The sequence below is a fragment of the Sedimenticola hydrogenitrophicus genome, assembly GCF_029017505.1.
Taxonomy (GTDB): Bacteria; Pseudomonadota; Gammaproteobacteria; order Chromatiales; family Chromatiaceae; genus Sedimenticola; species Sedimenticola hydrogenitrophicus_A.
The window spans coordinates 1-57,671 of sequence record NZ_JAQGEI010000033.1; the positions used below are offsets into that span (position 1 = coordinate 1).

Consider the following 57,671-nt stretch of genomic DNA (forward strand, 5'->3'; position numbering starts at 1 on the left):
TGGAAGCTCGCCACCGTCAAGATGTCGTCCACGTCGGTGTCGTTGTCTAGCACGTTGCCGGTGGCTGGATTGTCTTCGGCGACGGTGTTCATATCGGCAACCAGCACCGACGGGTCATTCTCCGGTGAGGTATCGGTATCGGTAACGGTTCCCGCACCTGCAAGTAACAAGCCCCCCTCTTGCGTCTGCGGGAGCCCCGAATCCTGGTTCAAGCCGCTGGTTTCAAAACCGCTTTCCGGGGTGGTTTCCGCCCCGGTCCGTTCGACGGAGACCGTACCCTGATTGCCGTCACCGACGCCCTCGCCCGCTCCGGCGGCGGGTGCGTCGAGCACTTGCGTGGGGTCGGCGCCGGCCAGGATCGCCTGCTGGATCGCATCGATGTCGCTGGTGCGGTCGGCAATATCCTGTGCTACCGCGGGGTCGTACACCTCGTCATTCAGCAGGGTTTCGCTCTGCCCTCCCATACTCAGGTTGGTGCCGTCGCGCAGTTCAATCACCACACTGGCCCGGCTGCTGGTGATGACCACGTCATCCGCAAAGACCATATCGCCCAATTGCAGCAGCCGTTCTACTCCCGCGCTGTCAATGGCGGTGACTTGTCCGCTGATCAACTTGACATAGCCAATAGCGCTGGCTTGATTTGCGGTTGTGGTTGAATCGGCCATAACTTACCCCTTTATATACGGTCAGGTTTTGTGGGTTTACCCAAAATGGGTATCCGTTACCGTAATCCTGACCCAAAACGAATGCCGATTCTATTGGACCCTGGTACTAGCCCGCACTGCCATCACCTTAACCACGGTGGATGCCGATCCGCTCATTGTGACGGGTCGCGCCCCCGCCCTACAATATCCGCGAGGTACCCATTGGACCTGATGGGCACACGTGTTTTAACTACCCAAAGGCCTGCAAGTCATTGAAAATGAAGAAGGGTATCCGCAATGCGCGATTGAAGGGTGACTATTCATGGGCTACAGTCGGGGCTATCCAAGCATGATATGGGATACTACGCATGAAACCGCCAATTGCGTTTCAGCAGCACCGTGACACCATTCGGCAGATCGTCGATCGCCACTTCCCGGATTTCGCCACTCAGAATCCGGACTTCCCACTCAAAGCCGCCTACGGTACACGTAATGCGCTGACACACGGCTACTTCAAGGTTGATCTGGATGTAGTCTGGAAGACCATTGAGCGTGACTTGGCTCTGCTAGAGGTTCAGGTTAGAGATGTTATTCATGCGCTATATCATAGAGGACCATCCCCCTCGCTATGATTAATATCCGGGGCAGCCTTTCTAGGCCCGGACTCTGCAACAATATTTGCGCCGCTTTGATTTCCAGTTCCACCTCCACCCCTATCCAGACCGCTAGAACTAACAACGCATCCAGGCTGAACCTGATTATACGCCCGCATTGGATGCGCAAGTTTAACCACCCGAAAGGTACTGTTCGCGGCGGTGCCGCTTCTCTACTGGTGGAGGGTGGAGAAGAGGGTTGACCGGGAACGGAATGGAGTCATACCCGACTTCCCCTCCGGTATCCCGCCATACGGCGCCCACAGCGCGCCCTATGATTCAGGTGAACTCCACGGATCGGGGTGAAGATGATACCGCGCTGGCCAACAGGGCGAGCTGGAGGCGGTTTTTGGTGCCAGTTTTCTGGAATATGTTGCCCAGGTGGGCCTTGACTGTGCGCTCGGTGATGCCCAGTTCGTTGCCGATCTGTTTGTTGTTTTCGCCGCCGGCGATCCGCAGGGCGATCTCGTGCTCCCGGTTGGTGAGGTCCGCCAGGCGTTGTGCCGCCGCTGGATTCGGAACAGCCGCTGCAGCGCCGCCCTCCGCCACGCCCCGGATCAGATGCTGGATGACCTCCTGCCCCAACCAGAGTTCACCCGACTGGATCAGACTCGCCGATTGACTCAATGTCACCGGATGCATCCAGCAGTTGCCGTAGCCCCGTACACCGGCACGCGCCAGAGCCACCCCCTGCATGGGTTCCGGTCTTGCGGTCATGGAGTAGATTCGTGTGGTCGGATGTTGCCTCAACAGGTCGGAGACCAGGCCGACCGCATCGACGCCGGGCATATCCAGATGGAGTATGACCATTTGATCACGGCTTCCATTCAACCGCCGATGCAGCTGTTCCACGTCTGCAACGGCTTCGGCGGCCATTCGCGCTTCCGCCAGGCCATTGAGCCAGTGTTCCCGAACCTGTCTATCGACACTACACAATAGAATCATTTTCAATCCCTTACCCTGTCCCTCTCCTGGCGGAGGTTTTTGTATTGCCCATCGGCCATGGCTTTGATGGGCATAGCGTGGCGTGCGTATCAATTGCGATCGATGCGGTTAGTTTCACTCACCGCATCCTTCCCTGCTCTTCCCGGATTACGCCACTCTGGGCGCAAGCCATTTTTCGTGTTCGGGCGATGCTGGCTCCATCCAGGCGAAGGGCCTGTGCCACTGGGCGCGCCCCCACCGCGAAGACCTTTCGCGCCAGAGGTACTCCTACAACACCATTGCAAATCGCACAACAGCATTATTTGATCAGCGCTCACGTAATGCCCGCTCCTTGGCGCGGAGCACCGGTTTCAGCAGATAACTGAGGACGCTTTTTTTCCCGGTCAGGATATCCACTTCGGCCTGCATACCGGGGATGATATTCAGTGGATTGATTTCATTGCCCAGCTGATTATGCTCGGTCCGCACCCGCACCAGGTAATAGCTCTTCCCCTCCTCATCCTTGATAGTATCGGCACTGATGTGCTCCAGCTGACCCTGCAGGCCGCCGAAAATAGCGAAATCGAAGGCGCTGAACTTGACCACCGTTTTCTGTCCCGGCCGCAGAAAGCCGATATCCTCCGGGCGAACCTTGGCCTCCACCAGCAGGCTGTCTTCCAGTGGCACAATCTCCACCAGTTCCATACCCGGCTGGACCACCCCGCCCACGGTGTTGACCATCAGTTGCTTGATGGTGCCGCGCACGGGCGAGCGTACTGCGGTACGCTGCACCCGATCCTCCAGCGCCACGCTGGAGGCGGTCAGCGAGGAGAGCTCGGCACTGACTTCACTCCACTCCTCCCGCGCCTTGCTCTTGAAGCGAAGCTCCAGCTCTTCAAGCTTTCTGTGCGACTCATCCAATGTCGACTGGATGCGGGGAATGGACAGGGTGGTGGATTCGAGCTGACCGGCCAGTTCGTTCACCTCGCGCTCAAGCCGCAATACCTCCACCTCGGAGATGGCTCCGGCCTTGACCAGCGGGCGGGTCATGGTCAGCTCCCGTCGTACCAGATTGAGGCTGCGCCTGAGCTGGCTCCGCTTGGCCGCAAGTTCCGCCAGCTCCTGCCCGCGTTGCGCAGTCTGCTCTTTGAGAATACTGCGGTTATTGTCCAGTTCGGAGCGTCGCGCCCGATACAGACTCTGTTCCTGTTGGGCCAGGCGCGGACTTTCCGCCAACACCTCCGGCGGCGGGACAAACTCGGACAGTTCCGCCTCGGCCTGAAGGCGCGCCGCCTTGGCCTTGAGCGCGAGGTACTGCGTGCGAGTCTCGCGTAGCGATGAGGCGAACCGGGTATCGTCAATCTGCAGCAGGATCTGCCCCTTCTCGACCTTCTGGCCCTCGGCAACCAGCAGGGCGGCGACGATGCCACCCTCCAGATTCTGCACAACCTGCACTTGGCTGGAAGGAATCACCTGGCCAATACCCTGGGTCACCTCATCCAGTTCGGCCCAATCGGCCCAGACCAACGCGACCAGAATAAACAGCACCGCGATCCACAGGATCAGGCGACCGCCCTTCGGAGTTCTGATCAACTGGGCTGCCGCCACATCGGTCATGTACTCCAGATCGTCGGTATATCCGGGCCGAGGATGGATGCCATTCGGGCCAATTGAGGCCTGGCCAGCCGCCGTCTGTCCGATTGTGCTGTTCTGCTGTCTGCTCTTCATTGAATAGGCTCTATCCTGTATGCCGCCGCCAAGCTCATTGACCCGCACGCAACGCACCTTCCCGGAGTGATTGCAGCACCTGGTCTTTCGGCCCGTCGGCCATGACCCGCCCGCCGTCCAGCACGATCAGTCGATCCACCAGCTCCAGCAGGGAGGTACGGTGGGTCACCAATACCAGGGTGCGGTTTTTCACATAATCGACCAGGTTCCTTTTCAAGCGCTCTTCCGAGGTATGGTCCATCGAGTTGGTCGGTTCATCCATCAGCAGAAACGGCGGGTCATTAACCAGGGCGCGGGCGATGGCAATGCTCTGGCGCTGGCCGCCGGAGAGATTGTTGCCACGCTCGCCGACCTGGAGATCAAATCCCAGGGGATGCCGATTGACGAACTCCGAGGTGCCGGACAAGTCCGCCACGCGCAGGATATCCGCGTCGTCGACATGGGGGGCACCCATCAGGATATTGTCCTTCACCGAGCCGAAAAACAACATGATATCCTGGGGCACGTAGCCCATATTGCGCCGCAAGTCGGCGGGGTCGATCTGGCGCATATCGGTTCCGTCGACCCGCACGGCACCTTCCGTCGGCTCGAACAGCCCCTGCATCAGTTTCTCTATGGTGGTCTTACCCGACCCTACCCGGCCGATTATCGCCACATGCTCGCCGGGTCGGATGGCGAAGGAGACATTGGTCAATGCCCGGTTCTCTTCACCCGGATATTGGAAATTGACATTGTCGAACTCGATACCGCCCGATAGGCTGGGGCGGCTGACAAAGGATTGCCCCAGGGGGCGTTCCACCGGCATCTCCATGATGCCGTTGAGACTGCTCAGGGCGGTTTTGGCCTGAAAATAGCGGACCGCCAGATTGGCATATTGGCTCATGGGGCCCATCGCCCGGCCGGTCAGCATCACCGAGGCGATGAGCCCGCCCATGCTGAGTTCACCTTCGGTGACCAGATAAACCCCCATGATGATCACCGCCACCTGGGCAAACTGCTGAAAGAACACCGCCACATTGACCGCGGAGGAGGAGATCAGACGGGAGCGCACACCCCACTGGGCGATATGGGCTGTCAGCTGCTCCCACTTGCGCTGGAGGGCGCTCTCGGCACCCAGGTGCTTGACGGTTTCGATGCCGGTCAGGGTCTCTATCAGGGTGGCTCCTTTCTGCGCCGAGGCGCGAAACGAGCTTTCAACGGCCTTGCGCAGCGGCGCCTGTATCAGCCAGCCATAGATCAACACCAGGGGGATGAGGATCAGTGGCACCAGTACGATCGGACCGCCGATAAACCAGACCACCAACAGAAAGAAGACGATAAAGGGGAGATCCACCAGCGTAGTGATGGTGGCCGAGGTGATGAAGTCGCGAATGCTTTCAAATTCACGCAGGTTGTTGGCGAATGCGCCGACCGAGGGTGGCCGGACATTCATCTTCATGCCCATCACCTGTTCAAAAATGCGCGCGGAAAGCAGCACGTCGGCCTTTTTACCCGCCAGGTCGATAAAGTAACCGCGTAGCACCCGCATCAGAAAATCAAAGCCGAACACCACGGAAACGCCGATCGCTAACACCCAGAGGGTCTCGACGGCGTTGTTGGGAACCACCCGGTCGTAGACGTTCATGATGAACAGCGGGCTTGCCAGGGCAAACAGGTTGATCAGGAAGGAGGCCACCAGCACATCGCGATAGATGCGCCAGGAGCTGAACAGGGTGCTCCAGAACCAGTGCCGCTCGCGCAGCTTGAGCACCTCGGGCGCCCGGTCATCGAACTGATGCTGGGCCTGGATAAATATCGCATAGCCGCTGTATTCGGCTTCCAGCTCCGCCAGCGGCTGCTGTTTTTCCCCGTGACCACTCTCCGGCTGGATAATGGTCGCGATGCCCGATGTGGAATCGACCGAGAGCAGGATACAGGCCTGCCGCCGTTTCATCAGCAGCACGGCGGGAAGCACAAAGTCCGAGATCCGCCCGATCGCGCGTTTCACCACGCGGGAGGAGAGTCCCGCCCGCGCCGCGGCACGGGGAAACAGCTCCGGGGTCAGGCAGTTGTCCACCAGTGGCAGGCCAGCTCTCAGGGCTTCCGCCGAATAACTTCTCCCGGAAAGCCTGGCGACAATGACCAGCGAAGCCAGCAAGGGGTCATCATGGGTGGAACCATCACGCGGATGGACCCAGGCATTGTCTATTTGTGCTTCTACTGAGACATTCATCAGATTAAATCACGTTCCTGTCGATTTTTTTTGCGCATTATACTAACGTGATGGTTAATCAATGTGGATTGTATCCATCAACCTTTCAGGACGAACAACATACCGCTATGCCATTTGCCCAGCGCGATAAACAGGGTCGGATCATTGCTCTCTTCAGCGAACCGCGGGTGGAAGCCCAGGAGGCGATACCGGCGAGTCATGAAGAGGTGCTGGCATTTCTGCTCTCCGGCAACAGCGACCAGACCGAGACCAAGAGCTATCTGTCGCAAACCGATGACGAGATGGTCCGGGTCGTGGAGGATGTCATTGATCTGCTGATCAAGAAGAACCTCATACTGCTCACCGACCTGCCCACCGCCGCGCAACAGAAGCTGGTTATGCGCAAACGCCTGCGCGCCAAATTCCTGCTGGAAGACACGGTTCTGATCGAGGATGACAACATCCTCTGACGGGACATCCCGCACGTCTACCCTGTACCTTACAAAGGGTATCGGCAGCGACGGGAGAACTTGAAGGGTTGCAACAGAATAAGTTCCTGCACTCGCCCGCCCCAGGGCCACGCATAAACCCCGTTGGGGTTCGCAGGCTCACCCCAATCTACGGCTGTCTGTTTGATGGGTTACTTCGCGGCGGAGCCGCTCCCACAGCCATCCTACGTCACTACGGGAGCGTTGACGCCTTGGTGGAAAGCGTTATCAGAGCAGATGGCTAACCAGCCCATCCGCCAGCTTCGGCTCGAACCAGGTGGATTTGGGTGGCATGATCCGGCCGGCATCCGCCACCGCCATCAGGGCGTTCATGGTGGTCGGGTAGAGCGCGAAGGCAACCGCCCATTCGCCACTGTCCACCCGCTGCTCCAGGGCCTTCAGCCCACGGATGCCGCCGACAAAGTCGATCCGGTTGTCGGTGCGCTGATCGGCTATCCCGAGCAACGGTTCCAGCAATTCATTGGCCAGCAGGCTCACATCGAGGCTCGCCACCGGATCGAGTGAGGGAATGCGCGCATCCTCCAGTACCAACCGGTACCAGGTACCCGCCAGGTACATGCCGAAATGCCCCGTCTGCTCCGGCTTGACCGGCTGATCCATCTCCTTGACACGGAATCGCTCGCCGACCACCCGCAGAAATTGTTCGCCGGTCATCCCGTTCAGATCCCGAACCACGCGGTTGTAATCAAGGATGCGGGTCTGTTTATGGGGAAAGATGACCGACAGGAAGTAGTTGTACGGCTCCTCCCCGGTATGTTGGGGATTGCCCGCCCGGCATTGCGCCGCCACGCGGGACGCCGCGGCCGAGCGATGATGGCCATCGGCCACATAGAGGGCCGGCAGCCCTTCGAACAGCAGGGTCAGGGCGGTTATCCGGGTTTTGTCCGACAGTACCCAGATCTGGTGGTGCACCCCATCGCTTCCCGTAACCTCCATGTCGGGGTCGCCCTCGGCCGCACCGTCGAGCAGGTCGTCGATCCGCTCATCGCTCGGGTAGGCCAGAAACACCGGTCCGGTCTGGGCATTCAGCGCCGAAATCTGCTTGACCCGATCCAGCTCCTTGGCCGGGCGGGTCAGCTCATGGCGCTTGATCCGGCCATCATCATAGGCATCCACGGAGGCGGCAGCCACCACACCCAGCTGGGTATGGGTGCCCATGGTGAGGCGATAGACATAGAAACAGTCACGGCTATCCTGGGTCAGCACCCCTTCACGGCGCATGGTGGCGAGATTTTCCGCCGCCTTGGCATAGACCTCGGGGGCGTAGGGATCGACATCGGCGGGAAGATCGACCTCCGGGCGGGAGATGTGCAGAAAACTCCAGGGCCTCCCCTCGACCATCGCCCTGGCCTCGGTGTCACTCATCACGTCATAAGGCGGGGCAGCGACCTCCTCCGCGCGTCCGGCGGCGGGCCGCAGCCCGGGGAATGCTCTGATCAGCGACATAACTCTCCTCGAAGGATATGCTAGGAAACGGCGACTTATTCAGCGCGCATTGTTCCAAAGCGTTCAGGTGCTGTCCAGACAGTGATGCTTATTGCGATATTAGCGGCGGTTTTGGTGGGCGCCATGAGGTGTTGCAGCCCGTAGGTTGGGGTGAGGAACGAACCCCAACATCATGCGCATACGCATGAAGCCCCGTTGGGGTTTGCAGGCTCACCCCAAGCTACGGCCTGCGATCATCGCGGCGGAGCCGCCTCTACGGCCGTAGGTCGCGTTCGCCGAAGGTGTAACCCGACAGGGCAGCAGGCTATTCCCGCTCTTCGATCCAGGCCATCTGGATGGCTTCCAGGATCCGCTCCCCAGTGTGTTTCGGGTCATCATCAAAATCGGGCAACGCCATGACCCACTTGTTCAGGTCGACGAAGTTGACGTGACTGGGATCGACATCCGGATGCGCCTCGTCCAGTTCGATCGCGATATTGAAAGAATCCGTCCATTTCAAACCCATAATCCGCCCCAATTCAGTGAGTTTCTGAAACCATATTGATGGTGTATTTTGGTATCTCGATTACCAGATCCTCATCACCGACCTGCGCCTGACAGCTGAGACGGGATTCCGGCTCCAGCCCCCACGCCTTGTCCAGCAGATCCTCTTCCACCTCATCCGCCTCTCCCAGCGAGTCGAAACCCTCGCGGATGATCACGTGGCAGGTGGTGCAGGCACAGGATTTTTCACAGGCATGCTCGATCTCTATGCCATTTTGATTGGCCGCATCGCAAATGGAGATGCCGGGTTCCACCTCGATCACCGCCCCTTCCGGGCAGATCTCTTCATGGGGAAGAAAAATAAGCTGAGTCATGTTCAATCCTATGCTGCTGTCGCTATTCAAAGTCGTCAATGCGGTGACCGGACATGGCCTTGCGCACACTGGCGTTCATACGTCTTTCGACATAGAACTCGCAAGATTTCTCCAGCGCCTCCACCGCCGCCTTGATGGCGGCCTGATCCCCCTCCCGGGTGATCTCGGCGAGCGTCCGCAAGGCCGATTCTATGCCGTTTCGTTCCTTCGCATCCAGCAGCTCGTCGCCATCGGCATGCAGGGCCGCGGTCAGCGCCTCGATGACGCGCTCCGCCTCGACCTGCCGTTCGCGCAGCAGCCGCGCCTCCATGTCCTCCTTGGCATGGTCAATGGATTCCCGCAGCATGGATTCGATCTCACCATCGGTCAATCCATAGGAGGGTTTCACCTCGACGCTCGCCTTGACGCCGCTGCTCTGCTCCTGCGCCTCCACACTCAGCAGGCCATCGGCATCCACCGAGAAGGTGACCCGGATGCGCGCGGCGCCGGCCACCATGGGCGGGATGCCGCGCAACTCGAAGCGCGCCAGGGAGCGGTTGTCGGCAACCAGTTCCCGCTCGCCCTGCAGCACATGCACGGCCATGGCGGTCTGCCCGTCCTTGAAGGTGGTGAACTCCTGGGCCCGGGCCACCGGAATGGTGGTATTGCGCGGGATGATCTTCTCCACCAGTCCGCCCATGGTCTCAATCCCTAGCGACAGCGGATTGACATCCAGCAGCAGCATCTCGTGGTCCGACTTGTTGCCCACCAGGACATCCGCCTGAATGGCGGCACCAATCGCCACTACCCGGTCCGGATCGATGTCCACCAGCGGATCGGTGCGGAAAAACTCGCCCACCAGCTCGCGCACCCGCGGGACCCGGGTGGAACCGCCGACCATCACCACATCCTTGATCTGCTCCGGGGTCAGACCGGCATCGCGCAGGGCCCGGCGACAGGGCGCCAGGGTCTTGCGTATCAGGGGTTCGATCAGGGTCTCGAACTGTGCGCGGCTCAGTTCGCCCTGCCAGGTCGTGCCGTCGACCAGGGCTACCGTGATCGCGGTACTGTGCGCCGCGGTGAGCGCCTCTTTCGCCTTGCAGGCCACCTGCATCAGCTGGCGCAGGATGGAGTGGTCGGCATCCCGGTCGATACCGGCCTGGGCCATGATCCATTCGGCCACCGCGTGGTCCAGGTCATCGCCCCCCAGCGCGGAATCGCCGCCGGTGGAGAGGACTTCGAACACCCCCTTGTTGAGGCGCAGGATCGAGATATCGAACGTACCGCCACCCAGGTCGTAGATGGCATGCACGCCATCCGAGCCAGTATCCAGACCGTAGGCGACCGCCGCCGCCGTGGGTTCATTGAGCAGCCGCAACACCTTGAGCCCGGCAATCGTGGCGGCATCCTTGGTGGCCTGCCGCTGTGCGTCATCGAAATAGGCCGGTACGGTGATCACGATGCCTTCCAGCTCACCGCCCAGGGAATGCTCGGCACGCCGCACCAGGGACTTGAGAATCTCCGAAGAGACCTCGATGGAGCTGACCTCACCCCGTACGGTCTGGATCCGCGGAACGGCCGCGTTGCCCTCCTGGAACCGGTACGGCAGCTTGTTGCCGAGGGATTTGATATCCGCGAGCCCGCGACCGATCAGGCGCTTGACCGAGATGATGGTATTCAGGGGGTCCTGCGCCGCCATTTCCCGGGCCCGGCGACCCACCTCGATGCCATTTTCCAGGTAGCGCACGACCGACGGCAGCAGATGCTCACCGTCCTCGTCCGGCAAGGTGACCGCCTTGCCGCTGCGTACGACAGCGACCAGGGAGTTGGTGGTGCCCAGGTCGATCCCGACCGCCAGCCGGTGTTGATGCGGCGCGACGGATTGTCCCGGTTCAGAAAGTTGGAGTAAGGCCATAATCCTGGGATCCTCAGTCGATCGCTGTACAGCGCAGCCTATCAGAACAGCTTATCATAGGGCGTCATCCAGCTCGGCTTCGAGGGATTCGGCATCAAAACGAAGTTTTTTCAGGAACTGCATCTTCAGCAGATTCTCTTTGGCCGCCGCCAGTTGCTCCGGCGTCGCCGACTCGAACTGGACCGCCATCTGAGCGATCAGGCCGTTGATCCGTCGATTCACATCGGTCATGAACTCCGCGATCACCGCATACGGATCCGGCTTGTCACGCGCCGCCTCCAGCTCCTCGCGCAGCTCCATCTGCTCCATCAGGAAAGCGGCGTCCCGGGTGGTCTCCCGGCCATGCTCCATCTCGATCCCATTCAGACTGAGCAGATAGCTGGCACGCAGGACCGGATCTTTCAGGGTTTCGTAGGCCTCGTTGATGCGCACCGCCCCCTGCATCGAGAGGCGGCGTTCCTGTTCTGTTGCATTGGCAAACCGGTCGGGATGCACTGCTCTCTGCAACTCACGGTAATGAGCTGATAGCTGTTCAGTGTCTACGATATAACCCACCGGCAAGCCAAACAACTCAAAGTAGTTCTTTGAGAAATCCAGCATCGCTTGGTTTTAAACTGCTATTGGGCTTTAAACGGTTATCGGGTGGTGTGAACTCGGTGCCGAGAGAGAAAAACCCCATCAGACGTTAAAGCTTTCGCCACAACCACAGGAGTCCTTGACGTTGGGATTATTGAACTTGAACCCCTCGTTGAGTCCCTCGCGGGTGTAATCCAGCTCGGTGCCGTCCAGATAGAGCAGGCTCTTCGGATCGACCAGCACCTTGACGCCATGCTGTTCGAAAATCTGGTCATCCGCTTCACTCTCGTCGGCGAATTCCAGAACGTAAGCCATGCCCGAGCAGCCGGAGGTGCGGACACCGAGTCTTATACCCAGGCCCGACCCCCGGTTTTCAAGATAATTGCGCACATGCGTGGCAGCCGCTTCAGTTATGGTAATGGTCATATCGTCTCACTCCGGGTTCCCTTTCGGCATCCCGATCTACAACAACACTAGAGGCAATATAATGCCTTAACGGCTAGCCCTTTGCATTCTTTGCCGTGTAATCCTGCACCGCGGCCTTGATCGCGTCCTCGGCAAGCACGGAGCAGTGAATCTTGACCGGCGGCAATGCCAGCTCCGCGGCGATCTGGGTATTTTTGATCTGCTGCGCCTCCTCCAGGGTTTTGCCCTTCACCCATTCGGTCAGCAGGCTGCTGGAGGCGATGGCGGAACCGCAACCGTAGGTCTTGAACTTGGCGTCCTCGATCACGCCCTGCTCATTCACCTGTATCTGCAGTCGCATCACATCACCACAGGCGGGCGCACCGACCATCCCGGTACCGACATTCTTGGCCTCCTTGTCCATCACGCCGACGTTGCGGGGGTTCTCATAGTGGTCCAGGACCTTCTCACTGTATGCCATTCTCAATTCTCCGGATTCAGTGCCCAGACCAATATATGCCGGTGACACTGGTAAACTGCAAATAGATTAACCTTATATACCCAATCAGACAGTAACGCGCACCTAATGTGCCGCCCACTGTACCGAATGGAGATCAATCCCTTCCTTGAACATATCCCACAAGGGCGAAAGCTCGCGCAGACGGTTGACCTGCTGACTGATCAGCCCGATGACATAGTCGACCTCCTCCTCGGTGGTAAAACGACCGATAGTGAAGCGGATTGAGCTGTGCGCCAGTTCGTCCTCCCGGCCGAGGGCGCGCAGCACATAACTGGGCTCCAGACTGGCCGAAGTACAGGCCGAGCCGGAGGAAACGGCAAAGTCTTTCAGCGCCATGATCAGCGATTCGCCCTCGACATAGGCAAAACTGATATTGAGGTTGCCCGCCACCCGATGTTCCAGATCGCCATTGAGATAGACCTCGTCCATCCCCTTGATGCCGTTCCAGAGCCGGTCACGCAACTGCATGATGCGCTCATTGTCCTGTGCCATCTCCGCCTTGGCGAGACGGAACGCCTCGCCCATACCGACGATCTGGTGGGTGGCCAGGGTACCCGAACGCATGCCGCGCTCATGGCCACCGCCGTGCATCTGGGCCTCCAGACGAACCCGTGGCTTACGTCGCACGTACAGCGCGCCGATGCCCTTCGGGCCATAGAGCTTGTGCGCGGAGAGGGATAACAGGTCCACCTTCATGCGCTCCATGTCCAGCGGCACCTTGCCGGCGCTCTGCGCGGCATCCACATGAAACAGTATCTTGCGCGCGCGGGTCAGCTCGCCGATGGCCTCGATATCCTGAATGACCCCGATCTCGTTATTCACGTGCATGATGGAGACCAGGATGGTGTCGTCCCGCATCGCCGCTTCGAGCTTAGCCAGATCGATCAGGCCATTCGGCTCGGGATCGAGGTAGGTCACTTCGAACCCTTCACGCTCCAGTTGCCGGCAGGTATCCAGAACCGCCTTGTGTTCGGTCTTGCTGGTGATGATGTGCTTACCCTGTTTCTGATAGAAATGGGCGGCCCCCTTGATGGCCAGATTGTCGGACTCGGTCGCTCCCGAGGTCCAGACGATCTCTTTGGGATCGGCATTCAGCAGTGCGGCGACATCGCTTCTCGCCTGCTCTACCGCGTCATCCGCATCCCAGCCGAACTTGTGGGAACGCGAGGCCGGATTGCCGAACATGCCGTCCGGGGTCAGGTACTGGCACATCTTCTCCGCAACCCGGGGATCAACGGGCGTGGTTGCCGAATAGTCCATATAGATGGGTAATTTCATCATCACTCCAAATTCTTAAGGTTGTCGACCGGTATCAGGCCCGTACGCCTGTACCCACCGGGGTAGCTGCAAATTTCACATCGGCCGAAACGGCGGCCTTTTCAGCTGCCCGGCGTCGCTCTTCATCCTGTCGCTGTGCGACCTTCTTAACCCCGCGCCGCTCCATTAAATCATGCAGGCTGATCCGGTTAAGATAGTCATATATCTGGTCACTGAGGTCATGCCAGAGATCATGGGTCAGACAGCGCTCGTTGTCCTGACAGTTGTGGCTGCCGCCACACCGCGTGGTATCGACCTTTTCATCCACGGCGGTAATGACAGCGGCGATAAAGATCTCGTCGGCCTCCTTGCCGAGCACATATCCGCCCCCCGGGCCCCTGACACTGGATACCAGGAGCTTTTTCCGCAACCGGGAAAACAGCTGTTCCAGATAAGAGAGGGAGATACCCTGACGCTCGGCGATATCCGCCAGCGTGATCGGCCCCTCCCCCTGGTGGAAGGCCAGGTCCAGCATGGCGGTTACTGCATAACGTCCTTTTGTGGTTAACCTCACAGCGGATACTCCTCAATATTTGATGACGCTAATATATAATACCTGAGTGAATCAGTCAACTATTCAGGGCCGCTATTTTCTTTCACCGGAGTCGCCAACTCCTGATTTTCAGCTCCTTGTATTTTAAGCAATTCTTCGGCCGTAGAGGCGATCTCTGAGGTGTCTATCTCGGGAATCTCCAGGTCGGGGTGATCTTCGCTGACGCGCTGGAGTATCTGACACATGGTCTGCATGCGCTGATCCATGACGTGGATATGATCCAGCATGCAGTTGATGGCGTGGGCGACCGGATCGGGTGCATCACTGGTGGCACCATAGGCGTCAAAGCCCATCTTCTCGGCGATCTCCGAACGCCGCGCCTTGGTGGCGCCGGACGCCGCCGCGATCAGGCGCCCGGGCACACCGACCACCGTGGTGCCTGGTGGAACCGCTTTCAGCACCACCGCGTTAGAACCGATTCGGGCACCGTCGCCGATCTCGATCGGGCCCAGCACCTTGGCGCCGGCCCCCACCACCACATTATTACCCAGGGTCGGATGGCGCTTGCCCTTCTGCCAACTGGTGCCGCCAAGGGTGACACCGTGATACAGGGTACAGTCGTCGCCGATCACCGCCGTCTCCCCGATGACCACACCCATGCCGTGATCGATAAAGAAGCGGCGCCCGATGGAGGCCCCCGGATGGATCTCGATCCCGGTGGTCCAGCGCGCGAAGGTGGAAAGGAACCGGGCGATCCAGCAGAGGCCGATATTCCACAGCCAGTGGGTCAAGCGATGCATCAGCAGGGCGTGCAGACCGGGGTAGGTGGTCAGCACCTCGAAGGCGTTGCGGGCCGCCGGGTCGCGTTCAAATACACTGGCGATATCTTCTTTGAGACGAGTGAACATTAGGGGATTCCATCTACTCCGGCACGACATCAGGAAACTGCTATTCCCGACTATTCTACTCGATTATTTCACCGACTGACCAGCGCCGGCACCCGCCACCCCGGCGCGGCAAACTACCGTCATGGGAGCGGCTGTAGGTTGGGGTGAGCTTGCGAACCCCAACAGATTTCCGATCATGCGCACACTAATGTTGGGGTTCGTTCCTCACCCCAACCTACGGCCTGTAAAAATACGGCAGTGTATTTATGGCAATGAGTACTTGGTAGGCAGGGGTCAACCGACGAGCTATTCGCGCCGCATCGACTTACGGCCTTGCGCCGCACTCAGGATACCGCGCAGGATATTGAGCTCCTCCGGATCCGGGCGCGCCCGCAGAAACAGCCGCCGCAGTCTCCGCTGCAGTTTCGCCGACTGCCGGGGATCGCTGAAACCAATATCCAGCAGCGCCTGCTGCAGATGCTGGAAAAATCCTTCCATCGCCTCCACCGGCGCCGCGGTTACCAACTCCGACTCCCGGGGCTCGGCTACCACCAGTGACTGCAGGTAGATTTCATAGGAGATGACCTGCAGCGCCTGGGCAATATTCAGGGAACTGTATTCAGGATTGGCCGGGATATGCACCAGATAGTGGCAGCGATCCAGCTCGCTGTTGCGCAGCCCGGAACTCTCGCGGCCAAACAGGATCGCCACCTCGCCCTGGGTCGCCTCGGTCCACAGCTGCTCGGCGCAGGCCCGGGGCAGCAACTGCGGCCACTCCACCGTCCGGAGACGGGCGCTTGCCCCGACCACCAACCGACACCCCGCCAGGGCCTGGTCCAGCGTTTCAAAGACCCGGCACTGCTCCAGGATACTGTCCGCACCGGCCGCCCGCGCGGTCGCCTCCGCGCTGGGGAAGGTGCGCGGGGCGACCAGACAGAGCCGACCCAGCCCCATGTTCTTCATTGCCCTGGCGGCGGCACCGATATTGCCCGGATGGGTGGTCTCGATGAGGATAATTTTGATGTTCTTCAGCATAGTCGCAAGCCTACCTGATTCGGTGTCATTTCTCAGCTGGATTGAACCGTGACAGCGCGAAAAATCTTGCCGCGGAAAGTGATTTCCCCTTTATTAGCGGCGCGGGTTGATGTATCTTCCACGCCCATGCACCCGATGATGAATATTGCTGTCCGTGCCGCGCGTAGCGCCGGTAACATACTCCTCCGTTATTACGAGCGATCCGACACCCTGACGATTACCCAGAAGGGCCGCAACGACTTCGTGTCGGAAGTGGACAGGGCCTCCGAACAGGCCATTATTGACACCCTGCGGAGCGCCTACCCCAACCACGCCATCCTGGCGGAAGAGAGCGGCAGCAGGAGCGGCAATGAGTTCCAGTGGATCATCGATCCGCTCGACGGCACCACCAACTACCTGCATGGATTCCCCCAGTTCGCCATTTCCATCGCTCTGAAACACAAGGGCGTACTGGAGCACGGGCTGGTCTATGATCCGCTGCGCGACGAGATGTTTACCGCCAGCCGCGGAGACGGCGCGCTGCTCAACGACCGGCGCCTCCGGGTAACCAGTCGGAAAACGCTGGAAGGGGCGCTGCTCGGAACCGGTTTTCCGTACGGCGACCTATCCAATCTGGATGCCTATCTGGGCATGTTCCGGGATTTGATCAAGGATACCGCCGGCATCCGCCGGCCGGGATCGGCGGCACTGGACCTGGCCTACGTGGCCGCCGGACGCCTGGACGGGTTCTGGGAACTGGGGCTCTCCGAGTGGGATTTCGCCGCCGGCGCCCTGCTGGTCAAAGAGGCCGGCGGTACCGTGTCCGATATCAATGGCGGCGGCCGCTTCTTCGAGACCGGCAACCTCATTGCCGGCGGTCTGCGACTCCATTCCGCCATGGCCGGCGTGATCCGTCCGCACCTCACCGAGCGGCTGCGCGCCTGATTTACCGATAGTCCGCTAAGGACCCGCGCAAGAATAAGTTCCTGTATTCGGTCGCCCCTGGACCCCGCTGGCGGCGTTACGCTTTTTGCCAAGGGAGCGGCCATTGCCTGCAAAGCGTGCCTTGCCAGCGGGGCCCAGGAACGCCCTCGGTACTACGGAATTATTCTTGCGCGGGACCTAAAGTTTTTCACACCCGGCCCGATAAACCGGTTAAGTTCATAGAAGGTGCCACATTCATTGGGCACTTTGGAGATCGGGCGCCATGAAGGACAATTCAGATATCACCGTTACGATCAGTGATCGTGCGCTTGAGATGATCATGCGCGATGTGCTGGATGGCCTGCTTGAGCTCTCTCTGGAATCCTCACTCTGTGCCGATACCACGGATTTCGAAATCCTCGAGATCCGTCCGGCACAGACCGGCAGACCAAACCACCGGCGGACAGATGACGGGAAAACCGAGGCGGAGATCATCGATTTCCCCAACCTCAAACACGCCTGCGGATAGCCTCAACCACACACAAAAAAAGCCCGGCGGGTGGCTCCCCCGCCGGGCTTTTTACGGTCTGTTATTTTCCCGCCTGCGTCAGGGTTCGGCATCCACCTCGGCGCCCTCTTTGACCACCGGCATGAGGTCCGCCTTGCTGATGCCCAGCATCAACACCGCGGTACTGGCCACGTAGATCGAGGAGTAGGTACCGACCAGGACGCCGATAATCAGCGCGAAGGCAAAGCCGTGAATGATCTCGCCGCCAAACACAAACAGGGCGACCAGCACCAGCAGGGTGGTCAGCGAGGTCATCAGGGTGCGCGCCAGGGTCTGGTTCAGCGAGCTGTTGATAATCTCCACCGCGCTCCCCTTGCGCATCTTGCGGAAATTTTCCCGGATACGGTCAAATACCACGATGGTGTCATTCAGCGAGTAACCGATCACCGCCAGCAATGCCGCCAGCACGGTCAGATCGAACTCGATCTGGAACATGGAAAAGATGCCCAGGGTGATCAGCACGTCGTGAACCAGGGCGATCACCGAACCCAGGGCGAAGCGGTATTCGAAACGCAGTGCCACGTAGACCAGGATGCCGATCAGGGCGTAGAGCATCGCCAGCCCCCCGTCCTCGGTCAGCTCGTCGCCCACCTGGGGACCGACGAATTCCACCCGGCGCAGCGTGGCCTCGCCGGCCTGCGCCTGTTTCAGCGCGGTGAAGGCACGGTCGCTGAGTTCGGCGCTCGCCAGTTCCGCCTGGGGCGGTAGCCGCACCAGCACATCCCGGGAGGTACCGAAGTGCTGTACCTGCGCATCGCCGAAGCCGCCCTCACCCAGGACGCCCCGCACTTTGGACAGCTCCGCCGCCTCTGCGTAACCGACCTCGACCAGGGTCCCCCCGGTAAAGTCGATCCCGAGGCTCAGTCCGCGCACCAGGACGGAACCGAGGGAGATCAGCACCAGCAGCACCGAGAGGATCGCGGCCAGCTTGCGCTTGCCCATGAAGTCGATTTCGGTCTTTCGTTTAAAAATCTGCATCAGAGTCATCCCAATCAGATACTGAGCCGGGCGACACGCTTGCCGCCATAGATCAGATTGATCACGGCGCGGGTGCCCACAATGGCGGTAAACATGGAGGTCAGGATGCCGATAAACAGGGTGACGGCAAAGCCCTTGATCGGTCCGGTACCAAAGCTGAACAGCACCACGGCGGCTATCAATGTGGTGATATTGGCATCCACGATGGTGGAGAGCGCCTTCTCGTAACCGGCAAAGATGCTCGCCTGTGGGGTGCTGCCGTTGCGAATCTCCTCACGAATACGTTCGAAGATCAGCACATTGGCATCCACCGCCATACCGACCGTGAGCACGATACCGGCGATACCGGGCAGGGTCAGGGTCGCCTGCAGCATGGAGAGCACCGCCACGATGAACACCAGGTTCGTCAGCAGCGCCATATTGGCCACCAAGCCAAACACCTTATAGTAGATGGCCATGAAGATCATCACCACGGCCAGGCCGATCAGTACCGAGGCAAAGCCCTGATCGATATTATCCTGCCCCAGGCTGGGACCGATGGTCCGCTCCTCGACGATATCGATCGGCGCCGCCAGGGCACCGGCGCGCAGCAACAGCGCCAGGTCGTGGGCCTCTTCCGGGCTGTCCAGACCGGTGGTCTGGAAGCGGCGCCCGAACGGCTCGATGATATTGGCGACACTGATCACCTCCTCCACCTGGACCTTGCGGGTCACCGGCTGGCCATTCACCAGGCGGGTATCCTTACGGGTTTCGATAAACACCACCGCCATCGGCTTGTTGACGTTTTCGGTGGTCACATTGCGCATGCGCCGCGCACCCTGGCTGTCCAGGCTGACCGACACCATGGGACTGCCGGTGCGCTGATCGAAGCCGGACGAAGCGTCGGTGATCTGGTTGCCGGTCACGATCACCCGCCGTTTCAATAGAATCGGCCGGCCATCACGGGTCTGGTACAATCTGGAGCCGGGCGGCACCCGGCCGGCCAGCGCATCCTCCACGCTGTGCTCGGTATCCTCCAGGCGATACTCCAGGGTGGCCGTGGCACCGAGCAGCTCCTTGAGTTTCGAGGGGTCCTGGGCGCCCGGGAGCTGCACCACGATACGCCGCTCGCCCTGCTGCTGGATCACCGGCTCCGAGACCCCCAGGGCGTTGACCCGGTTACGCAGGGTGGTGATGTTCTGGTCCAGGGCGAATTTCTTCACCGCGCGCTGCTCGCTGGGACTCATTTTAGCCTGGACCAGAAACTCCTCCCCCTCGTCCAGGGCTTCCAACTGCAGGTCGCGGTACTCGTTGCCGATGACATCCAGCGCCTGGTCGCGCAGCCCAGCCTCCTTGAACGAGACCAGGATGGCGTCATCACGGACGGCCACCCGGCTATAACGCAGCTTCTCATCCCGCAACAGGGTGCGCAGATCACCGTTGTAGCGTTCCATTGCCTGGCTCACCGCGGCGTCCATGTCGACATCGATCAGCACATGAATACCGCCGCGCAGATCCAGACCCAGGTACATGGGCAGCGCGCCCACGGTCTGCAGCCAGCCCGGCACGTCGGTGGAGAGCGTCAGGGCCTGGGTATAATCGCCGCCCAGGGTGGTCTCCAGAATCTCCTTGGCCCGCAACTGACTCTCCGAGTCGTTGAACCGGACCAGCAGCTTGTCGTCGCCGGCATCGGTTGACTTGATTGCGATGTTCGCCTTGTCCAGGGCCGTGCGAACCGTTTGTTCGGTCGCGGAACCGACCGTTGCCCGGCGACTGCCACTGATCTCCAGTGAGGGGTCCTGGTCAAAAACGTTGGGCAGGGCGTAGAGCAGGCCAAACAGCACCAGCACCACTACGAGGAGGTTCTTCCAGAGAGGATATCGGTTCATCGTTATCTGTTGTTGCGGAAGCTCTACAGGGACACGCCGGAGCAACCCGGGGGCCCTACGAAACAGCCGGCCCGTACGGGCCGGCCAGTGATTACAGCTCTTTCAGGGTGCCTTTTGGCATGATGGCCGCCACCGCCTGACGGCGGATCTTGACCTCGACCCCTTCAGCGATTTCGACCTTGACGAAATTCTCACCCAGATCGGAGATCCTGCCCATCAATCCGCCTTCGGTCTGTACCTCATCGCCCTTGGCCAGGGTCTCGACCAGTTTTTTGTGCTCCTTCTGACGCTTCATCTGCGGACGAATCATCAGGAAATAGAGCATGATAATCAGGCCGATCGGCAAGATCAGGCCTTCCAAACCGGGTGAACCCGCACCGTCGCCAGCCGCCTGGGCCATGGCATCTGAAATAAAGAAACTCATGGTGTTCTTACCTTAAGTCAAGTGGTCAAAATGTACTGATTCGGCACGGACCACACCGTGCGGGAATCACAAGCGGGGCATTATGCCACAGTTGTTGTGATTAAAGAATTTATCACCACCACCGGCCGATCAAGGGCGGAGCAATACCCGAAGATGCGACCTCGCGGATGGTTTTTCAAGCCGGAAGATCAGGCCCGCATGGCGTAAAAATCCCGGGCAAAGGCATCAAACCGCTGTTCGGCGATGGCCTGGCGGATAGCGCGCATCAGGGACTGATAATAATAGAGGTTATGGATGGTATTCAGCCGGGCACCCAGGATCTCGTTGCAGCGCGAAAGATGACGCAGATAGCTGCGGCTGTAGTTTTGGCAGGTATAGCAATCACAATGCGGGTCCAACGGGCCGGTATCATCGGCATGCACGGCATTGCGGATGCGCACCACCCCCTGGTGGGTAAACAGGTGGCCGTTACGCGCATTGCGGGTCGGCATGACGCAATCGAACATATCGATGCCGCGCCGCACCGCCTCGACGATATCCTCCGGCGTCCCCACCCCCATCAGGTAATGCGGCTTGTCCGCCGGCAGCCTTGAGGAGAGAAAATCCAGCACCCGCCAGCGATCGGCGGGCGGCTCGCCCACCGACAGCCCGCCCACCGCATAGCCGTCGAAACCGATCTCCATCAGCCCCTCCAGGGAACGTCCGCGCAACGCCTCATAAACCCCGCCCTGGACGATACCGAACAGGGCCGAGGGGTTATCGCCGTGCGCCTGCTTGCTGCGCTGCGCCCAGCGCAGCGAGAGCTCCATGGAGACCCGGGCCTCCAGCTCGGTGGCGGGATAGGGGGTACACTCGTCGAAGATCATCACAATATCGGAACCGAGTTGACGCTGTACCGCCATCGACTCCTCCGGCCCCATGAATATCCGGCTGCCGTCGATCGGCGAGCGAAAGTGCACACCGGCCTCGGTAATCTTGCGCATCGCCCCCAGGCTGAACACCTGAAACCCTCCGGAATCGGTCAGTATGGGGCGCTGCCAGTGGATGAAGTCATGCAGGTCGCCATGCGCGGAGATGATTTCGGTGCCGGGGCGCAGCATCAGGTGGAAGGTGTTGCCGAGGATGATCTCGGCACCGCCCGACTCCAGCTCCTCCGGGGTCATCGCCTTGACCGTGCCATAGGTCCCAACCGGCATGAAGGCCGGTGTCTGGATCGAACCGCGCGGGAAGGTGATCCGCCCCCGGCGCGCCGCGCCGTCAAGGTTTGTGACTTCAAATAGCATGATTTATATCAACATAAATGGATTTTAACGACTTGACACAATGCAGCATATATTAGAAACTACGCATGTACTGAAAAACAACTCAGTACGCACTCCTCCATCCTCCTTTGGTGGATTTATTTACGCGGCAATCCACTTGCCGCGTTTTTTTTGCCTGTCGATTATGGCCCGGTCAAACGCTCCAGAAACATCGCATCCCCATAGCTGAAAAAACGGTAACGCCGGGCGACCGCATGCCGATACGCCGCCATGATCCGCTCATATCCGGAAAAGGCCGCCACCAGCATCAGCAGGGTGGATTCCGGCAGATGAAAGTTGGTCACCAGGGCATCCACACTGCGGAACCGGTAACCCGGGGTGATGAACAGCCGGGTATCCCCATAGAACGGCTGTATCTCCCCCTCCCGGGAGGCAGACTCCAGACTGCGTACACTGGTGGTGCCGACCGCCACCACCCGGTTGCCCCGGGCACGCGCCGCACGCACCCGCGCGCACACCTCCGGGCTCACCTCCGCGTACTCGCTGTGCATGACGTGCTCCTCCAAGCGATCGACCCGCACCGGCCGAAAGGTGCCGGCGCCCACATGCAGGGTGACGCAGGCGCGCTCGATCCCCATGGCATCCAGCCGTTGCAGCATGTCATGGTCAAAATGGAGACCCGCGGTGGGTGCCGCCACCGCCCCCTCGCGATCGGAGTAGACGGTCTGGTAGCGCTCCTCATCCAGTGCCTCATCGTCGCGGCAGATATAGGGAGGGAGCGGCATATGTCCTGACCGCCGCATCAGCTCATGGAGATCGGCGTCATGGGAGGCAATGACAAACAGATCCTCCTGCCGCCCCCGGACCTCCAGTTCACCGCCGCCTTCCAGCAGAATGCGGCTGCCCGCCTTGGATGACTTGCTGGCCCTGATATGGGCAAGACCCAGGCCAGGCTCCAGCACCCGCTCGATCAGCAGTTCAACCCGTCCTCCACTCGCCTTGCGGCCGAACAGCCGAGCCCGCATCACCCGGGTATCATTGAACACCAGCAGGTCACCGGCCTGCAGCAGTGAGGGCAGGTCGACAAACAGGCGATCGACCGGCGCCGCGTCGCCGCCCGGCAGATGCAGCAGACGGCTGTCCTGCCGGTTTCCGGTCGGAAACTGGGCAATCAGCTCATCGGGGAGATCGTAGTGGAAGTCGCTTCTCTGCATGGGGGGCGCATATTACCATAGACTGCCATCCCGCCAAGGCTTCTGTGGTGCGCCCTGGAGGGATTGCACTGCCCCATGAAAAGATTATACTACGCGTCTTCGTATGCCGGGGTGGTGAAATTGGTAGACACAGGGGATTCAAAATCCCCCTGGCATGACTGAAAAATGTAATGTAATCAGTTAATTACAGATGATATAAGAAAATATGTAGCGATTATGTAGCACTCTGCCTCGGTGGCGAAATTGGTAGACGCAGCGGATTCAAAATCCGCCGGTGGAAACACTGTGCCGGTTCGACTCCGGCCCGAGGCACCAAATTACTAAAGTACGATCCGTTCTATCGGGTTGAACCATCACTCCAACCGCTCCACGCGGTTCACCTTGCTGCCATCCTTGCCGGTCAGGCCATACGCCTGCAGTCGAAGCGATCCGCTCGGGCTCCTCATGTCCCGGAAGAGGCAGAAGAAGCTGCGGCCTATCGCCGGCATGTAGTCGTATTGCACGCGGATGGTGTAGCCGTCCTCCCATGTGATCGTCGGGATCACATGGGCGGTGATGCCCGCCGCGCTATCTGGATGCAATGAGACGTGCGCCAGGGCTTCACAATGCCATTCAGCCGTGTGCATCGTCAGCTTGTCGGGCTGGTAGGCGGCGACCAGGGCGGGGAGCGTGAGCAGTAGCAGGGTGATGATCTTCGGCATGTTGGTGCCCTCCTTGATTCCAGTCTATCTATACGGCAGGCAAAAAGAACCCCCGCCACAGGGCAGGGGTTCAGTGCCGATGACTTCGGCAGGGGAAGGAGTCACCCCCGCCCGGCGCATCAGCAGGCCTTACCGGCGGCGATCACGGGGAGCCACCCCAAACCGCCGGTAAATTTCACATCTCCTTATTGGCCAGCACGGCCAGCGCACCCAAGCTGCTGCGCTGCGGTGCCTGGATCGGTTGCGGTCGATAGACGGCATGCTGGGCAATGAATCGATCCAGCTCGGTATCATGCCGGTGAGGGCCAAGCCCAAGCCGCTGATTGGCGAAGGCTGCCACGCTGCCGCCGGTCCCTATGACGGTCTCGACCTCCTCGTCAGTTAGTGGTGTGATCTTCACGGCATCACCTCGATACTTCCGCACTGAACGCCGGCGGCATAGAGCGGCGAACCCTGCAGCCGGTCGAACTGTTCGCGAGTGACGTGATTGACTGTCCCGTACCCCTTCAGCGCGACGCCAGCGGCAACGAGCGGGGTCTGCTCCTCGCTGTATCGGATGGCGATAGTCTCGGGGGCGGCCGTCTCAGGCTCCAGGGTGATAACCACAGGGGCCGCGATGAGTTCAGCCAGGCGGGCCGCTTCGGCCTGCTCGGCCAGCAGCGCGGCGCGGTGGGCGGTGTACCGCTTGTGGCGGGCCGCATCGATGATGCCGGCGAACGCGTCCAGGGTGGCCAGGGTCAAGCGGTCATGGTATGGCTTGCTGAAGTTGAACAGCCCGGCCTCGACGCGCCCCGAGGCCATCAGCAAGCACGCCTGCAGGGCATCGTACCGCCGGCTGTCGGTGTAGCCGCGGGCCGCGTCGATGAACACGTCGAGCAGCACAGCGCCATCACCGGCCTTAACGCTTGGATGCACGATGCTGGCGGTAAACTGTTGGATCTTGAGCGGTGCGGCGGTGCGGGTAGCCTCGTCGGCCTGCTCGATCATGTTGTCGATCATGTCCACAAGGGCGCGGCGTTGGGCATCGTCGCACAGCTGGCCGGCCAGTTCATCGCGGCGCTGTGCGGCTGCCCGGTGCAGGGCTCGGCGCTTCTCGTCGAGCTGTGCGGCTGCGGTCTGGAATTCATTGATTAGGGTTTTCATGGGGTCGTGCTCCTTGTTGTTGGTGGGTTGGGTAATCACAACAGATCGGCGTAGTTGTAGCAGTGGCCGATGCGGTTGGCCGCTACGCCTGCCACGCTGTTTGCAATGTCATCGTGAGCGCCGGGGGCATGGTCGATGCTGTCCTTGCCGCTGCGGGCTGTCCGGCGCTCCAGGCTGCAAAGCTGATTAACGGTCTTGTCGTGGTCGAGTAGTTCGATCTGTCCGGAGTTAATCAGCGGCAACATATCGCGGTAGAGATCGGATCGCGGCTTGGCCGAAAGCTCGTAATTGATACCCTGTTTTTTGAAGGGCTCGCGGCACCATTCGCCGCCGTACCTGTCGCCGGTTACGGTTGAGATCCGATAGCCCTTCAGTAGGGTGCAAAAATCAGTCACCACGGCTTCAGGGGAGAACGGCGGTTTTACCTCCCGCACCGCGTCGACCACGGTGATCGTTTGCCTGTCCCTGTGCTCATCGTGGGCAATGGCAAGAGTCATGCTGTCCACTGAACCCCCGCTCGGATCAACAAAGGCGCGGTATCGGTTCATCGAAAGGTGGGGAAGCTCATACCGGCCAGGCACCACACAGGCGTCCACAGCCTCACGGGTTACAAATGCTTCAAGATCGCTGCGAAAGTAGGCCATGTACTCGGCCAGGGCTGCGGCCTGATCGCGCTCCATTGCTGCAGCCACAACTCGGGGCGGTAGCTTGGGATTCATGGTCATGCTGTCCGCTTGGGCCACAAGGACCGAAGCATCATCCTTGCCGAAAAAGCGGCGATAGTTTTCCCACAGTTCACCGCGCTTTGCGTAGGGGCTGGACAGTGCGATCAGCTTGCCGTCGAGCGTTGCCATGGCCGGGCGTAGCGCGTTGATAATTTCATAGTCAGGGTTGGCGCTGTCTTCGCTACGCCAGAATGCAATTTCATCAGCGATAACGGCGGCCAGGGTGTAGCCGCGGACACTGCGAAATGAGGCGGTCGAGATTTCGATCACGGTTCGATTGCTAAGCTCGATTGTCTCCTTGTCCTCGCGCACGATCAGCCGCTCTAACATCGGGTTGGAGTGCAGCAGGCCGGAGACATACCGGAAGACGGCGCGGGCCTGTTTTCTGTCAGCGGCCAAGACCATCACGGTTGCAGCTTCGCCCGGTGATAGCCGGTCGGTGTAGTCATGGAGCGCGGCAAGGAACACGGCAAGGAGCGCCGCGTTCTGGGACTTACCGCCTCGGCGGCCCACGACAAGCCAAAGCTCCTGCATGGCTTGTCGTGGGCTGTCAGCGCGTCGGGTGATTGATTCAAAGAGGCGCTGCTCTGCGCGGTTCAACTCCAGACCGAAGAAACCGCACAAGAGGGCTCTCCACCCGTCCCAGCTCGGACCAGCAAACATGCCGCCGAATAGCTGGGGGTCGGTGGTCACATCGCGGATGGTGATCGGGCTCATTGCTGCGGGGATCCCTGCTTGGCCTTGAGGTATTCGCCAAGGGTCGGCACGTCGCGGGCCACTCGATGCAGGCCAAGCTTTGCGTAGAGCCCTTGGATCGAGTTAGCGGCCTGGGTATAGCGGCCTACGTCAAAGGCGGCATTGTCGCCACGGGCAAGGGCCGCTTCCTGAACCCGGATCCAGTGCTCCAGCCATAACACGCGCTCGCACAAGCTGCGCTGCTGGTAGCTCAAGGAGTCAGCGCCGCCAAGGTCGCAGGTCAGCTCTTGGAACCGCTCGCGCATCTCCTGGGCGATCCCGGTTCGACCGTCCAGCGCGGCAATGAAGCCCGGTTCAAATTTCGCCGGTACTCTATCGGCCTTCTTCTTCCTGCCGGTCTTTAGTTTGCTGTCCATTTAATCGCCGCCTATTTGCTGGGTTGATTGCTACCTATTTGCTACAAGTTTAGGCGTCGCCAGCTACGGGCCGCAATGACACGGGACTTTGAACGAATAGCACGGGGATAATATATCCCTCATGTTTGCCCACCGCCGCCGTGTTTCTGCTAGATGGCAAGAGGGTACGAGGGTAATTTTTGCGTCTGTTCGAGCGAGCCTTCCCGCCTGGTAGCCGGTGCGTTCTTTCCGATGATTTGCCTGCGGGGGGCTTCTATCGGCTGTTCGACTGTTTTGGACAGGCAGGACAGGCAGGACAGGCGCTTCTGTACTCCAGCTAAATACTTTTTAACTAATTATTAAAATAGAGTATGGAAAAAAGGTATAGGGGGTTTATAGAACCGGGTGTCCTGCCTGTCCTGCCTGTCCAGATTGCACAAAAAACCCGCCGTAGCGGGTGTGTGGCGGTGGTTATGCTGGAAGTGTGGGGGCGGTGTTCATTATGCCTCCTGTTGCTGTAGGAACTCACTAGCCGCCTTCGCGATCTGATCTGCAATGGCTTTGGGTGAGCTGGTCTTTACCTGGTCAGGCGATAAGGCCGCCGGATTCACGATCACCACACTGTCTTTCATCCCCATGGACAAAGAGATCCGCTTGCCGGCGTTCACCATCCCGGCCCGCTCGATAGCCTTAGTCAAATGGGCTTCGTTTCCGATCGCCATGCCGACGAAATGCCGGATATTGCTGCGCCCGGCGACATCTCCCGGCCATGTCTCCTTGAACTCCATCACTGCCTTATCGGTCTCGCTCATCATCGAGCCCAGGGCGCGGCGCTTTGCATCGCTCATCGGTGCATGTTCGCCCGGGTTGAAGTCGGATAGATCGACCTGCTCCAAATACCGGCGAACCGATCCGATAAAGTGCGGCTGATCCACAAGGTCATAAAGCCAAGCGTAATACTCCGGGTTTTGCCGCTGGGTCGGATTCTCGATCACGATCACGCGCCGGTCGTTGTTCTCGAAAGGGAGCGCATCGTAATGGTTGGAGAACATCAGCCAGCGGCAGCAGTTCTTTTCGACTGTCTGCAAGCCGTACTTGGTGTCTATGTGGCGGTGCTCCTCGGTGATCAGGCTCTTGAGGCGCTCGCCTCGCAAGTGCCGATTCTCGCCCAGGCCCTCGCGCGTCTCGTCCACCACGGCAAGCAGTTTTTGAGACAGACGACCGTTAAACTTGTTGTCCAGGATCGGCCCGAGTGAGATCCCCGCGGCGACGTACCCACGCAAGACGCGAACCATCACAGAGCCTAGAAGGTTGCGCCCGATCCCCGTCTGCTCGGTGATCATCAGGTAGCAGGTATGGGGCAGCTCTGCGGGGTGTTGGACAATATGAGCCAGCCATTGAATGAGGCGGCGGCGCTCGGCCTCCACCGGCACCAGATAGGCAATGTGCTGCTCGAACGGGGCCGCCCATTCCGGCCAGTTCTCCGGCGCTGCGAGGGGCCGCAATCCCCGCCAGATGTTGAAGGCGCGAGTATTCCCGTTGACCACTTCCGGCGGCTTGCAGATCTGGGGCTCGCCAGGAACCCAGGCCAATACATCGACTGAGACGCGGTCCGGCGATTCCATCCAGATCTTGAGGGCGGAGCCTTCTTTCTCCTTCCCGGCGTCAGTGGTCCGGCGGTGTTTACTCGCGGCGAACGTACCCGCTGCAGCGTCCTTTTTTCTGACTCGCCCGGTCACGCTATGGACCACCCCGCCGTTGTCCTCGATATAAACCAACTCCCGGCGCATCTCCTCCAGCGTCATCACGGTTGGGATGGGCAGCTCGTCGACCTCTTCGCCGATCCGCGCATTCTCTGTGACCTGTGCGGCGCGGCGCTCGGCCTCAAGCTGTGTTTGCACGGGTCGTACGGCATCCATCCCGCCTGCCATTTGGATCAGCGTACCCATTCCGATATTGGTCGGCGGGCTGCTGCGGTAGTGGCTCCAGCGTGCGTCTACCGTGTCATCCGTCTTGCCAGTGTAGGGCAGGCGGTCGGACCACTCGCGCCAGGCTTCGAGCCCTTCATCAGATCCGCCCGTGGCGTTATAGACCGCCATGCCGATGCGGTTCCACCGCTCCCAGTCCGGCCCGTTGTTGTCGATCAACCTTAACGCGGCGCGTACCTGGTCAATGCCTCCGCTGGCCCGCTTTGGCAGCAGGGCGAGCGGATCGCTCGGACCGATGCGCGGCTGGGCCGCCGGCGGCCCGGTGAACTCCAGCTGCTCGACACCGGGCAGCACGTCCAGCCGGGTGCCCGGCACGTGGATCACCTCGTAGGCCACGCCAGCCACGCGCCCCACATAGAACGCTTGGGACGCGGTGAACGACTCCCCGGCCAGTACGCCACCCAGCACCGTGTTCAGCTTGCCTAGCAGCTCGTGGCGCTCGGGGATAGTGTGGGCTTGGGCGAACGGCGCAATGACGCGCCACCGGTTGCCCTTGATGCCGTGGCTGGGTGTGGTAACGATGACCGCCTCGATGTCCATCATCTGCAACAGAGTGGCCGCCGTGGTCGGGGCCATCTCGCCCGCGTCATAATCGCCAATCGCGCCGGTCGCCTCCAGGATGTTGGCATCATGGCGCAAGCTGTTTTTAGCGGTCCGGCGTTCGCCGTAACGGTTCATCGAGATGAGCGGGCAGGCATCCTTATTGGGGTACACCGGCAGACCCCGGATCCATTCAGCCATGCCGCCCATAGACGTGGCGTATTCGGTAGCGGTCGATCCGCTGAGATTGGGGAATAGGGTAAACGTCAGCGGGTTATTCATAGCAGTCGCCCTCTACCCAGGCGAACATCCTTGCCGTGATGAGCCTGGATGCCGATCAATATGCGCAAGGCGATTTTGAAGAAGCCGTAACGGATCGCCTCATCGGTTGCCGCCTCCATCTTCTCCCAGGCCGCGATGAACTCAGCCGCCGCTAGCGCGGCCACAGTTGTTCGGTATGTGACGGGCCGCCGGCGGCCCGTCAGAAATGAATAAGCCATATCCGCCCGATAGTAGCTGTCTAATTGACTAGGCGGACAATTCGGAATACGCTTACCGGGCAGTTTATAGAAGTTATCTTCGCCCCCGTTGCCCGATGCCGCCAAGCTCCCGGGCCGGGGGTTTCTCATTTTATCATCCATGTCATTCTGCTCCCTCGCTGGTGGACTGCTTCGCGTTCTCTTCGATCCAGGCCAGCACATCATCGGCACGGTACCGAACATGGCGCCCCAGCTTAACGAAGCGCGGGCCTTCGCCTGCCCAGCGGGCGCGCTCGCACCATGCCGTGCTTTTGTTCAGGTAGGCAGCAAGATCCTTCTGAGTGAGAAGGCGCGGGAGTGAAACAACAGCCTCGGGGGGAACGGTGTTCCCGGTGGGGGTGGTATGGGTTTGCATATCGGATTCTCCGCTGTTCGTGATTGACAGGGGTAGAATCCGATTTGTTCGGGGTAAGTGGCGGGATTAAACCTCCCTGGTTTAATCCCTATCTTTTTTATCGGATCGTTCGCTCTGCATTTGGACAGCGGCGAAAGTTGATAGCAATGTTTGCTGCATCTTTTCAAGATCGGGAAGTATGAGTGGACGACATGCCGCTTCTGCCCACACCTTGGGATCGTACCCATCTGTTTTAAGCTCTTTGATCGCAAGCTTGCGGTATTTCTCCGCTGTCGATATTTCGATTCCTTCATCAGCTGCAACAGCCGCGGCGGCTTCTGTGTAGCTCTTAGCCCTGCCTGTGCGCTTGAGTCTCTCCATGCTCAAGAAGATTCGGATCCGCTGGTTTTTCTGATCATCTGTCAGTGGCGGTCTTCCGCCGACTGGATCCGATAAGCCAAAAGCCCGTTTTGGCTCTACACCATCGATCATCTGCGAAAGACACTCCCCCAGCCATACGCCAACATCAGGATTTAGCGGTATCCCCCGCTTCAATGAATCGGCAGCGTACTTCAATAGGAAGTCAGCGGCGGAAATATCCCCTTTCTCAGCATCGTCTACAGTCTCCTTCACGCCCGCTTCCTCCCGCGGATAGCAGTTACCTTGCCCCTCGGTTGCGTCAGCATCCCGTGGAGCTTCTGCAGGGCGTCCAGCTTCTCGTCGAAGAAGTCGTGATGCTGGTAGTGGCGCTGCTGGATGCCGCCCATCCCGTGGCTGAGAAGATGCGCCAGAACGTCAGAGCTCACGCTGTAGGGCTTGGCGATCAACCGTGTCTCGATGGTGGCGCGGATGGCGCCGGCGGTGAAGGGTTCGCCCTCCAGCTCTCCGGCTTCCTGCATCGCCGCGCAGATCCCTTTGGTCTGGTCATTGAAGTACGCCATATGAACCGGGGACAGTCCGCCATCACAGGAAAAGACGTACTCCCCGCCGCCGGTGATCTTGTCGATGGCCTCCAGGGCCTCGGGGAGCAGGGGCACCACATGGCGCCGCGGCTTTGCCCTCCTCCCCTTCCGGTCCCATATCGTCAGGGACGGGGCATCGCGATCAATGTCGGCCAGGGTGACGCGCGCGAGCTGCTGCTGGCGCTGGCCGCCGGTCAGGACGTGGAGCAGGGCCAAGGAGCGCTTGGGCTCGGGTAGCCCTTGGACGTGCTTCCAGTAGGCCCGGAACTCTGCCAGCGATAACGCCCGGTCTTTGGCGTTGCTGGAGCCCTTCACCTTCCGCATGTCTCGGGCCGGGTTGGAGGTTATTCCCAGCTTTCGCATGGACGCGGGCATATTCACATCACCCCGGGCGTTTATCGCCTCAGAAAAGGCGGTCCGAATATAGCTGCGGACCTTGTCGGCCTGCCGGGGTTTCCCATCGTCTTTCAGACTCCCGACGATATCCATGCAATCGTCCAGCGTGATCGTGTTGGCTGGCTTCTTCCACAGTTTCGGGAAGGCGGTTTCTATGTCCTTGCTGATCGCGTTGCTCACTGCCTTGGCGGAAACTTTGCCCTGCTGCTCCAGCAGCTCCACATAGGCTTCGAGCAGATCGCCAAAGGTCGAGCCGGCGGCCTTCCCTTCTTTCTTCCGTGTCGGGTCTTGCCCCAGCTCCAGCATGGAAGCGATCCGCTTGGCCTCCTTACGGGCTGTCTCGGCAGTGATGCGCCCCAGCTTCCCGATGGTGATCTTCTTGGCCCTGCCGTTCAGCCGGCCCTGGTAGAAGAAGGAGCGAGACCCGCCGGGAGACACTCGGACCCCAAACCCCGTGATGTCCTTGTCCCAGTAAATCGCCTGCACACCCTCAACCGGCTGCAGCCTCTCAACGGTCGTTTTGCTCAGTTTCAACTTGCCCATGCTTAGTCCCTCGGGTTGAATATGTAGCAAATAGGTAGCAGCCTTGATGAAACAGCCGCGTACACATTAGGGACTAATCATAGATAAGTTACTGAAAAATAGCAATTGTTAGTGCTACTTAAAAATAGTTCAGGATTAACTATAGGGATTCAAAATCCCCCGGGGGCAACCCCTTGTCGGTTCGAGTCCGACCCTCGGTACCAGTCGCAAAAACCCGCTGGGGAACATCCCTCAGCGGGTTTTTTCATGTCCAGGAGTCTGTCGGACTTAACGCTGATATGGCACCGGTGAACCCGGTCGCCGGCGGATGACTGTCGGGTGGTTCACAAAATGCGGCAGTACCGGCAATAATGCTCAATTAATTGGCAACGCGGCCGATGCAGTGCTATGCCGGGCCTGTCACGCGCGGCAGTCAAAAAAATACAATGCCGAAAGGCCTGGTAGGAGTATTACGCAATTGTTCTAAATTCGCGGTGGCGGGGCTGGCACCTTCTGTCGAGGGACGCCGTTAACCCATCCATGGGGGCTCGCTGCCGCCATCCCTGGCGGCAGACGCCCTCGACAGAAGGCACCAGCCCCTCCGAACAAACGTGTAATGCTCCCGGCCTGGTTCCCGCTTTTGTTCAATGAGTTACAGGTAGTCCCGCTGTTCCAGGCAAGCGTTCGACAGGGCCGTCTTGTGCCCGAAACTTCCCCTGCGGCATTGATCGAACAACTAATAATGAGAGGGGCCAAAGCCCAAGAGAGAGGATGAGATAGCGATGACAGATCACCGTTCTGACAAGTTCAGTACCCTTTCCCGGCGTGGATTCATAAAGCTGGGGGCCGCCTCGGTGGCCGCGGCCGGTTCCCCCCTGTTCTTTATCAAGGACGCCTGGGCCGAGAACGCGGTCGGCAACTATCCGGTCAGGGGCAGCAGTGTGAAGTTCGGCTTCAACTACCCGCAGAGCGGTGCCTACGCCGACGAGGGGACCGATGAGGGGCGTGCCTACAAACTGGCCGTCCAGCACATCAACAACGGCGGCGGCATGCTCAACACCCTGCAACCGCTTGCGCTAAAGGGCAACGGGGTGCTGGGGAAAAAAGTCGAATATGTGATTGGCGATACCCAATCCAGCCCGGGGCCGGCGCGCACCAGTGCGCGCCGCATGATCGAGCAGGACGGCGTCATCATGTTCTCCGGCGGCTCCTCCAGCGCGGTGGCCATCGCCCAGCAATACCTGGCCCAGGAGAAAGGGGTCATCTTTATGTGCGGGCTGACCCACTCCAACGACACCACGGGCAAGGACCGGCGCCGCTACGGCTTCCGGCACTTCTTCAACGCCTACATGAGCGGCAAGGCGCTGGCGCCGGTACTGGCACGGAATTACGGCAAGGACCGGCGTGCCTTCCACCTGACCGCCGACTACTCCTGGGGACGCACCCAGTACGCCTCGATGAAGGAGTTCACCGAGCAGGAGGGCTGGACCACGGTGAACAACATCATGACGCCGCTGGGATCGAACGACTTCTCCATGTTCATCACCGCCATCCTCAACTCCGACGCCGATGTGCTGATCCTCAACCACTACGGCAAGGACATGGTGAACTCCCTGTCCCAGGCGGTGGAGTTCGGCCTGCGCGATCTGCAGAAGAATGGCAAGAACATCGAGGTGGTGGTGCCCCTGTTCAGCCGGGTGATGGCCAAGGGTGCCGGGGCCGCCAATATCGACGGCGTGTACGGCACCACCGGCTGGAACTGGACCCTGCAGGACCCGGGCTCACAGGCCTTCGTGAAGAGCTTCACCAAGGCGTACGGTTTCCCGCCGTCACAGGCCGCCCACACCTGCTATGTGCAGACCCTGCTGTACGCCAACGCCTGCGAGAAGGCGGGCACCTTCTATCCGCCCGAGGTGATCAAGTCCCTGGAAAACTCACGCTACGCCGGCATCGGTCCGGGACAGACCTTCTACCGGGGAGAAGATCATCAGTGCTTCAAGGACATGCTGGTGATGAAGGGCAATGGACCGGACAGCATGACCGGCCAGTATGACCTGCTGAAGACCGTGGAACAGGTGAAGGGCGAGGATACCCTCTACGACCACGCCACCTTCAGCGGCGAACTGGGCCCCTACCTGCCCGCCTGACGGAACCAAATCGTTGCCGCCCGGTAAGTCGGGCGGCGACTGCTCGACAGATGTGTGAAACCGCGTTACTACCGGGAGGCAGGCCTGATGTAAACACACCCCCGGATGAAGCCTTGAAAGCCGGCGATCCGCCACCATTATCCTATTTTTAGGAGACCGCCGGACTACCAACCATGAACAGACCCGACCTGCCGCTGATTCTCGAACCCGATGCACTCGAACCGCTACTCGGCAACAGTGACCTGCTGGTGGTGGACCTGACCAAGCCTGCCACCTACGCCGAACTGCACATCCCCGGTGCCGTCTATCTCGATTACGGGCAGATCATCGCCATGCGCAAGCCGACCATGGGCCTGCTACCGGAAACCGCCGAGCTTGAGCGAATCTTCTCTGCCCTGGGTATTGATGATTCGGTGCATGTCGTCGCCTACGACGACGAGGGCGGTGGCAAGGCCGGACGGCTGCTCTGGACCCTGGAGGTGATGGGCCACACCCGTTTCTCGCTGCTGAACGGCGGGCTCCATGCCTGGGCCAATGAGGGTCATCCCCTGGAACAGACCGCGGTAACGCCCAGCCCCAGGCAGTTCCAGGCCCAACCCACCACCGACCCGGTGGCCGATGGGGACTACATCAAACAGCACCTCGGCGAGACCAGTATCGCCCTGCTCGATGCCCGTAGCGCGGACGAGTACAGCGGCGTCAAGAAATATGCGGAAAAGGCCGGACACATCCCCGGCGCCATCAACATGGACTGGCTGCTCGCCCTGGACCAGCAGCGCAACCTGCGTCTCAAGCCAGATGCCGATCTGGAACAGATGCTGACCGATCTCGGCATCCGCAAAGAGCAGGAGGTGATCACCTACTGCCATACCCATCATCGCTCGTCCCTCACCTATGTGATGCTCAAGGCGCTGGGGTTCCCGCGGGTGAAGGGCTATCCGGGCTCCTGGTCGGACTGGGGCAACCGCCCGGATACACCGATCGCCTGAGCACTCGCTCCCGGGACACCTGGGACGGACGCATTTACCTCACCCGGTGATGCCGGTAGTATCCCCCCACTATCCGCAATCAACGGAACCGCTGTAGATGAATCAACCCCAACCCGAGGCCCCGGCCAAGACGGCCGGCCTGGCCGACAAGCTGTTTGCCCTGCTGCTCTACCTGCTGCCACACCACCTGCTGTCCCAGGCCATGCACTGGCTGACCCGGATTGAGTGGCCGCCGCTCAAGAACCGGCTGATCAAGGGGGTCATCCGGCTCTACAAGGTGGACATGGAGCTGGCCGTGGAATCGGACCCAACCCGTTATCCCAGCTTCAACGCCTTCTTTACCCGGGCGCTGCTGCCCGAGGCGCGGCCGCTTGCCGAGTCCGAGTCCGCCGTCCTCTCACCGGTCGATGGCACCGTCAGTCAGCTCGGCCGGATCGAAAACGGCCGGATCTTCCAGGCCAAGGGCCAGAGCTACACGCTACAGGAGCTGCTGGGCGAAGACGGGGAGTGGTGTGAACAGTTTGCCGAGGGTCATTTCGCCACCCTGTATCTCTCGCCGCGGGATTATCACCGCATTCACATGCCGCTGGCCGGCGAATTGAAAAAGATGCTGCACATCCCCGGTCGTCTGTTCAGTGTCTGCCCTTCCACCACCCGGGTGGTGCCGCGCCTGTTCAGCCGCAACGAGCGGCTGGTCAACCTGTTCGAGACCGAACAGGGCTCGATGGCGGTGATCATGGTGGGGGCCATTTTCGTGGCCAGTATGGAGACGGTCTGGGCGGGCACGGTCGCCCCCGCCTCGCGGCGCATCAGCCAGTGGCGTTACGGGCCGCAGCCGTCGGCCACCCCTGTTCTCCTGGGGAAGGGTGAAGAGATGGGTCGCTTCAACATGGGATCGACCGTGCTCCTGCTGTTCCCGAAGGATGCCGTCGCGTGGAGCGATACGCTCGGCGCCGATGCCGAGGTACGGATGGGGCAGCAGATCGCCACCATCACCAATCCGCGCTGACTCCCCGCCTCTGTCGGAGTCGGAGTGACCTTCTGCGCCCGCTCGTGGTCAATAATATTAATCCGTGGAGACGCTTTCTGCGGGCTGATTCAGACCGGGACATGCCACCACCGGCGACAAATTCCCAGCACAGAGAAGGGGGAACACCCATGAATAAACCAGGCTATCTTTTCATTGCGCTGCTGGTATCCGTGACGCTGGTCGGCTGTGCCCGCGGCCTGACCGGCACCACCTACACCCGTGACGAAGCCCGCCGGGTACAAACAGTGCAGTACGGCACGGTCGAGTCCGTCACCCCGGTGGTGATCGAGGGCAGAAACGAGGGTCTTGTCGGTACCGGTTCCGGCGCCATTGTCGGCGGTCTCGCCGGCAGCACGGTGGGCGGCGGCAAGGGGCGCAGCATCGCCACCGTGGTCGGGGCCGTGGCCGGCGGTCTGGCCGGGCAGGCGGCGGAGAAGAGCCTGACCACCAGGCAGGGCCAGGAGATCACCATCCGCATGGAGTCGGAAGAGATCCTCTCGGTTATCCAGGAGGTGGAGAATGACCAGTATTTCCGCCCCGGCGACAGGATCCGCCTGCTGAGGCAGGGCGGGGTAACCCGGGTCGCCTACTAGTACTACTTCAATTTGATAAAGTACTTTTTGTAGGGTGGATAAGCAACAGCGCATCCACCGCAGCAATGGTGGATGCCCCTACTGGCTTATCCACCCTACGAAACTGAAACAGGGCGGGGTAACCCGGGTCGCCTACTAAGGAGTCTGGTCTACAATCAACCACATGGCCAGGAGTGCCCGGCATGCCATGATTGAGGAAACCCAATGAATAAAAAACACTCACTATGTGCCATCGCAGTCATCCTGTTACTCAGTGGCTGCACCTGGGTAAAAACCACCCCGGAAGGGGAGAAGGTTCGGGTACTAGATGCGGATGAGGTCGCCACCTGCAAGGAACTTGGCGCCGCTACGGTCTCCCTTGTGGACAAGGTCGCCGGTATCGAACGGGATCCGCAGAAAGTGCAGAAGGAGCTGGAACTGCTGGCCCGCAACAGTGCCGCCCGCATGGGGGGCGACACGGTGGTACCGGCCTCTGACATCAGTGACGGCCAGCAACGCTTCACCGTCTACAAATGCGTCGGGGTCGACCAGTAGCCGACCCGACCGGTGCCCGGCGAGTGCATCCCGCTACGCTGATTCGTCGCCACTGAACCCACGACGCGAACACCCGGGTACGCCCTGCGGCTGACCTCGTGACGTATACTTGCCCAAATGAGACGTTTTCGAACCCGGCTTATGCAGACCAAAAGGCGGCATCATTCACCCTGGTATGCGCTTTGGGGCACACTCTGCATCGGCACGGCGGGGGCGGCGACACCCGAGATCGAATTCACCGGTGTCAGTGGCGAGCTGCAACTGAATCTGCGTAGCGGGCTCTCCCTCACCACCGAGTCCTGCGATGCACCGAAGTGGCGGGTCAATCGGCTGTTTCGCCGCGCCGAGCAGGAGCTGGACCAGGCGGCCAGGGCGCTGGGGTACTACCAGATAAAGGTGGAAAAGGAGCTGCAATTCAAGGAGGAGTGCTGGCAAGCCAGCTTTACCATCGACCCGGGCCGGCCGATCCTCCTGGATCGGGTCGACATCCGCATCGAGGGCGAGGCGCGGGACGATCCCGCCTTCAACAAGCTGTTGCAGGAGACCCGGGTGCGCCCCGGCGGCCAGCTGCACCACGGTCGCTACGAGAGACTGAAGACGCAGATCGAAACCCTGGCGGCGGAACGGGGCTATTTCGACGGCCTTTTCAGCCGCCGGGCGTTGCAGGTCGACCCGGCGGCCGGCCAGGCAGACGTCACGCTGCACTACCGATCCGGCCGGCGCTACCACATCGGCACCCTGGAGCTGGATCAGCACACCTATGAGCCCCGGTTGCTGGAGCGCTACCAGAACATCCATTCCGGTGATCCCTACGACGCCGGGGAACTGGCGGCGCTGCACCGGGGACTGGCCGACAGCGGCTATTTTGAACTGGTCTCCGTGAAGCCCGACTACGAGGGGGCCGCGGACGGCCGGATCAATGTCCGGGTACAGCTGGAGCCGATCAAGCGCACCGCCTACCGGGTGGGCATCGGCGCCGCCACGGACACCGGACCGCGCCTCAGCCTGGCCTACGACCGGCGCCGCATCAACCGCCTCGGCCACCGCCTGCAGTCCAAGCTTACCCTCTCCGGTGTGGACAGCTCCCTGGGTCTGGAGTACCTGATCCCGATGCAGCGCCCGCATATCGACCAGCTCAGCATCCGTGCCGGTTACCGCGAACAGGACACCGATACCACCACCAGCGACACCGCCACCCTGGGTCTGCGCACCCTGGGCAAACGCAACGGCTGGAACGAGACCCGCTACCTGGACTGGATATCGGAAGAGTCCCTGATCGGCGACGAAATCACCTCGGCCACGCTGCTGGTACCCGGCATCAACTGGACCCGCACCCAGGCCGACCATCGCATGCGGCCAAACCGGGGATCGCGGCTCAACCTCGAACTGCGCGGCGCCCATGAGAGCCTGCTCTCGGACGCCAGCTTCGTGCAGATTCTGGCCGCCGGCAAATGGGTGCTGCCGCTGGGCAAGGGGCGCCTGCTGCTGCGCACCGACACCGGCATGAGCCTCACCCCTGACTTCACCGATCTGCCGGCCTCCTACCGCTTCTTCGCCGGCGGTGATCAGAGCGTGCGCGGCTACGAATACCAGTCCCTAGGGCCGGAGAATGCCAGTGGCGACGTGGTGGGCGGCCGTTACCTGGTCACCGGCAGCGTCGAATACGAATATCCGATCCAGGGTGCCTGGTCGGCAGCCCTGTTCGTGGATGCCGGCAATGCCTTCGACGCCTGGAGTGACGGAATCAAGCGCTCCGCCGGTATCGGCCTGCGCTGGCGCTCTCCGGTCGGCCCCATCCGGCTGGACCTGGCCATCCCCGACGACCAGAGCCGGGACAACTTCCGTATCCACTTCTCCATGGGACCCGACCTGTGAGGCGGCCGCTGCTCCTGGTGTTGTTGCTGACGCTGATCGGCGTGGTGGGTGGCGCTGCCTGGCTGCTGGGCACGCCGAACGGCAATCAGCGCCTGCTGCAATGGACCCTGGGTGACAACCTGCGCATCGAACGTTATGCCGGCACCCTGCTCCAGGGACTGGACCTGCAGGGGGTGGCGTATCGGGACGGTGAACAGCGACTGACCATCGAGAACCTGCGCCTGCGCTGGGAGCCAACCGCCCTGTTCGGCGGCCTGTTACATATCCGGCAGCTGCAGGCGAGCGGCATTCACTATGTCTCCCTGGCAGCGGCCGAAACCGCGGCGAGCCCCGCCCCGCCACAGCTGCCGCTGACGCTGCGCCTGGACCAGGTCGAGCTGGATGATATCCGCATAGGGGACGGCGACGAGGCGCAGTCGATCGGCCGCCTCGCCCTCAACGCCCGCACCCGGGAAGACACGCTGGAGATCCTCAACCTCCAGGTCGACTACGCCACTTACCGGGCCGAGGTGGAGGGGCAAATCGAGCTGGCCGAGGACTACCCGCTGCAGTTAAAGATCCGCTGGCAGGGGGACTTGTCGGAGCTTGGGCCGGAGTTCGGGCCGGCGCGCGGTAGCGGAGAGATCAACGGCAACCTGCAACGACTGACCCTCCAACACACCCTGGAAAGCCCGTTCGGGATCCGCACCCGGGGTCAGGTCGACCTCTCCGGCGAGAGCCCCCAGCTGACGCTCGAAGGCGACTGGCGGCCACTGGCCTGGCCGCCGCAGGATGCCGTGGTGGAGAGCGCCGGTGGCCAGTATCGACTGAGCGGCCCGCTGGAGTCCCTGCGGCTGAGCAGCGAGGCCGAGCTGCTGTTTCCCGGTACCGATACCCCGCCGTTCAAGGCGCGGCTGGAGACCCGGCTCTCCCCCGACGGCCTGACCGATCTGGACCTGGAGGTCCGGGAGATCCGCGCGGCGGGACTGTCGCCGCTACAGCTGCGGGTCACCGGCGCGGTCCGGCTGGCGGGCGAGGAACCGCAACTGGATCTGCGCGGTGAATGGATGCAGGTCCGCTGGCCCCTGTTGAGCGAAGCCTTCAGTGAGAGCCCGAACGGCAGCTTCCATCTCAGCGGCCCGGTCACGAATCCGCACCTGGAGAGCCAGGCCGACCTGAATTTCCCGCAGGGCGGGGCGCCGGACATCCAGGCACGGCTGCAGGGCCAGCTGAGCGCCGGCGGCCTGTCCGACATGACCCTCGAGGCCGAACTGCTGGACGGCACCCTGCGCAGCCAGGGCCAGGTGACCTGGGCCCCGGCCATCGACTGGAACCTGGCGATCAGCGGCGACTCCCTGAACCCGGCGCGCCAGTGGCCGGAATGGCCCGGCAAACTGGCCCTGCAGGCCACGCTGCAGGGCGGCGTCTCGGATCAGGGGCTCTGGCTGAGCACCGAACTGCGGCGGTTGGACGGCACCCTGCAACAGCAGTCGGTGACGGCCAGTGGGCGCGGGCGCTACGACCACAACGGCCTCGAACTGCAGGCGCTGGATCTGCAGAGCGGACCCAACGGGCTCAAGCTGCAGGGTCGTCTGGGCGAACGACTGGATCTGCGCTATGACCTGCAGGCGCCGAAGCTGGCGGCCTTCTGGCCGGCGCTGCAGGGGGCGATCACGGCCGACGGGCGGCTGGGCGGCACGCAGGACCAGCCGGAATTCAGCACCCGGCTCCGGGCCACCGGCCTGGGTTATGCGGAGCAGCGGATCGGCCGGTTGGAGGCGGACCTGACCTGGCTGCAGGGTCGGGCCGAGGGCCAGCTGACAGCGACCGGCCTGCAGAGTGGCGAATGGCAGGGCCGCCGGCTGTCACTCAGCCTTACCGGAACCCCTGAAGCCCACCAGGTCCGGCTGAGCCTGGAGGCCAGCGACCTCCGGCTCGACACCGCGCTGCAGGGTGGCTGGAACGCCCCGCTCTGGCGCGGCCACCTGGAACGGCTTGCCATAGACCAGGCACAGTTCGGACGCTGGTCCACGACCGGCCGCGCGGCCCTGCTGGCCGGCCGCGACCGATTCAATCTGGAGCAGACCTGCCTGACCCAGGAGCAGGCACGCCTGTGTACCAGCGGCGCCTGGACTGCGGAGAGCAGCCGAATCGATGGCAATCTCACGGCCATCCCGCTGAACCGCCTGCTGCACTGGCTACCGGCGGAGGTGGCGGTCAACGGCAGCCTCGACGGGGAACTGCACTTGGCGGGCACCTTCCCCGCCCTCACGGGCGAGGTGCGACTGGCGCTGCCCCAGGGGAACCTGCGGATGGAGGCGGCAGAGGATCAGCCGTTGCAGCTGGCGCTGCGGGACGGGCTCCTGACCCTGTACATGACCCCGGAGGGAAACCGTGCCTCCTTGGAAATGAAGGCTGGTGACGGACGGATCGCGGCCGATGCCCGCACCGCTCCCTTTACCGCCCCCTTCAACGCGGAGAAACCCCTCGCCGTATCCGGAAACCTCAAGGCCGAACTGCCCGACCTGCGTCCCCTGGGGTTGCTGCTGCCGGGCCTGCGCGACCTCCGGGGCCGGCTGGTGGCGGAGGCCAGCCTCGACGGCGAGCTTGGCCAACCGCGGATCGAGGCCCTGGCGACCCTCGATGAGGGGGCCGCCAATCTGCCCCAACTCGGCCTGATGCTGGAAGGGGTGCAACTGACCGCCCGCAACCGCGGCAATGAACGACTGGTGCTGGAGGGTCAGCTGGTCTCCGGGGGCGGCACCCTCAGGCTGCAGGGAGACCTGCTACTCGATGCCGCCCAGGGCTGGCCGCTTAGCCTCAAACTGCAGGGCGAGGAGATCCAGGTGGTGCGGTTGCCGGAGGCGGTGGCCTACGCCTCCCCCAAACTGGAGATCGGCCTGCGCAACCGCCGGCTCGAGGTCGAGGGCAACCTGAAAATCCCCAAGGCCGATATCCAGCTGCGGGAGCTGCCCGAAAGCGCCGTGAAAGTAAGCGAGGACGAGGTCATCGTCGGACAGGCAGGCGCGGAGGAGAAAACGCCCCCCCTGGCCATCGAGACGCGGCTGTTCATCCAGCTCGGTGACCAGGTCCGTTTCAGCGGCTTCGGGCTCAAGACCCGGCTGGAGGGGGCGGTCGCCCTGAACAGCCGGGAAGACCGGACCCTGGCACGCGGTGAGTTGTCGCTGCAGGAGGGTCGCTACCGCGCCTATGGCCAGGACCTGACCATCCAGCAGGGTCGCCTGCTGTTCAACGGGCCGCCGCAGAATCCCAACCTGGATATCCGGGCTACCCGGCTTTCGCGCGACCGCTCGGTGACGGCCGTACTCAACCTCAGCGGCAATCTGCGTGACCCCCGGGTACAGGTCTCCAGCGACCCGAGCCTGCCGGAGGAGGAGGCCCTGGCCTACCTGATCACCGGCCGCGGCCTGGCCGAGGAGGGTCCGGGGAGCGCCGCCATGCTGCGCCAGGCCGCGGCCGCCAAGGGCCTGGAGAAGAGCCAGGAGATTCTCAACCGGCTGGCTGGCGGACTGGGGGTGGACGAGGTCCGCTTCGAGGAGGGCGAGACCCTGGAGGATACCTCCCTGCTGCTGGGCAAATACCTCTCACCCGATCTCTATGTCAGTTACGCGGTCGGTCTGTTCGACAACCGCGGTGCCCTGGTCACGCGCTATCGTCTGAGCGAGCGATTGCGCCTGGAGGTGCAATCCGGCAGCAGCCAGAGCATGGACCTGATCTACGACGTGGAGCGCTGATCCGCCCGAGGGCGGCATCTGTTTACCCCGGATCAAGCCGCGGACCCACAAACCAACAGCGTTCTGGCAATCGAACCGCTTTCTGCTATTAGTTACACATGACCGAACGCTTGTCGCCCAGGCGGCGGAGCAGACGTTGTCCCGATAGGGGAACAGCGAGACACGGGTTGCCGCAACGTTCAGCGCCCGGGCGGTGTTTCGTACCTCACAGTCATCAATAACACGGCCGATCCATTGCACAACTCATCCACCACCACAGCGCGCTCACCCAACCGGCTGTTTTCCAGCCGCCTGGCGCGTGAAATCACCGTGGTGCTGGTGGTCAAGTCGATCGCGCTCTATGTTATCTGGATGGCCTTCTTCAGCGAGCCTGTTTCCCCACGCCTCACGGCGGATCGCGTCAGTGAGGCCATTGTCGGCGGAGGCACCGGCCGGCCCGCCGAGCCGCAACACGATAACGAGTAAAGGAGTACAACATGCTAGAAGAGGTCGTCGAGCTATCGCGCCTGCAGTTTGCCATTACCGCGATGTACCACTTCCTGTTCGTTCCGCTGACCCTGGGCCTCTCTTTTCTGCTGGTGATCATGGAGACGGTCTACGTCATCACCGGCAAGCAGATCTACCGGGACATGACACGCTTCTGGGGCAAACTGTTCGGCATCAATTTCGCCCTCGGCATCACCACCGGTATCACCCTGGAATTCCAGTTCGGCACCAACTGGGCCTACTACTCGCACTATGTGGGCGATGTCTTCGGCGCACCACTGGCCATCGAGGGGCTGATGGCCTTTTTCCTTGAATCCACCTTTATCGGTCTCTTCTTCTTCGGTTGGGACCGCCTCACCAAGGTACAGCACCTCACCGTAACCTTCCTCACCGCCCTCGGCTCCAATCTCTCGGCGCTCTGGATCCTGGTGGCCAATGCCTGGATGCAGAACCCGGTCGGTGCCGATTTCAACTACCAGACCATGCGCATGGAGATGACCAGTTTCTACGAACTCCTGTTTAATCCCGTGGCCCAGGTGAAGTTCGTCCACACCGTTGCGGCCGGTTACGTCACCGGCTCCATGTTCGTCCTCGGCATCAGCGCCTACTACCTGCTGAAGGGGCACGATCTGCCGTTCGCGCGCCGCTCGTTCGCCGTGGCCGCCGGGTTCGGGCTCGCCTCGGTCCTCTCCGTGATCGTGCTCGGAGACGAGAGCGGCTACTCCCTGGGCGACGTGCAGCGGACCAAGCTGGCCGCCATCGAGTCGGAGTGGGAGACCCATGAAGCGCCAGCGGGATTCATCCTCATCGGCCTGCCCAACGAGCAGACCCAGACCACCGACTATGCCATTCGCATCCCCTACCTGCTGGGGTTGATCGCCACCCGCACCCTCACTGAACCGGTCTACGGCATCAAGGACCTGCTGGTCGATCACGAGGCGCGCATCCGCACCGGTATCACCGCCTACGCGCTGCTGCAGAAACTGCGCAGTGGTGACCCTGACGAGGCCGACAGGACCGCCTTCGAGGAGGCCAAGAAGGACCTGGGTTACGGCCTGCTGCTCAAGCGCTACACCCCCAACGTGGTGGATGCCACCGAGGCACAGATCAAGCAGGCGGCCCGCGACACCATCCCCCGGGTGGCGCCGCTGTTCTGGAGCTTCCGCATCATGGTGGCGGCGGGCTTTCTCATGCTGTTCATCTTTGCTGCCGCCTTCTATTACTGCGCCAAGCGGCGGGAGGTGGAGAAGCGCTGGCTGCTACGCCTGGCACTCTACTGCATCCCGCTGCCATGGATCGCGGCCGAGAGCGGCTGGATCGTGGCGGAGTATGGCCGGCAGCCCTGGGCCATCGGTGAGGTCCTGCCCACCTTCCTGGGTGTCTCGTCCCGCACCACCGGCGAGCTGTGGTTCTCGCTGGCTGGCCTGGTCGGCTTCTACACCCTGCTGCTGGTGGTGGAACTCTACCTGATGTTCCGCTTCGCCCGCCTCGGCCCCAGCAGCCTGCATACCGGCCGTTATCACTTTGAACGCTCCTCCGGCGGCGCGGCCGGCCAGCCCATGGACCAGCAGCAGTAACGGGAGAATCCGATGATCTTCGATTACGAAACCCTGAAGCTGATATGGTGGGTCCTGATAGGGGTACTGCTTATCGGCTTCGTCATCACCGACGGCTTCGACATGGGGGTCGGTGCCCTACTCCCCTTCCTTGGAAGGAATGACGACGAGCGGCGCGTCATCATCAACACCATCGGTCCGCACTGGGACGGCAACCAGGTGTGGTTCATCACCGCCGGCGGCGCTATCTTCGCCGCCTGGCCGGCGGTCTACGCAGCGGCCTTTTCCGGCTTTTACATCGCCATGCTGCTGGTGCTGTTCGCCCTGTTCTTCCGCCCGGTGGGTTTCGACTACCGCAGCAAGATCGCCGATCCGCGCTGGCGCACGGCCTGGGACTGGGGACTGTTCGCCGGCGGCGCGGTGCCGGCGCTGCTGTTCGGCGTCGCCTTCGGCAACCTGTTGCTGGGTGTCCCCTTCGCCCACGACGAGTTCCTGCGCCCCAGTTACAGCGGCAGCTTCTGGGGACTGTTGCACCCCTTCGCGCTACTCTCCGGCGTCTTAAGCCTCGCCATGCTGGTGACCCACGGCGCCGTCTGGCTGCAGCTGCGCACCGAGGCGCCGTTGGCGACCCGGGCCCGTGCGGCGGCGCGCATCGCGGTGCTGGTAATGATGGCGTCCTTCGCGCTGGCCGGGATCTGGCTGGCCTTCGGCATCGACGGCTACCGCATCGTCTCCATGCCGCCCACTGACGCCCAGTCCAATCCCCTGATCAAGGTGGTGGAGATCGCCGACGGCGCCTGGCTGAACAACTATGACCGCTATCCTTGGATGATACTGGCGCCGGTCGTCGCCTTTGCCGGCGGCCTCGGCACCTTCCTGCTGGCAACCGTTCACCGTCCCGGCTGGGCCTTCATCACCAGCGCCCTGTCCATGGCGGGAGTGATCCTTACCGCGGCCTTCTCCATGTTCCCCTTCATCCTGCCCTCCAGTACGGTGCCGAACAGCAGCCTCACCGTGTGGGATGCTCCATCGAGCCACCTGACCCTGATGGTGATGTTCTGGGCGGCAGCGCTATTCGTGCCGCTGATCCTGATGTATACCCTGTGGAGCTACCGGGCCATGTGGGGCAAGGTCACGGTGAAGCAGATCCAGGAAAACACCCACTCGGCCTATTGATAACGGAGCAGGAGAAGAGACGATGTGGTACTTCACTTGGATACTGGGTTCGCTGCTGGCGGTGGCACTGGGCATTATCAATGTCATGTGGCTGGAAGCAGAGCTGAGTCTCGGCGACGAAGATGAGGATGAGGATGAGGATGAGGCCGGATGATGACGCAGACATCGGTTACGGATGGTTTCAACCGGGTGAAAGTATCGTAAAGAGCCATGGATATTACCCTCGCCACTTACAACATTCACGCCGGTATCGGAGCGGACGGGAAATTTGCTCCCGACCGTATCTGCGCCGTGTTAGCCGAGCTGGATGCGGATCTGGTGGCACTGCAGGAGGTCGAACACCATCGGGTGGGCGATCTGGATTTGCTGGACTATCTCGCGGAAAAGTTGGCATGCAGCGCGATCCCCGGTCCCACGCTGCTGCGGGAAACCCGGCACTATGGCAATGCCCTGCTGACCAGGCTCCCGCTCCTGGCGCTGAACCGGCTTGACCTGAGCATACCGGGTCGTGAACCGCGAGGCGCGCTCGACGCCACTTTTGATTTTCACGGACAGATCATGCAGATGGTCGCCACCCATCTTGGCCTCACACCCGGAGAACGTCGCCGCCAGGTGCAACAGTTACTGGCCCTGTTTAATCGGCCCAGGCCGGCGGATATTTCCGTGCTGATGGGCGACATCAATGAATGGTTCCTGTGGGGTCGACCCCTGCGTTGGCTGCATGCGCATTTTCAGTCGAAACCGAACTACGCCACCTTCCCGGCGCGTTGGCCTCTGTTCGCCCTGGATCATATCTGGATAAGCCCGCGTAGCCGTTTGCGCACGCTGCAGGTGCACCGCAGCAGACTCGCGCGTATCGCCTCCGATCACCTGCCGTTGAAGGCGGTTATCAAGATATGAGGTTTCCGCACTGGCGCCCCGATCCGGTCGCCCGTCCCGCGACAGACCCGAATGGCACTTACTTAAGCCAATAACCACCGTCATCCCGGCGCAGGCCGGGATCCAGACTGCTTAATGGTGGCGGTATTCCTGGATTATTCGCTTCGCTCACCCTTCGGGCCGACTTTCAGTCGTTCAACGCGCTTCGCGCTTTTGTCCGGCCTGCGCCGGAATGACGAAAATCCTGCAATTCGCCTTAAGTAAGTGCCATTCGCGGCAGACCCCATTACCGCCAGGCGGACAACTATACTGTTTGTACGCCGTTAGCGTACCCAATGACCCGGGACAGATGAACGACACACCGAACGATTCGCCGACCCAGTCTCCGATCAGGCACCTGAAATCGCCCCTGTGGGCCATGGCCGGGAGCATCCTGTTCGTCACCCTGATCGTGGGGGCGCTGGTCTACTTCGGCGTTCATGAACAGCTGTTGAGCCTGTTGCAGTGGGTCGACGCACAGGGGGCGTGGGCGGCGACCCTGTTCATCCTGATCATGGCGGGGGTGGTGGTCTTGCTGCTCCCGGGCATTCTGTTTACCACCGGCGCCGGTTTCGTCTTCGGTCTCCTGGAAGGCACGCTCTACGTCGTGCTCGGTACCACACTGGGTGCCGCCCTCGCCTTTCTGATCGCCCGTTATCTGTTTGGCAGACGCGCCAGGCATTTTATTGTGGCGCACAGCCGACTGCGGATGGTGAGCGAGGAGATGACCCGCCACGACTGGAAAGTGGTCCTGTTAACCAGGCTCATCCCGTTTTTTCCCAGCAAGATATCCAATTACTTTTTCGGCATGACCGGTTTCTCGTTTCGCGGCTATGTGCTGGGCTCGCTGATCGGTTTCATCCCCTTCTCCCTACACAACGTCTATCTCGGCTCCATCGCCGCCGATCTCGCCACCCTGGGTAAACAGGAGATCGGCCGCAGCCCGTTGGAGTGGGTGCTCTACGCCACCGGCTTTATCGCCACCGTGGTCGCGATCGTGTTTTTCAACCGGCTGGCGCGTCGCGCACTGAACCGCTACACCCGCAGCACCGACCCGAAAGAGGAGGTATCGTGAGCTGGACGAAATGGTTACCGCTGCGTTTTATCATCCGCCGGGCCATACGCAGCCAGGGCTTCCTCGATCCCATCGAATTGATGGCCAGGCTGCGCAGCTTTGCCCAGCCTTCCGAGGTGGGCGAGCCGATCGAACTACTGCGTGCCGGCGTGATATTCCATGCCCGCGGCCTGATCAACAGCAAGGTCATTCAGAACAACCTGGACTGGGTGTGGCCCTACTGGATCAAACGCCAGTTCGATCCGCACGACGTCTCCTTCACCCCACGGGCATTCTCCTTCTCCCACATCAATCTCACCCATCGCAACTGGACCGCCATCGGCTATCCCGGTAGCGAGGAGCTCTCCCTGGTCGACCCTCGCGGCCTGCTCACCCCCTGTTTTGACGGCTGGTCGCTGGACGGCTGGGTGATCACGGAAGACGGCCGCACCCTGCTGCCGTCACTGGCGGTGGCCAGCGAGCAGCGACAGGATATGGCGGACAGCTTATCGATAACCACCCGCAGCCAGGCCGATGGCATGGTTTTGACCAGCCGGGCCAGCGTGCATCCCGTTGCCGGCAGGCCGGTATGCCGGCTGACGCTGACCGCCGGTAGCGCCACTCCGGCCTGGCTGGCCCTGGTACTGCGGCCCTACAACCCCGAGGGGATCAGCTTCATCCACCAGGTCAGCCTCTCTGCGGATCGCCGACGCTGGACAGTCGACGCGAACCACACGATCGAATTCAGCGCACCGGCCGAACGCCATCACATGTCCGATTATCGTGCCGGCGATGTCTTTATCCACCTCACAGAACTTGAGGATCAGGCGGAAGGGCTGTGCGACCTCGGCATGGTCACGGCCGCCGCGCTGTTCCCGATCGCGGCCCATGGCGAGACCGCACTGGACGTGCGCATCCCCCTGGATAACAACGGCGCAAGCCAACCGGACAGTGACTGGCCGAGCGTGCGCCAGCAGGCCTGCAGGCTGCGCTGCCCCGAAGCGCGTTACCAGTTTCTCTACGATGCCGCGGTCACCTCGCTGGTACTGCACTCCCCCCACGATGTCTATCCCGGTCCCTACACCTATAAACGCTTCTGGTTTCGCGATGCCGCCTTCATCATCCACGCCCTGTTGTGCCTGGGGCTGAACGATCGGGCCGAACGGGCACTGTCGCGTTTTCCGGAGCGGCAGACCCCGCTGGGCTATTTCCGCTCCCAGGAGGGTGAGTGGGACGCCAACGGCGAGGTGTTGTGGATACTCTCCCGGTTCGAGCAGCTGACCGGTCAAAGGCTCACAGCCGACTGGCACACGCCTATCCAGCGCGGTGCCCGCTGGATCATCCGCAAGCGGCTGGCCGATGACATCGACGCCCCGCATGCCGGGCTGCTGCCGGCCGGATTCAGCGCCGAACATCTGGGCCCGAATGATTATTACTACTGGGATGACTTCTGGTGCATCGCCGGATTGCGCGCCGCCCATGAACTGATCAATGGGCACGCGGCCGACCTCGGCGAAAGTTACCTTCGCGCGGCGCAGGCGTTCACCGCCGCGGTCGATCGCAGCCTGGATAGTTGTGCCCGGCGCCTGGGCCGCCCGGCCATGCCCGCCTCGCCCTATCGCCGGCTGGATGCCGGGGCCATCGGTTCACTGGCCATCGGCTATCCGCTGCAGGATTGCCCACCCGACGATCCACGCTTACTGGATTGTGTCGAATTTCTGTTGTCCAACTGTTTTGTTGACGGCGCATTTTTTCAGGACATGATCCATTCCGGCCTCAATGCCTATCTGACCCTGCATGTGGCCCAGGTCCTGCTCAGGGCCGCTGACCCGCGTTATCTCGAGTTGATGGATACGGTCGCCGCCCTGGCAACCTCCACCGGACAATGGCCCGAAGCAATCCACCCACGCACCGGGGGCGGCTGTATGGGCGACGGCCATCACGTATGGGCCTCCGCCGAATGGGTGCTGATCATCCGCAACTGCTTCGTGCGCGAGGAGGATGACCGCCTGATCCTCTGTGGCGGTATCCCCGGCCGCTGGCTCGAACAGCGCCAGCCCATCAGTTTCGGACCGGCCCCCACCACGTTCGGGTCGATTTCGATCGCCCTTACCCCGACCGATGAAGCGCAGGTCCGCGTCGACTGGCAGGGCGCCTGGCATAGCGATCAACCGGCCATGGAAATCCGCCTGCCCGGCTTCGCCGCTGTCGCTGTTGAGACCGGCCAGCACACCCTCACCCTAAGCAGAAAGGTCATGAAGGTATGAATATCGTTATCTTCAGCAACACCTTTACGCCACATGTCGGTGGCGTGGCCCGCTCGGTGGAGGCCTTTACCGAAGCCTACCGCGAACGTGGCCATCGGGTACTGGTGGTCGCACCGGAATTTGCCAACACCCCGAAAAACGAGATCGATGTCATCCGCATACCGGCGATACAGAACTTCAATACCAGCGATTTCTCCGTGGCCCTGCCCATCCCCACCGGCCTGACCGACAAACTGGAGGCATTCCAGCCGGACATCATCCATGCCCAACACCCGTTTCTACTGGGTATGACCGCGGTGCGCACCGCCCGCTATTTTCAACTGCCCCTCGTCTTCACCCATCACACCCTCTACGAGCAGTACACCCACTATGTGCCGGGCGACTCGCCGCTACTGAAACGCTTCGTCATCGAACTGGCCACCCATTATGCCAACCTGACGCATCAGGTCTTTGCGCCGAGCGAAAGTATCCGCGCACTGCTGCTCAAGCGCGGCGTCACCACACCCATCCGGGTCCTGCCCACCGGCGTGAAAGTGGCGCTATTTGCCCACGGTGACGGTGCGTCCTTTCGAAAACAGCACCATATCCCCGCGGACAGTTTTGTCGTCGGCCACCTGGGACGCCTGGCAGCGGAGAAGAATCTGGAATTCCTCGCCAGGGCGGTTGCCGAATTTATCCGCTCGCACCGGCAGGCACGGTTTCTGGTCATCGGCACCGGCCCCGCGGAGGCCGCGATACGGGCCATCTTTTCCCAGGCCGGACTCGAAGCGCGGCTGCTGATTTGCGGCATCCTGCCACCCCGGGAGCTGAGCAATGCACTGAGCGCGATGAACCTGTTTGCCTTCGCTTCGCAAAGCGAGACCCAGGGGATGGTGCTGACCGAAGCGATGGCCGCCGGTCTGCCGGTGGTTGCCCTGGACGCCACGGGCGTGCGCGAAGTGGTCAGGGACCGGCAAAACGGCCGCCTGCTGCAGGAGCTGACCATCGAGGCGTTCAGCGGCGCGCTAGCCTGGGCACATGACCTGCCGGCGGAACAGATGGAGCGCCAGATCGCCGCCGCACGCGAGACGGCCGAGACCTTTTCCATGTCGCGGTCGGCCGACCAGGCGCTCGAATGCTTTGCATCATTGCAGCAGGGAACGGCGAAGCCCAGCCGCGAGGCCGAGCGCGGCTGGGAACAGATGATGGCGCGGATCAAGGCGGAATGGGAGATTATCGGCAGTGTGACCCGTGCCGGCGATGGGGCCTTGAGCAAACCCCGGGCTACGGACAACGGTAACCGCTGATGCCACCGCCACGCCGCCGTGACCGGGTGCACCCATGATGGCGCGAATCAACACCCTGCTGCGGGGTATCCGGCGTAACCTCAACCGCAGCCACTGGCTGACCCGTCTGTTCCGGCTGCCAGTCTCCGAAGGCCCCTCCAGCCGGCCGGGGGTGGTGCTGATCCAGGTCGACGGGCTCTCCGAGCCGCAGCTCAGGCAAGCGCTGAAGAAGGGTGAAATGCCATTTCTCAGGCGCTTGCTCAAGCGCGAACAGTATCGTCTTCACGCCCAGTACTCCGGTCTCCCCGCGGCCACACCGGCGGCTCAGGCGGAACTCTTCTACGGTGTAAAGACCGCTGTCCCGGCCTTTTCATTCAGGGATCGGGAGAGCCGCAGGATCATCCGCATGTACGAACCCGATGCCGCAAGCCGGGTGGAAAGCCGCCTGCGGCAAAGTGGCAATGCGGCCTTGCTGGCCGGCGGCAGCGCCTATGCCGACAACTTCACCGGTGGCGCGGCGGAAGCGCATTTCTGCCCCGCATCGCTGGGCTGGGGTCCGGCGCTGCGCACCGCCAACCCCCTTGCGCTACTGGTTTTCCTGATCAGCAACTCCTACAGTTTTCTCCGTATCGGCGTGCTCCTGGGGTTGGAACTGCTACTGGCACTGGTGGATTTCATGCGCGGCATTTCACACGGACACGACTTTATCAAGGAGCTTAAATTCATCCCCGCCCGTGTCGCCATCTCCATCCTGTTGCGCGAGCTGTGCGTCATTGGCGGCAAGATCGATATCAACCGGGGCCTGCCCATCATCCATATCAATTTTCTCGGCTACGACGAGCAGGCGCATCGCCGCGGACCGGATTCCCTGTTCGCCCACTGGACGCTCAAAGGCATCGACGATGCCATCGCCCGGCTCTGGCGCGCGACCCGGCACGCGCCCAGGCGCCGCTATCAGGTCTGGGTCTACTCGGATCACGGCCAACACGCGGCCCTGCCCTATAAATACCTGCAGGAGGGCGGTATCGAAACCGCCGTGGCGGAGGTCTTCTCCCGCCTGCAAAGCGTATCCACCCGTTCGCGGGCAACCTCTCCGAACGGCATCCAGACCCAACGGGTCCGCCTGTTGGGCGGCCACCGCTTCCAGCGCCTGTTCGCCTTGGCCGGACTGGCCGCGGAACCGGAAGCGGAGGAAACCGTGCAGGTGGCGGCACTGGGGCCGGTCGGCCAGGTCTATGCGCCCGACAAACTGGATATCGACCAGCGCCGCCAGGTGGCCCGCGACCTGGCCCGTCGTCATCAGGTGCCGGTCACCCTGATTGCGGAGGATTCGCAGCGGATCCATGCCTGGACGGCAACGGCCGAGTTTACGCTGCCGGGACAGGCCGCCGAACTGTTTGGCGCCGACCATCCCTTTCTCGGCGAGCTCGAACAGGATCTGATAAGCCTGTGCCGGCATCCCGATGCGGGGGATGTCATCCTGCTGGGCTGGCACCAGGGGGCAACGCCGATCACCTTCGCCACCGAGGGTGGTTCGCATGCGGGTGCCACACCCGATGAGACCCATGGCTTCAGCCTGCTGCCACGGGACGCCCAGCTCCCGGCGCGATCCCGGGATTATCTACGGCTCAACGATTTACGCGAGGCCGTGCTGCAACGGCTTGGACAAACTTAGGGCCGCTTGCAGCCGGCCCACCCCGACATTCACATCACCCCTCCTCGCCGGCGGCGAGCTGCAGCCGTTGCAGCCGCGCCAGCTGCACGGCACCGAACTGAAACAGGGCCAAGCCGCACAGGATCAGCGCGGTGCCGGCGATGATGGTCAGGGACAGGGGTTCATTCTGGACCAGATGGCCGAGCAGCAACGCCCCGACCGGGGTGATCAGGGTGATGAGCGCCACCTGGGTGGCCGCCAGGCGCTTCAGTACGAAGAAGTAGAGCGCGAAACCGAGTACCGAGCCGAAGGTGGCCAGATAGAGGATCGACAGCGCGGCCTTGAACGGCAGGCTGACCGGCCAGACTCCATCGAACAGATACCAGGTCAGATCGAACAGCGGCGTCGCCACCAGCAGCCCGCCGGCGGTCTGCACGATGGCCGGGATGTCGGCATTGATCTGCTTGACGATCACGCCACTGGCCGAGTGAAAGGTGACCCCGAGCAGGATCGCCAGCATGCCGTAGACCACGCTACTGGCCATGTCCAGGCTGCTGCCGAACATCACCGCCAGACCGAGGACACCGAGCAGCATGCCGCCCACCTGAGTAGGGGAAACACCCCGCTCCCCCTGCCACAGATAGGCGAACAGGCTGGTGATCAAGGGTGACAGGCCGAAGATGACCGAGATCCAGCCGGACGGAATCTGCTGGGCCGACCAGTAGACGCAGAGCATCGCGAGATAGATACCCAGACCGGCGGCAACATAGGCGCGTCGTGCCTGCCTGTCCCAGCGCATGCCGTAGCCAAGCAGGGCGACCATGATCAACGCCACCACCGCCGCGATGCTCATGCGGCTGGCGACACCAAACAGGAAACCCGGTCCGTCGCCACTCCACTGGATCGCCAGCGGGGTGGTGGTCCAGATCACGATAACCCCGAGGTACGCCATCGGTACCGACATGATCCCTTCTCCTAATTATTGGTCGATAAAAAAAAGGCCGCAGATTCGTCGGAACCTGCGGCCTTTTCAGTGTCGGGTTTAACGCTACTTAATGCAAAATCACCTCACACTGACCGGCGCACAGGGCACAGCACGTCGCGGTAGACGCCATGCGACCAGGTATTCCGGTTTGCGTAGGAGATGGGTTTTCATGCACCCAGTTTCACCGCTGTCCGGGAGCCGTGTCAACAGGAGATTGGATGAAAATGTGTAACTACTCACCCGGTCTGTAAGGATTGGCCTGCCTTGTTGGCCTCACATGATGGCTTGTCTCCGGCAGATCCACCGCCAGCTCGCCATCGCCTTCGCTCCTGGAGCGGTCCCTGGCGAGCAGGGTATAAGCGGTCGGCAACACAAACAGGGTCAGGAGCGTGCCGAATGTCATACCGCCCACAATCACCCAGCCGATCTCCTGCCGGCTTTCCGCGCCCGTACCGGCAGCCAGCGCGAGGGGCAACGCACCCGCCACCATGGCGGACGTGGTCATCAGGATCGGCCGCAGACGCAGGCCAGCCGCTTCAATCACCGCATCCCGGAGCGGCCTGCCCTGGGCCTGCAGCGTATTGGCGAACTCGACAATCAGGATACCGTGCTTGCTGATCAGCCCGATCAGGGTGACCAGACCGATCTCGCTGTAGATGTTCAACGTCCCACCGGTGAGATTCAGCGCCAGCAGCGCGCCCGTCATGGTCAGCGGCACCGTCAGCATGATGATAAGCGGGTCGACAAAGCTCTCGAACTGCGCCGCCAGGACAAGAAAGATGAACCCGAGCGCGAGTACGAAGACAAACAGCAGGCTACTGCCCGCTTCCTTGAATTCACGCGATTCGCCGGCAAAATCGTAACGTACCGTCGGCGGCAAGACGCGCCCGGCCGCCGCTTCAAGGAAATCGAGCCCCTCGCCCAGCGAATAACCCGGAGCGATATTGCCGGTAATGGTCGCCGAGCGAAACTGGTTGAAACGGTTCAACTCCTTGGGCGCGACGCTCTCGCGCATCTTCACCAGGTTCGAAAGTTGCACCATGGTCCCGCCACTGCCGCGCACGTAGATGTCGTTGAGGTCACCCGGAGTGCGCCGGTCGTCCGCGGCAACCTGAACGATGACATCGTATTGTTCGCCGTTCTGATTGAAGCGCGTCACCTGCCGCCCGCCCAGCAGGGTTTCGAGCGTTCTTCCCACGGTCAGTACGCCGGCACCCATGTCGGCGACGCGCTCGCGATCCACCTCCACGTCGATCTGTGGCTTGTTGAGCCGCAGGTCACTGTCAAGGTTGATGAGGCCGGGGTAATCTTCAGCCTCGGCCAGGATCAGCGCCAGGTACTGATCCAACTTCTGATAGCTCTCGGGGGTTTGGATGACAAACTCGATCGGCTTGTTGCGCGCGCTCTGACCGAACGAACCGGGATTGTTGCCAAATGCGCGAACCCCGGTGACATCGCGGAGTTTTGGCTGCAACTCGCTGAGGATTTCCATCTGCGTGCGCTCGCGCTGTTCCCACGGAATCAGTTGCGAGAACGAAATCAATTCGGTCACCGCGCGCGAACCGATGATCACGAAGGCGTGCTGCACCTCCGGGATCTCCCGTAGCAGGGTCTCGAAATCCTCGACGTAACGGCCGGTGAAATCGATGGTGGAGCCTTCGGGCGCATGGCCGGCGGTAAACAGCACGCCGCGATCCTCGATCGGTGCCAGTTCCGACTTCAATTCCATGAAAAGAAAATAGCCCGCGCCCGCGGCAAGCAAGGCGATGACCACAACCAGCGGACGCATCCGCAGAGTGGCGGTGAGGGTCCTGCTGTAGCCGTTGTTGAGACCCACGATGAGGCGTTCGAAAGCGTTGTATAGCACACCGTGCCTTTCGTGATCGCGCAACAGGCGGGAGCACATCATCGGGCTGAGGGTCAGTGCCACAAGACCGGAGACCAGCACCGCGCCGGCCAGGGTCAGGGCAAACTCTGCAAACAGCTTGCCGGTCCGTCCGGGCGCGAAGGCGACCGGCACGTAGACGGCGGCAAGCGTCAGGGTCATGGCGACGACCGCACTGGAGATCTCGCCGATGCCGACGATGGCCGCACGGAACGGTTTCATACCCGCCTCGATATGGCGGTGGATATTTTCCAGCACCACGATCGCGTCGTCGACCACGAGTCCGATGGCCAGCACCATCGCCAGGAGCGTCAATGAATTGATGGAAAAACCCAACAGTTCCATCAGCGCGAAGGCGCCGATCAACGATACCGGGATGGTGACGAGTGGTATGATGGTCGCCCGCACCGTGCGCAAAAAGATAAAGATGAAGATGACCACCAGCGCCACTGCCTCGGCGATCGTGGTATAGACGGCCGCAATCGAACGATCGATAAAAATGGATTTGTCGTAGGCGATGGTGGCGCTCATGCCCTGGGGCAGTTCATCGGTCAGTTCGGGCAGGACCTTGTGCATGGCCCGGGAGACGTCGAGTGGATTGGCTGTCGCCTGCTTGACAATGCCGAGGATAACAGCGCGGTTGCCATTGAACCGGGTGATACGCCGCTCGTCCTGGGGACCAAGTGCAATCTTCGACACATCGCCCAGACGTACCGGAAAGCCGCCCGCGTCCTTGATGATGATGCGTTCGAACTGTGCCGGCGTGACCAGCCCGGTGCGCGACAGCACCGTGAACTCGCGGTCCAGGCTCTCGATCCGCCCCGAAGGCACCTCCACATTCTGCTCGCGCAGGGCATTTTCGATGTCCGACACCGTCAGGTCATAGGCGGCCAGTCGGGCACGGTCGAGCCAGATGCGCATGGCATAGCGCCGTTCACCAAAGATGCGCACTTCGGCAACACCGGGGATATTCTGCAGACGGTCACGCACATAGCGGTCGGCATAGTCGGAGATCTCGATCGTTTCGTGGCGATCGCTGGTAAAGGCGATGTAGACGATCGCCTGGGCATCCGCCTCCACCTTGGCGATCACCGGCTCTTCGATCTCCGCGGGCAGCCGTCCACGCACCCGCGCCACGCGGTCGCGCACATCGCTGGCGGCCACGTCCGGGTCGGTGCTCAGGCGAAAGCGCACCGTGATGCGGCTCTCTTCCGGCTTGCTGCTCGAAGTCATTGTATCGATGCCCTCGATACCGGCGATCGAGCTTTCCAGCACCTGGGTCACCT

The 57,671-nt window shown here is 61.5% G+C and carries 52 protein-coding genes and 1 tRNA gene (1 of these 53 running past the window's edge); 21 read left to right on the forward strand and 32 right to left on the reverse strand.

The window, feature by feature from the left end; genetic code table 11:
* The coding region (locus O9K64_RS18010) for a retention module-containing protein (RefSeq protein WP_275099494.1) at window positions 1-665 on the reverse strand (665 nt) is incomplete at its 3' end.
* A gap of 347 nt (window positions 666-1,012) precedes the next feature.
* Between O9K64_RS18010 and O9K64_RS18015 the strand changes: the two genes are divergently transcribed.
* Entirely contained in the window at window positions 1,013-1,276 is a 264-nt protein-coding gene (locus O9K64_RS18015; RefSeq protein WP_275099495.1) for a DUF86 domain-containing protein, read from the forward strand.
* 300 nt (window positions 1,277-1,576) lie between these two features.
* Here O9K64_RS18015 and O9K64_RS18020 read toward each other — a convergent pair whose 3' ends face one another.
* The 3 genes from O9K64_RS18020 to O9K64_RS18030 form a co-directional block, all read right to left on the reverse strand.
* Window positions 1,577-2,242 (reverse strand): LuxR family transcriptional regulator, encoded by a 666-nt coding sequence (locus O9K64_RS18020; protein ID WP_275099496.1) that lies wholly within the window; start codon window positions 2,240-2,242, stop codon window positions 1,577-1,579.
* A 306-nt stretch (window positions 2,243-2,548) separates the two neighbouring features.
* Entirely contained in the window at window positions 2,549-3,949 is a 1,401-nt protein-coding gene (locus O9K64_RS18025) for an HlyD family type I secretion periplasmic adaptor subunit (RefSeq protein WP_275099497.1), read from the reverse strand.
* A gap of 34 nt (window positions 3,950-3,983) precedes the next feature.
* Window positions 3,984-6,161: a type I secretion system permease/ATPase gene (locus tag O9K64_RS18030; protein WP_275099498.1), complete on the reverse strand. Its 2,178-nt coding sequence runs from the start codon at window positions 6,159-6,161 to the stop codon at window positions 3,984-3,986.
* 107 nt (window positions 6,162-6,268) lie between these two features.
* Here O9K64_RS18030 and O9K64_RS18035 point away from each other — a divergent pair, with 107 nt between their 5' ends.
* Window positions 6,269-6,610 carry a hypothetical protein gene (locus O9K64_RS18035; RefSeq protein WP_275099499.1) on the forward strand — a complete coding sequence of 114 codons (342 nt, stop codon included), beginning with the start codon at window positions 6,269-6,271 and terminating at the stop codon, window positions 6,608-6,610.
* A gap of 246 nt (window positions 6,611-6,856) precedes the next feature.
* Here O9K64_RS18035 and O9K64_RS18040 read toward each other — a convergent pair whose 3' ends face one another.
* From O9K64_RS18040 to O9K64_RS18090, 11 genes are all read right to left on the reverse strand, one after another.
* Complete coding sequence (locus O9K64_RS18040) at window positions 6,857-8,095, reverse strand: DUF1015 domain-containing protein (protein ID WP_275099500.1); 1,239 nt, start codon at window positions 8,093-8,095, stop codon at window positions 6,857-6,859.
* 304 nt (window positions 8,096-8,399) lie between these two features.
* Complete coding sequence (gene iscX / locus O9K64_RS18045; protein ID WP_260294508.1) at window positions 8,400-8,594, reverse strand: Fe-S cluster assembly protein IscX; 195 nt, start codon at window positions 8,592-8,594, stop codon at window positions 8,400-8,402.
* Window positions 8,595-8,613: 19 nt separating this feature from the next.
* Complete coding sequence (gene fdx / locus O9K64_RS18050; RefSeq protein ID WP_260294500.1) at window positions 8,614-8,952, reverse strand: ISC system 2Fe-2S type ferredoxin; 339 nt, start codon at window positions 8,950-8,952, stop codon at window positions 8,614-8,616.
* A gap of 22 nt (window positions 8,953-8,974) precedes the next feature.
* Entirely contained in the window at window positions 8,975-10,846 is a 1,872-nt protein-coding gene (gene hscA, locus O9K64_RS18055; protein ID WP_275099501.1) for a Fe-S protein assembly chaperone HscA, read from the reverse strand.
* 54 nt (window positions 10,847-10,900) lie between these two features.
* Complete coding sequence (gene hscB, locus O9K64_RS18060) at window positions 10,901-11,446, reverse strand: co-chaperone HscB (RefSeq protein WP_260294498.1); 546 nt, start codon at window positions 11,444-11,446, stop codon at window positions 10,901-10,903.
* Between the two features lie 78 nt (window positions 11,447-11,524).
* Window positions 11,525-11,848, reverse strand: coding sequence for an iron-sulfur cluster assembly protein IscA (gene iscA / locus O9K64_RS18065; protein WP_275099502.1), 324 nt, complete (start codon window positions 11,846-11,848; stop codon window positions 11,525-11,527).
* A gap of 73 nt (window positions 11,849-11,921) precedes the next feature.
* A complete protein-coding gene (iscU, locus tag O9K64_RS18070; RefSeq protein WP_275099503.1) occupies window positions 11,922-12,308 on the reverse strand; it encodes a Fe-S cluster assembly scaffold IscU in 387 nt (128 codons plus the stop codon).
* Between the two features lie 102 nt (window positions 12,309-12,410).
* Window positions 12,411-13,625 (reverse strand): IscS subfamily cysteine desulfurase, encoded by a 1,215-nt coding sequence (locus O9K64_RS18075; RefSeq protein ID WP_275099548.1) that lies wholly within the window; start codon window positions 13,623-13,625, stop codon window positions 12,411-12,413.
* A 34-nt stretch (window positions 13,626-13,659) separates the two neighbouring features.
* A complete protein-coding gene (iscR, locus tag O9K64_RS18080; RefSeq protein ID WP_275099504.1) occupies window positions 13,660-14,178 on the reverse strand; it encodes a Fe-S cluster assembly transcriptional regulator IscR in 519 nt (172 codons plus the stop codon).
* A gap of 59 nt (window positions 14,179-14,237) precedes the next feature.
* The gene (cysE, locus tag O9K64_RS18085) at window positions 14,238-15,065 is read right to left on the reverse strand and encodes a serine O-acetyltransferase (RefSeq protein ID WP_275099505.1); all 828 of its coding nucleotides are present in this window, start codon (window positions 15,063-15,065) and stop codon (window positions 14,238-14,240) included.
* Window positions 15,066-15,350: 285 nt separating this feature from the next.
* The gene (locus O9K64_RS18090; protein WP_275099506.1) at window positions 15,351-16,079 is read right to left on the reverse strand and encodes an RNA methyltransferase; all 729 of its coding nucleotides are present in this window, start codon (window positions 16,077-16,079) and stop codon (window positions 15,351-15,353) included.
* A 126-nt stretch (window positions 16,080-16,205) separates the two neighbouring features.
* Between O9K64_RS18090 and O9K64_RS18095 the strand changes: the two genes are divergently transcribed.
* A complete protein-coding gene (locus O9K64_RS18095) occupies window positions 16,206-17,003 on the forward strand; it encodes an inositol monophosphatase family protein (RefSeq protein ID WP_275099507.1) in 798 nt (265 codons plus the stop codon).
* 262 nt (window positions 17,004-17,265) lie between these two features.
* Window positions 17,266-17,511: a hypothetical protein gene (locus tag O9K64_RS18100; RefSeq protein WP_275099508.1), complete on the forward strand. Its 246-nt coding sequence runs from the start codon at window positions 17,266-17,268 to the stop codon at window positions 17,509-17,511.
* A gap of 78 nt (window positions 17,512-17,589) precedes the next feature.
* Here the strand turns inward: O9K64_RS18100 and secF are convergent, their stop codons facing one another.
* From secF to queA, 5 genes are all read right to left on the reverse strand, one after another.
* Window positions 17,590-18,528 (reverse strand): protein translocase subunit SecF, encoded by a 939-nt coding sequence (gene secF, locus O9K64_RS18105; RefSeq protein ID WP_275099509.1) that lies wholly within the window; start codon window positions 18,526-18,528, stop codon window positions 17,590-17,592.
* A gap of 14 nt (window positions 18,529-18,542) precedes the next feature.
* Window positions 18,543-20,396, reverse strand: coding sequence for a protein translocase subunit SecD (gene secD / locus O9K64_RS18110; protein ID WP_275099510.1), 1,854 nt, complete (start codon window positions 20,394-20,396; stop codon window positions 18,543-18,545).
* Window positions 20,397-20,487: 91 nt separating this feature from the next.
* Entirely contained in the window at window positions 20,488-20,820 is a 333-nt protein-coding gene (yajC, locus tag O9K64_RS18115) for a preprotein translocase subunit YajC (protein ID WP_275099511.1), read from the reverse strand.
* Window positions 20,821-21,008: 188 nt separating this feature from the next.
* A complete protein-coding gene (gene tgt, locus O9K64_RS18120; protein ID WP_275099513.1) occupies window positions 21,009-22,103 on the reverse strand; it encodes a tRNA guanosine(34) transglycosylase Tgt in 1,095 nt (364 codons plus the stop codon).
* A 161-nt stretch (window positions 22,104-22,264) separates the two neighbouring features.
* On the reverse strand, window positions 22,265-23,296 hold the full coding sequence (queA, locus tag O9K64_RS18125) for a tRNA preQ1(34) S-adenosylmethionine ribosyltransferase-isomerase QueA (protein ID WP_275099514.1): 1,032 nt from the start codon (window positions 23,294-23,296) through the stop codon (window positions 22,265-22,267).
* A 228-nt stretch (window positions 23,297-23,524) separates the two neighbouring features.
* On the opposite strand from queA, the gene O9K64_RS18130 reads away from it, so the two are divergent.
* Window positions 23,525-23,611: transfer RNA gene (locus O9K64_RS18130), tRNA-Leu, on the forward strand.
* A gap of 38 nt (window positions 23,612-23,649) precedes the next feature.
* Here O9K64_RS18130 and O9K64_RS18135 read toward each other — a convergent pair.
* The 10 genes from O9K64_RS18135 to O9K64_RS18180 all read right to left on the reverse strand — a co-directional run bounded on the left by O9K64_RS18135 (window position 23,650) and on the right by O9K64_RS18180 (window position 32,258).
* A complete protein-coding gene (locus O9K64_RS18135; protein ID WP_275099515.1) occupies window positions 23,650-23,997 on the reverse strand; it encodes a hypothetical protein in 348 nt (115 codons plus the stop codon).
* 175 nt (window positions 23,998-24,172) lie between these two features.
* On the reverse strand, window positions 24,173-24,397 hold the full coding sequence (locus O9K64_RS18140; RefSeq protein WP_275099516.1) for a hypothetical protein: 225 nt from the start codon (window positions 24,395-24,397) through the stop codon (window positions 24,173-24,175).
* On the reverse strand, window positions 24,394-25,140 hold the full coding sequence (locus O9K64_RS18145) for a hypothetical protein (protein ID WP_275099517.1): 747 nt from the start codon (window positions 25,138-25,140) through the stop codon (window positions 24,394-24,396). Before O9K64_RS18145 ends, O9K64_RS18140 begins: the two co-directional genes overlap by 4 nt.
* Window positions 25,141-25,175: 35 nt before the next feature.
* Window positions 25,176-26,582, reverse strand: a complete 1,407-nt coding sequence (locus tag O9K64_RS18150) for a hypothetical protein (protein WP_275099518.1) — start codon at window positions 26,580-26,582, stop codon at window positions 25,176-25,178.
* Window positions 26,579-26,977, reverse strand: a complete 399-nt coding sequence (locus tag O9K64_RS18155; RefSeq protein WP_275099519.1) for a hypothetical protein — start codon at window positions 26,975-26,977, stop codon at window positions 26,579-26,581. Before O9K64_RS18155 ends, O9K64_RS18150 begins: the two co-directional genes overlap by 4 nt.
* A gap of 479 nt (window positions 26,978-27,456) precedes the next feature.
* A complete protein-coding gene (locus tag O9K64_RS18160; RefSeq protein WP_275099520.1) occupies window positions 27,457-29,766 on the reverse strand; it encodes a DUF5906 domain-containing protein in 2,310 nt (769 codons plus the stop codon).
* Complete coding sequence (locus O9K64_RS18165; RefSeq protein ID WP_275099521.1) at window positions 29,763-30,125, reverse strand: hypothetical protein; 363 nt, start codon at window positions 30,123-30,125, stop codon at window positions 29,763-29,765. The genes O9K64_RS18160 and O9K64_RS18165 overlap by 4 nt, the downstream gene beginning before the upstream one ends.
* Before the next feature lies 1 nt (window position 30,126).
* Window positions 30,127-30,378: a helix-turn-helix transcriptional regulator gene (locus O9K64_RS18170; RefSeq protein WP_275099522.1), complete on the reverse strand. Its 252-nt coding sequence runs from the start codon at window positions 30,376-30,378 to the stop codon at window positions 30,127-30,129.
* 81 nt (window positions 30,379-30,459) lie between these two features.
* On the reverse strand, window positions 30,460-30,990 hold the full coding sequence (locus O9K64_RS18175; RefSeq protein WP_275099523.1) for a hypothetical protein: 531 nt from the start codon (window positions 30,988-30,990) through the stop codon (window positions 30,460-30,462).
* Window positions 30,987-32,258, reverse strand: coding sequence for a tyrosine-type recombinase/integrase (locus tag O9K64_RS18180; protein ID WP_275099524.1), 1,272 nt, complete (start codon window positions 32,256-32,258; stop codon window positions 30,987-30,989). The genes O9K64_RS18175 and O9K64_RS18180 overlap by 4 nt, the downstream gene beginning before the upstream one ends.
* Window positions 32,259-33,019: 761 nt before the next feature.
* Between O9K64_RS18180 and O9K64_RS18185 the strand changes: the two genes are divergently transcribed.
* The 16 genes from O9K64_RS18185 (at window position 33,020) to O9K64_RS18260 (ending at window position 53,536) form a co-directional block, all read left to right on the forward strand.
* Window positions 33,020-34,384, forward strand: a complete 1,365-nt coding sequence (locus O9K64_RS18185) for a substrate-binding protein (RefSeq protein ID WP_275099525.1) — start codon at window positions 33,020-33,022, stop codon at window positions 34,382-34,384.
* Window positions 34,385-34,557: 173 nt separating this feature from the next.
* Complete coding sequence (locus tag O9K64_RS18190) at window positions 34,558-35,373, forward strand: sulfurtransferase (RefSeq protein WP_275099526.1); 816 nt, start codon at window positions 34,558-34,560, stop codon at window positions 35,371-35,373.
* 97 nt (window positions 35,374-35,470) lie between these two features.
* A complete protein-coding gene (gene asd / locus O9K64_RS18195) occupies window positions 35,471-36,382 on the forward strand; it encodes an archaetidylserine decarboxylase (protein WP_335342318.1) in 912 nt (303 codons plus the stop codon).
* A gap of 149 nt (window positions 36,383-36,531) precedes the next feature.
* Window positions 36,532-36,996, forward strand: coding sequence for a glycine zipper 2TM domain-containing protein (locus tag O9K64_RS18200; protein ID WP_275099527.1), 465 nt, complete (start codon window positions 36,532-36,534; stop codon window positions 36,994-36,996).
* A gap of 204 nt (window positions 36,997-37,200) precedes the next feature.
* On the forward strand, window positions 37,201-37,530 hold the full coding sequence (locus tag O9K64_RS18205) for a DUF4156 domain-containing protein (protein WP_275099528.1): 330 nt from the start codon (window positions 37,201-37,203) through the stop codon (window positions 37,528-37,530).
* A 141-nt stretch (window positions 37,531-37,671) separates the two neighbouring features.
* Window positions 37,672-39,405 (forward strand): autotransporter assembly complex protein TamA, encoded by a 1,734-nt coding sequence (locus O9K64_RS18210; protein WP_275099529.1) that lies wholly within the window; start codon window positions 37,672-37,674, stop codon window positions 39,403-39,405.
* Entirely contained in the window at window positions 39,402-43,139 is a 3,738-nt protein-coding gene (locus O9K64_RS23680; RefSeq protein WP_275099530.1) for a translocation/assembly module TamB domain-containing protein, read from the forward strand. Before O9K64_RS18210 ends, O9K64_RS23680 begins: the two co-directional genes overlap by 4 nt.
* A gap of 234 nt (window positions 43,140-43,373) precedes the next feature.
* Complete coding sequence (cydP, locus tag O9K64_RS18220; protein WP_275099531.1) at window positions 43,374-43,604, forward strand: cytochrome oxidase putative small subunit CydP; 231 nt, start codon at window positions 43,374-43,376, stop codon at window positions 43,602-43,604.
* Window positions 43,605-43,615: 11 nt separating this feature from the next.
* Window positions 43,616-45,202: a cytochrome ubiquinol oxidase subunit I gene (locus O9K64_RS18225; RefSeq protein WP_275099532.1), complete on the forward strand. Its 1,587-nt coding sequence runs from the start codon at window positions 43,616-43,618 to the stop codon at window positions 45,200-45,202.
* A gap of 12 nt (window positions 45,203-45,214) precedes the next feature.
* Window positions 45,215-46,357 (forward strand): cytochrome d ubiquinol oxidase subunit II, encoded by a 1,143-nt coding sequence (gene cydB / locus O9K64_RS18230; RefSeq protein ID WP_275099533.1) that lies wholly within the window; start codon window positions 45,215-45,217, stop codon window positions 46,355-46,357.
* A 22-nt stretch (window positions 46,358-46,379) separates the two neighbouring features.
* On the forward strand, window positions 46,380-46,511 hold the full coding sequence (gene cydX / locus O9K64_RS18235) for a cytochrome bd-I oxidase subunit CydX (RefSeq protein WP_260294465.1): 132 nt from the start codon (window positions 46,380-46,382) through the stop codon (window positions 46,509-46,511).
* A 56-nt stretch (window positions 46,512-46,567) separates the two neighbouring features.
* Window positions 46,568-47,257, forward strand: coding sequence for an endonuclease/exonuclease/phosphatase family protein (locus O9K64_RS18240; RefSeq protein WP_275099534.1), 690 nt, complete (start codon window positions 46,568-46,570; stop codon window positions 47,255-47,257).
* 328 nt (window positions 47,258-47,585) lie between these two features.
* Entirely contained in the window at window positions 47,586-48,350 is a 765-nt protein-coding gene (locus O9K64_RS18245) for a TVP38/TMEM64 family protein (RefSeq protein ID WP_275099535.1), read from the forward strand.
* Window positions 48,347-50,596, forward strand: a complete 2,250-nt coding sequence (locus tag O9K64_RS18250) for a hypothetical protein (protein WP_275099536.1) — start codon at window positions 48,347-48,349, stop codon at window positions 50,594-50,596. The genes O9K64_RS18245 and O9K64_RS18250 overlap by 4 nt, the downstream gene beginning before the upstream one ends.
* A complete protein-coding gene (locus O9K64_RS18255; RefSeq protein WP_275099537.1) occupies window positions 50,593-51,882 on the forward strand; it encodes a glycosyltransferase in 1,290 nt (429 codons plus the stop codon). The genes O9K64_RS18250 and O9K64_RS18255 overlap by 4 nt, the downstream gene beginning before the upstream one ends.
* 34 nt (window positions 51,883-51,916) lie before the next feature.
* Window positions 51,917-53,536, forward strand: coding sequence for an alkaline phosphatase family protein (locus O9K64_RS18260; protein WP_275099538.1), 1,620 nt, complete (start codon window positions 51,917-51,919; stop codon window positions 53,534-53,536).
* 34 nt (window positions 53,537-53,570) lie between these two features.
* Here O9K64_RS18260 and O9K64_RS18265 read toward each other — a convergent pair whose 3' ends face one another.
* A complete protein-coding gene (locus tag O9K64_RS18265; RefSeq protein WP_275099539.1) occupies window positions 53,571-54,479 on the reverse strand; it encodes a DMT family transporter in 909 nt (302 codons plus the stop codon).
* 253 nt (window positions 54,480-54,732) lie between these two features.
* Window positions 54,733-57,671: the 3' portion of an efflux RND transporter permease subunit gene (locus O9K64_RS18270; RefSeq protein WP_275099540.1), read on the reverse strand. Its footprint extends 184 nt past the window's final position; 2,939 of the gene's 3,123 nt are visible here — the last part of the coding sequence; its start codon lies off the right edge, out of view; its stop codon occupies window positions 54,733-54,735.

Excerpts from the sequence above, each read along its gene's own strand:
- O9K64_RS18205 (WP_275099528.1), top strand. The coding sequence starts at position 37,201 with ATGAATAAAAAACACTCACTATGTGCCATCGCAGTCATCCTGTTACTC.
- O9K64_RS18025 (WP_275099497.1), bottom strand. The coding sequence starts at position 3,949 with ATGAAGAGCAGACAGCAGAACAGCACAATCGGACAGACGGCGGCTGGC.
- O9K64_RS18090 (WP_275099506.1), bottom strand. The coding sequence starts at position 16,079 with ATGCTGAAGAACATCAAAATTATCCTCATCGAGACCACCCATCCGGGC.
- O9K64_RS18040 (WP_275099500.1), bottom strand. The coding sequence starts at position 8,095 with ATGTCGCTGATCAGAGCATTCCCCGGGCTGCGGCCCGCCGCCGGACGC.
- O9K64_RS18210 (WP_275099529.1), top strand. The coding sequence starts at position 37,672 with ATGCAGACCAAAAGGCGGCATCATTCACCCTGGTATGCGCTTTGGGGC.
- O9K64_RS18135 (WP_275099515.1), bottom strand. The coding sequence starts at position 23,997 with ATGCCGAAGATCATCACCCTGCTACTGCTCACGCTCCCCGCCCTGGTC.
- fdx (WP_260294500.1), bottom strand. The coding sequence starts at position 8,952 with ATGACTCAGCTTATTTTTCTTCCCCATGAAGAGATCTGCCCGGAAGGG.
- O9K64_RS18095 (WP_275099507.1), top strand. The coding sequence starts at position 16,206 with ATGCACCCGATGATGAATATTGCTGTCCGTGCCGCGCGTAGCGCCGGT.
- asd (WP_335342318.1), top strand. The coding sequence starts at position 35,471 with ATGAATCAACCCCAACCCGAGGCCCCGGCCAAGACGGCCGGCCTGGCC.
- O9K64_RS18145 (WP_275099517.1), bottom strand. The coding sequence starts at position 25,140 with ATGAAAACCCTAATCAATGAATTCCAGACCGCAGCCGCACAGCTCGAC.
- O9K64_RS18165 (WP_275099521.1), bottom strand. The coding sequence starts at position 30,125 with ATGGATGATAAAATGAGAAACCCCCGGCCCGGGAGCTTGGCGGCATCG.
- O9K64_RS18255 (WP_275099537.1), top strand. The coding sequence starts at position 50,593 with ATGAATATCGTTATCTTCAGCAACACCTTTACGCCACATGTCGGTGGC.
- secD (WP_275099510.1), bottom strand. The coding sequence starts at position 20,396 with ATGAACCGATATCCTCTCTGGAAGAACCTCCTCGTAGTGGTGCTGGTG.
- O9K64_RS18020 (WP_275099496.1), bottom strand. The coding sequence starts at position 2,242 with ATGATTCTATTGTGTAGTGTCGATAGACAGGTTCGGGAACACTGGCTC.
- O9K64_RS18260 (WP_275099538.1), top strand. The coding sequence starts at position 51,917 with ATGATGGCGCGAATCAACACCCTGCTGCGGGGTATCCGGCGTAACCTC.
- iscA (WP_275099502.1), bottom strand. The coding sequence starts at position 11,848 with ATGACCATTACCATAACTGAAGCGGCTGCCACGCATGTGCGCAATTAT.
- queA (WP_275099514.1), bottom strand. The coding sequence starts at position 23,296 with ATGCAGAGAAGCGACTTCCACTACGATCTCCCCGATGAGCTGATTGCC.
- iscU (WP_275099503.1), bottom strand. The coding sequence starts at position 12,308 with ATGGCATACAGTGAGAAGGTCCTGGACCACTATGAGAACCCCCGCAAC.
- O9K64_RS18265 (WP_275099539.1), bottom strand. The coding sequence starts at position 54,479 with ATGTCGGTACCGATGGCGTACCTCGGGGTTATCGTGATCTGGACCACC.
- O9K64_RS18015 (WP_275099495.1), top strand. The coding sequence starts at position 1,013 with ATGAAACCGCCAATTGCGTTTCAGCAGCACCGTGACACCATTCGGCAG.
- O9K64_RS18240 (WP_275099534.1), top strand. The coding sequence starts at position 46,568 with ATGGATATTACCCTCGCCACTTACAACATTCACGCCGGTATCGGAGCG.
- secF (WP_275099509.1), bottom strand. The coding sequence starts at position 18,528 with ATGCAGATTTTTAAACGAAAGACCGAAATCGACTTCATGGGCAAGCGC.
- hscB (WP_260294498.1), bottom strand. The coding sequence starts at position 11,446 with ATGCTGGATTTCTCAAAGAACTACTTTGAGTTGTTTGGCTTGCCGGTG.
- O9K64_RS18190 (WP_275099526.1), top strand. The coding sequence starts at position 34,558 with ATGAACAGACCCGACCTGCCGCTGATTCTCGAACCCGATGCACTCGAA.
- yajC (WP_275099511.1), bottom strand. The coding sequence starts at position 20,820 with ATGAGTTTCTTTATTTCAGATGCCATGGCCCAGGCGGCTGGCGACGGT.
- O9K64_RS18170 (WP_275099522.1), bottom strand. The coding sequence starts at position 30,378 with ATGCAAACCCATACCACCCCCACCGGGAACACCGTTCCCCCCGAGGCT.
- cysE (WP_275099505.1), bottom strand. The coding sequence starts at position 15,065 with ATGTTCACTCGTCTCAAAGAAGATATCGCCAGTGTATTTGAACGCGAC.
- O9K64_RS18100 (WP_275099508.1), top strand. The coding sequence starts at position 17,266 with ATGAAGGACAATTCAGATATCACCGTTACGATCAGTGATCGTGCGCTT.
- O9K64_RS18245 (WP_275099535.1), top strand. The coding sequence starts at position 47,586 with ATGAACGACACACCGAACGATTCGCCGACCCAGTCTCCGATCAGGCAC.
- O9K64_RS18035 (WP_275099499.1), top strand. The coding sequence starts at position 6,269 with ATGCCATTTGCCCAGCGCGATAAACAGGGTCGGATCATTGCTCTCTTC.
- O9K64_RS18160 (WP_275099520.1), bottom strand. The coding sequence starts at position 29,766 with ATGAATAACCCGCTGACGTTTACCCTATTCCCCAATCTCAGCGGATCG.
- cydX (WP_260294465.1), top strand. The coding sequence starts at position 46,380 with ATGTGGTACTTCACTTGGATACTGGGTTCGCTGCTGGCGGTGGCACTG.
- O9K64_RS18180 (WP_275099524.1), bottom strand. The coding sequence starts at position 32,258 with ATGGGCAAGTTGAAACTGAGCAAAACGACCGTTGAGAGGCTGCAGCCG.
- O9K64_RS18155 (WP_275099519.1), bottom strand. The coding sequence starts at position 26,977 with ATGGACAGCAAACTAAAGACCGGCAGGAAGAAGAAGGCCGATAGAGTA.
- hscA (WP_275099501.1), bottom strand. The coding sequence starts at position 10,846 with ATGGCCTTACTCCAACTTTCTGAACCGGGACAATCCGTCGCGCCGCAT.
- tgt (WP_275099513.1), bottom strand. The coding sequence starts at position 22,103 with ATGCTATTTGAAGTCACAAACCTTGACGGCGCGGCGCGCCGGGGGCGG.
- cydB (WP_275099533.1), top strand. The coding sequence starts at position 45,215 with ATGATCTTCGATTACGAAACCCTGAAGCTGATATGGTGGGTCCTGATA.
- O9K64_RS18150 (WP_275099518.1), bottom strand. The coding sequence starts at position 26,582 with ATGAGCCCGATCACCATCCGCGATGTGACCACCGACCCCCAGCTATTC.
- O9K64_RS18225 (WP_275099532.1), top strand. The coding sequence starts at position 43,616 with ATGCTAGAAGAGGTCGTCGAGCTATCGCGCCTGCAGTTTGCCATTACC.
- O9K64_RS18075 (WP_275099548.1), bottom strand. The coding sequence starts at position 13,625 with ATGAAATTACCCATCTATATGGACTATTCGGCAACCACGCCCGTTGAT.
- O9K64_RS18185 (WP_275099525.1), top strand. The coding sequence starts at position 33,020 with ATGACAGATCACCGTTCTGACAAGTTCAGTACCCTTTCCCGGCGTGGA.
- O9K64_RS18030 (WP_275099498.1), bottom strand. The coding sequence starts at position 6,161 with ATGAATGTCTCAGTAGAAGCACAAATAGACAATGCCTGGGTCCATCCG.
- O9K64_RS18200 (WP_275099527.1), top strand. The coding sequence starts at position 36,532 with ATGAATAAACCAGGCTATCTTTTCATTGCGCTGCTGGTATCCGTGACG.